This is a genomic window from Paraprevotella xylaniphila YIT 11841 (assembly GCF_000205165.1).
GTDB lineage: Bacteria > Bacteroidota > Bacteroidia > Bacteroidales > Bacteroidaceae > Paraprevotella > Paraprevotella xylaniphila.
In genome coordinates, this window is record NZ_GL883812.1 from 57,672 (window position 1) to 115,342 (window position 57,671).

Genomic DNA, 57,671 nt, shown 5'->3' on the forward strand with positions numbered 1-57,671 from the left:
CGATTATTGCGACTTGCAAGCGTGAGAACATGCCGAAGGATAACATCGAGCGTGCCATCAAGAACGCAATGGGAAAAGACCAGAGCGAATATAAGAACATGACTTACGAAGGATACGGTCCTCACGGTATTGCTGTATTCGTGGATACTCTGACCGATAACCCGACACGTACGGTGGCGGATGTCCGTTCGGTGTTTAACAAGTTCTCAGGAACATTGGGTACGATGGGTTCCTTGGCTTACTTGTTCGACCATAAGTGTGTATTCACCTTCAAGAAACCGGCTACGGTGGACATGGATGAGTTGATACTCGACTTGATAGATTTCGGGGTGGAAGAGGATTACGACATGGACGAAGAGGAAGGTACGATTACGATTTACGGCGACCCGAAGAGTTACGGTGCTATCCAGAAGCACTTGGAAGAGCAGGGCTTCGAGGATGTCGGTGGTGAATTCACTTATATTCCGAATGATTTGAAGGAAGTGTCGGCCGAAGAGCGTGAAACGTTGAACAAGATGGTGGAAAAACTGGAAGAGTTCGACGACGTGCAGACGGTTTATACGAATATGAAGCCTGAAGAAGAATAAGATGAAAACGGTTTATCAGACGGAGGGAACCTGTTGCAAGCAGATAGAACTGGAGGTTGACGGGGACGTGGTGAAGTCCGTACGTTTTTTGGGCGGTTGCCATGGTAACCTTCAGGGGATTGCCCGTTTGGTGGAAGGCATGCCGGTCGCAGATGTGGTAAGCCGTTTGAGCGGCATTCGTTGCGGCATGAAGCCAACTTCGTGTCCGGACCAACTAACGTTGGCTCTGCAGCAGGCTGTTTCCCGGTCTTGATGGCATGATTATAAAGGACTCCTCCCCGTCCTTACCTCTATATAATATAAGGTAGGGACGGGGAGGAGTCGTCTGGTGACGGAAGTCGGGTGTTCAACCTGTCTTCCATCGTTTTTGGAGGTTAGCGGTCCGGGCTATAGTGGCTGTCATAATCTTCGGGGGTGAAACGTACCTGAAAGCGCACTTTTCCCGATGCTTTGGAATAATAGCAATAGGAAAAACTGATACCCTTCTCTTTGTAGGACTTCAAATCCACGGAGTTGACCACGTTTTTGCGCAAAAGATCCTTAAGCGATTCGCAGGCTTGAGTGTTCATCACCGTGTCGTTATCCAAAACTCCTTCCAAAGTATAATAATAATTTAGTGTACGCGAATGCTCGTCATACGTGAGGCTGTCCATAAGGGTGTACTGGTCCATTCTGCGGGGGCATTGCTTTTCCGTGTATTCCCGTGCTTCGCGGGCGCAACGTTCATCGAAACTTTCAAAGTGGCAGGCACAGACCCCCAACAGCGTACCCAGTAAAAGTGTGGTATTAATCTTTTTCATATCTGATGGTTTTACGTGCGAAATTAATTTATTCTTTGTAATTTTGCAAATCAATCCATTGAAATGATATGAAAGACAAAGAAGAAAGGATAGCCCGTGCTGTGGCATATTTCAAAGAGGGGTATAATTGTTCGCAGTCCGTAGTGGCGGCTTTTGCGGACCTGTACGGCTTTACGCATGAACAGGCCTTGCATATATCTGCTTCGTTTGGCGGAGGGATAGGCCGCATGCGGCTCACCTGCGGGGCGGCTTGTGGCATGTTCCAGTTGGTGGGACTGGAAGTGGCAGCCATGGAAGGCAAAGACCGTGAGACGAAATCGCGGAATTATGCCATCGTGCAAGAGCTTGCCGCCAGGTTCAAAGCAGAAAACGGTTCCATAACCTGCGGGGAATTGTTGGGATTGAAACGGGATGCACCGGTAAGCAACCAGGCAGAAGCCCGTACGGCGGCTTATTATGCCAAGCGTCCTTGTCCGAAGATGGTAGAGTCGGCTGCCCGCATTTTTGCTGATTATTTGGACTCTATCGGTCGTTGATGTCAATGTTTTGCCACATAATACACCTAAAAAGTCTTTTTTGCGTTAAAATAGCATATAAACCCACAACTATTTTAAGTTTTTTTATATGGCATACAAATAAAATACTACCTTTGTACGTATTTATGAAAGAATATCCTTTGAGAGGATGAGATTATTAACTAAAAGTATTTGAGTATTATGTTTGAAAATGCTGGTGAGGTGGCAGGCCTTGTATGGAATGCCTTGAATGAGAGTGCACCGTTGAGTGCAAAAGATCTGAAGAAAGCAGCAAAAGTGAAAACAGACAAAGAATTGTATCTTGCACTGGGTTGGTTGCTTCGTGAAGATAAATTGGTTGTTGCAGGCACGGAAAAAGAACCCGTATTCTCTTTGAAGTAATAAAGGGACTTTGATTGACAGACAAGAAAGCATGTCGTAAGCGCGGAATCTTTCGTTTTAGGCGGAGGAAATACCGCTTAAGACATGTTTCTTTTTTTGTGGTTCTTTTGTTTTTTGACATTTTGGTATCTATATAGGATATTTAATCTTCTATTTCTTGCTTTTGTTGGCTTGTTTTTGTAGATTTGCCCCAGTGTTAGTCAACATAATGTTAGATGTCCTTAAAATTGTAGGCTATGGATATTCAGAGAATAATGGCTCAGCTTGAGGCCAAGCATCCTGGTGAAAAGGAGTATTTGCAAGCAGTTCGTGAAGTGCTTATCTCCATAGAAGACGTGTATAATCGCCATCCTGAATTTGAACGTGCCAAATTAATCGAACGGTTGGTGGAGCCGGAACGCATCATCATGTTCAGGGTCCCTTGGGTGGACGACAAGGGAGAGGTTCAGGTCAACTTGGGTTATCGGGTACAGTTCAACAGTGCCATCGGCCCGTATAAGGGTGGATTGCGTTTCCATGCGTCCGTGAACCTTTCCATATTGAAGTTCCTTGGTTTTGAGCAGACATTCAAAAATGCACTGACCACACTGCCCATGGGGGGAGGTAAGGGAGGTTCCGATTTTTCGCCACGCGGCAAGAGCGATGCCGAAATCATGCGTTTCTGTCAGGCTTTCATGAACGAGCTTTACCGTTATATCGGTCCGGAAATCGACATCCCGGCTGGTGATATCGGTGTGGGGGCAAGAGAAGTGGGCTACCTCTTCGGGCAGTATAAGAAGCTTACGCGGGATTGGAGCGGTGTGCTCACCGGAAAAGGGCTTGAATTCGGTGGCTCGTTGGTGCGCCCCGAGGCCACCGGATATGGAGGGCTCTATTTTGTGCGTGAAATGTTGTCCGACAAAGGTATCGACATCCGGGGCAAGCGCGTGGCCATCAGCGGATTCGGCAATGTAGCCTGGGGCGCTGCCCAAAAGGCCACACAGATGGGCGCCAAGGTGGTGACTATTTCCGGTCCCGACGGATACATTTATGACGAAGACGGGCTCGACGAAGAAAAGATTGCGTACATGTTGGAACTTCGTGCGAGCGGGAACGATATTTGCAGCCCCTATGCGGAACGCTTTGCGGGGGCTAAGTTCGTGGCAGGCCGTCGTCCGTGGGAAGTGAAGTGCGATATCGCCTTGCCGTGCGCCACGCAAAACGAGCTGAACGGAGAAGATGCCCGGCACCTTATCGAAAACGGAGTGATATGCGTGGGCGAAATCTCCAATATGGGATGTACGCCCGAAGCCATTGATGCGTTCATTGCCCATAAGATGCTTTACGCTCCGGGCAAGGCTGTCAACGCCGGAGGCGTGGCCACATCCGGATTGGAGATGAGCCAGAATGCCATGCACCTCAGTTGGGCGGCCGAAGAGGTGGACCAGAAACTTCATGCCATTATGCACGGTATCCATGAGCAGTGTGTGAAATACGGCACTGAGCCGGACGGTTATGTCAATTATGTGAAAGGAGCCAATGTGGCCGGATTCATGAAAGTGGCCAAGGCCATGATGGCGCAAGGAGTAGTATAGGTGGTTTTGTCATGAGGTAGAAAAGGGAGCGGTGCCGGAAATAATCATTTTCGGGTACCGCTTTTTTGTGCCGCATTTTTTGCATGCTTGCGGATTTTTGTGTTTATTTGTTTCCGCAATCAGAGATAAGGACAGGCTATTATGACAGACGATAAAAACAAAGAATGCCCGCTCTTGCGGGACACCGCTTTTGTGGACCTGATGAAGCGGCGCATTTTCAATGTGTTGCTCATCGCCAACCCGTATGACGCTTTCATGTTGGAGGATGACGGACGGGTGGAAGAAAAGATTTTCGATGAATACGTGAAATTGGGTTTGCGCTATCCGCCCCGTTTTTTCCAAGTCGCTTCGCAGGAAGAGGCGGAAGAAGAGTTGGGCAAGACCACTTTCGATTTGATTATCTGCATGCCCGGCACGGACAATAATGACGTGTTCGACATCGCACGGGGCATCAAGACGGACAATCCCACGATACCTATCGTCGTGCTGACTCCGTTCAGCCATGGTATCCGGAAGAGTATGGAGAACATGGACTTTTCTATTTTCGATTACGTGTTTTGTTGGTTGGGTAATACGGACTTGTTGCTCTCTATCATCAAGTTGATAGAAGACAAAATGAACTTGGAGAACGACGTGGCGGCCGGAGTACAGATGATATTGTTGGTAGAAGACTCCATCCGTTTTTATTCCTCCATCTTGCCCAACCTCTACCGGTTCGTGCTCCAACAAAGCCTGGAATTTGCCACAGAGGCACTGAACGCCCAACTCGAGACGTTGCGCATGCGTGGGCGGCCTAAGATCGTGTTGGCACGTACGTATGAAGAAGCTTGGGGCTTGTACACTCGTCATAAAGAGAATACATTAGGGGTCATCAGCGACTGCCGCTTTCCCCGTAACGGGAAGACGGACGAGATGGCCGGTTACGAGTTATTGTCGGCCATCCGTGCCGAAGACGAGTTCGTGCCGCTGATTATGGAGTCTACGGAAGCTGATAAGAGTGCTTGGGCCGAGAAGTGCGGGGCGCATTTCATCGACAAGAATTCCAAGAAGATAGGGGTCGACTTGCGACGTTTGGTACGTCGGCATTTCGGTTTCGGAGATTTTGTCTTCCTCGACCCGAACACGATGGAAGAGGTGGCGCGCATCAAGAACCTGAAAGACCTTCAGAACAATATCTTCACTTTGCCCAAGGAATCGCTCCTTTATCATATTACGCGCAACAACGTGTCGCGTTGGTTGTGCTCGCGGGCATTGTTCCCCATATCCGAGTTCCTGAAACATATCACATGGCGTTCGCTCCAAGACGTGGATGCCCATCGTCAAATCATATATGACGCGATTGTGAGCTACCGCCGGATGAAGAACCAGGGCGTGGTAGCCGTGTTCCACCGCGACCGTTTCGACCGTTTCAGCAATTTCGCACGTATCGGTGAAGGGTCGTTGGGCGGAAAAGGGCGTGGCTTGGCCTTTCTGGACCACATCATCAAGCAGCATCCGGAATTGAACGCGTTCGACAACGCGGATGTCATGATACCTAAAACGGTGGTGCTCTGTACGGACATCTTCGACGAGTTCATGGATACGAACGAACTTTACCAGATTGCGCTTTCGGACATTCCGGACGAAGAGATTCTCCGTGCATTCTTGCAAGCCCGGCTGCCCGAACGCCTGATTGGTGACTTGGAGGCCTATCTCGATGTCGTGCGCCAACCCATAGCCATCCGTTCCTCTTCCTTGCTCGAAGATGCCCATTACCAACCTTTTGCCGGGATATACTCCACCTATATGATACCTTACGTGGAGAGTCGTGACGTGCGGCTGAAGATGTTGCGCGATGCCATCAAGGGGGTATACGCTTCGGTGTTCTACCGCGACAGCAAGGCGTATATGACGGCCACGAGTAACGTCATCGACCAGGAAAAAATGGCGGTGATTCTTCAGGAAGTGGCCGGAAACCGTTACGGTGACCGTTTCTACCCGAACATCTCCGGTGTGGCCCGTTCGGTGAACTACTACCCCATCGGGGACGAAAAGGCCGAAGACGGCACGGTAAACCTTGCGCTCGGGTTGGGGAAATACATCGTGGACGGCGGCATGAACCTGCGCGTCTGTCCGGCCCATCCCGACAAGGTGTTGCAGACGAGCGAGATGGAAATAGCCTTGCGCGAGACGCAGACGCGGTTTTATGCCCTCGAAATGAAAGCCGTGGAGGAGGATTTCAGGGTGGACGACGGTTTCAACCTGTTGAAACTTCCGGTGAAGGAGGCCGAACAGGACGGTTCGCTGCAATTCATTGCTTCCACGTACGACCCCTACGACATGGTGATTCGCGACGGTATTTACGACGGAGGACGTAAACTTGTCACCTTCTGCGGCGTGTTGCAGCAGGGCGTGTTCCCCCTTCCGGAGCTTTTGCGGCTGATTCTGAAACTTGGGCGTGAGAGCATGCGCCGCGAGGTGGAGATAGAATTTGCCGTGAAGCTGAATCCCGACCGTACGGGGGTGTTCTATTTGTTGCAGATACGTCCGATGGTGGACAATAAGATGATGCTCGACGAAGACTTGACGGAGATTCCCGACGAGAAGACGCTGATACGTTCGCATAACGCCATCGGCCAAGGGGTGAGCAACGAGGTGTACGATGTGGTCTATGTGAAGACCGGCGATTATTCCGCTTACAACAATCCGGCCATAGCCGACGAGATAGACCGTATCAACCGCCGCTTCCTGGAGGAGGGGCGCAACTATGTGCTAGTCGGCCCGGGACGGTGGGGCAGTAGCGACCCATGGTTAGGCGTTCCGGTGAAATGGCCCAACATTTCAGCCGCCCGTGTCATTGTGGAGTCCGGGTTGACGAATTACCGTGTAGACCCTAGCCAAGGCACGCACTTCTTCCAGAACCTGACCAGTTTCGGCGTGGGATATTTCACGGTGAATGACTTTTTGGGCGACGGGGTATACAACCAGGCTTTCCTGAACAGCCAACCGGCTGTGGAAGAAACGGCCCACGTGCGCCATGTGCGCTTTTCTTCGCCCGTGGTCATCAAGGTGGACGGGATGAAAAAGGAAGGGGTGGTCATGCTTCCCGGAGTGGAACAGTAAAGATTTATGGCCTATTGGCAGAATAAGAAGACGAATTTTGTAAATGATTGGTTGATAGATGTTTGAGGCAATGCTGAGAGCCTCTTGTTTTTCTCCGCAGAATGAAAAATCGTTTGCAGGAGAATGAGAAATCGTTTGCCTGAGATTGATTTTCATTTCTCAGGCAAACGATTTTTCGTGTCCGGATTGTCGGGATATATTATAATAAATCATAATATTCTGCGGAAGCTACGGCTTCTTGGATGTTGCTCACGTTCATTTTGAGGAACAGCCTTCTTTTGGCTGATTTTATCGTATCGAGGCTCTTGCAAAGTTTGTTTGCGATGTCTTCCATCTTGTAACCTTGGGAGGATAACTGGAGGATTCCGCGTTCCGTTTCGTTCAATATAATCCCCCCATCCTTGATCCATTCGCCTTGTCCATGTCATATTTATAAAACGCACGGTGGCCTTTTCTCTTTACGGTAATGTTTCCTATTTCATGCATTACGGAATGTTTCATGATGCATAGGGAAAACAACGGCATGCCATCCCGTCCTATAAGGATGGGGGTTGCGGTTTGGTGGACTAACAGCTTTTTCCTGCCGTTCAGGAGATGTATGTCGCATGAGATGTTGTATTCCGTGCGTTCTGACGAAAGTTGGTTGCAAAAAAAATGCAGTCCTTCTTTGAATGCCGTATAAAGTATGCGGTGTTCCTCTTCGGGTACGAAGTCCAAATAAAACCGGAACCCCATTTCCTTGACTTTTTCTGCCGTCAGGCCTGACAAACGCTCGAATTTCCCTGATGCATAGAAGAACTTCTGAGTTTGTGCATTCGAGATGTACATGCACAAGTGCGTATTCCTTGCAAAGGCATCGGCGGTTCTTTCGATTAAGCTTGTTTGCAGGTTGTCACGTTCGTATGGTCTGTGTGGCTCGCTGATGGTTTTGAAAAACTCAAAAAGGTGTTTGTCCATGATTTTTTGCGTCATTAATATGTGAAATTAGGTCTTTAACCTCCCCGTCTCATTTTGAGGTACAAATTTACTTTGTTTGGTTAAAAAAAATAAGGAATGTTTCCCGTTTTTGATGAATTTCGTAATTCGTTGCACACTTTTGTGTGCATTTAGTGTGTCTGTGCACAAAGATAAGCTTGTTTGTTTGGTGGTGTTCACGCAAACAATTTATATTTGTACCGTAAAAAAGAAGAAATATGAAGTCAAGTGATTATAATTATTTCATCCCTTATAAAGATGGGCATATCTTTTTCAATGGCATCACCAAGCGGTTTTTCCTCGCTTCGGAAAAGAACCATGCCAAACTGATGGACATCATCTCCCGTCCGGATGACTACCGGGAAAAGTACGCTCCTTTTTTGGAAAGGATGTCGGCCGAGGGCTTCGTCGTGGAAGACGATGTGCAGGAAATGGACATCATACGGGAGGAGTTTGACAGGAAGCGTAACTCCGGTCAATATACGCTTATGGTACTTCCTACTTACGATTGCAATCTGCGTTGTTGGTATTGCATCCAGGAACACCAAAATATGACGTTGTCAGACGAAACTGTCGCCCGTATCAAGAAGCACATTGAAAAATACCTTTTGGAAAATGAGATAAAAGAATTTCGCCTGTCTTGGTTTGGGGGAGAACCCCTCTTGGCTTACCGAAAACTCATCGAAATCACGCGGTTTTCTAAAGATTTTTGCGAATGCCATCATATAGGATTTTTTAGCGACATGACGACCAACAGCCTGTTGCTCACTTCGGAACGGATAAAAGAGTTGGGTGGTCTTGGCGTGCGCAGTTTCCAAATCACGATTGACGGTTGCCGCGAGAAGCACAACCAAGTGAAACGCGACAAGGATAATGCGGCTTTCGACAAGGCGGTCAATAATGTATTGGAGATAGTCCGGACAATTCCGGATGCTTACTGCATACTGCGCATCAATTATTCCGACCAAACGTTGGAGCCGGGCAAAATCATGCATGATGTCAACCTGATGATTCCGCACGAATACAGAAAACAAATTTTTGTTATGTCGACCATGCACATTTCAATTGCATATTCCCGAATGGAAATGTCGGAAAGTGCGACAATGAGAAACCCGAAGATGCCAAAGGCGTGCTGACGGAGTCTGGTGATATTTTATGGAAAACGGAGTACCGGTTTATCCAGTACCACCAACTTTCATCAGGTAGTGAATGTGTGGAATGCAAATATTTGCCGTTTTGCATGGGGCCGTGCCCGAGACGGAGAGAAGAAATGTATGTCCAACACAAGCACATCGTATGCCAACATAAAGATAAGGAAGAGGCTATGGAAAAGGTGATTGTGGACTATTGTGAGAAGAACTCCGATTTTTATAATATTTGAACCTTTCGGCCATGAAAAACGTGAAGGTAAGCTTGGTTGTGTCATTTCTTGTTTTTTGTCTGTTTCCGCAAGGAGTGGAGGCGGTCTCCCCTTTTACGGCCATAGATAGTATAATGCAAGGCTTGAAGGCGGACAGTTCGGCTGTATCCAAGAAACTGCCCACCGTTACGGTAGAAGCCAGCAATATCACCCACTATGCCGACCGGGACGTGGTGCATATCACCCGTTCCATGCGGAAGGGCGCACGCAATACGGCACAAATGTTGGGAAACATTCCCGGAATCGATTGCAACTACGCCAACAATGCACTCACTTATTACGGTTCCTCCAATATTCTAATTTTAGTGGACAGTTTGGAGAAATCGGCAGACTACGTCAAGGAATTGCATCACCTTCGCTTCAGCAAGGTGGACGTGGTGCCCAATCCCACAGGGAAATATGCAAATTACGATGTGTTGATTAACTTGCATACCAAACCGGATTATACAGGGTATGAGGGAAACGTGTTCCAACAAATGTCTGTCCGGCCCAATGAAGACAATGGGAATGACAAAAAATTCTCGGGAGACTATTCTTCCGCTTCATTCACTTATACCAAAAACAAATGGAATTTCATCGGAAGGTACAATTTCCGGTTTCTACAATCGGAAAAAGATAATGCGGAAAGTACATATACGAACCATGTGAACCGCTTGCAGGAAAGTACAACTTCACCGATGTCGTTTACCAATTTTTTTCGTATACATAACACTTATTGGGCAATAGACCATCAAATAAACAAGAACCATTCCGTGTCGGCCTCATATTACTATTCTGCCGATGCCAAGGATGATTACACGTATGCTGAAGCGGAGCGTTTGTGGCTTGACAGTGGAAAGAAAGAAACCATAGGGAAAAGTGGGGTTTCTCGTATCAATAGCGACCGTCATACGTTGGGCCTGTATTATCGTGGCCGGAGCGGAGTATGGAACTATACTTATGATTTTAATTACATCAATGATGGGTGGACCAGCGACAAGAATTACCGGCAGAATACCGGTTACGCATCCGATAACTATTTCCGTAACCACATGGACTACGTTTGGACTAAAAGCGAAGTGAACCGTCGTTTTTTCAACAATCGTTTTTATTTTAGCGCGGGATATAATTTTACATGGAAAGATTATGAACAGGAAGACCGTCTTACGAGAAACCTGCTGAGCGAAAAATGCCTACCACCGTAATGAAATTTGGACATGGCTGTCTTACCGCATCAAGGACGGCACGGATTTGAATTTCAGTGCTTCGGCCGAACATGTAAAGACCCATACGGCAAGCTACGAAGACAAGAACATGGTTTATAAGTTCAGTGGGATGTTCTACCACCGTTGGAACAAAAAGATATGGATGCGCCTTAATTATTGGTGCAACACATCTTATCCTCAACTCGACCAAGTGACGGAATACGGCTATTTTACCGATTCATTGACATGGAGTGGCGGAAACCCAGCATTGCGCACACAAGTGTACCATTCGGGACGGTTGTGGGTGGACTTCTTTAACCTTTTCAATATACAGACGGGTTATAACTATTCACCCAACCAGTTTTCTAACATCATCGGACGTGGGGAAGGTACATTGCCGTCAGGTGGAAACGGTGTTTACATTACATACACACCGGAGAATACGCTGTATAAGGAGTTTTGGGCAACGATTTACTTTAATCAAAAAATCAAGGATTTTAGAATAAGCGGTATCTTGAAATACCAAAACATGGAAGCGAAATTCAAGAGAAACAAGAATACGAACCAAGGCTTTACAGGCTTTCTTACCTCAAATTATTACAATGACAAGCATTTCCTGTCTATACAGGCAACCTATCAGGTTTTCAATGGATATCAAGTTAGAGCGCAAGGGAAAAACACGCAAAAAATGGGTTGTTTGGCATTCATTTTGGGTAAAGACTTTTTCCATCAACGTGTGAACCTATCAGTGCAATACGTGACTCCTCGCCTTTTCCTTGATGGCAATAGTAAAAGTAAAACTGAATCCGAGGTCGTCAGTTCTTATGATTTTTATGATATAAATGAAACGATACGCCACAGCCTGATGTTCACATTCTCTTATCGTTTTCATGGAGGAAAGAGCGTCCGGCAGTACAACCGTAGCATGCAAGAAGAGAAATAAGCGCGCTTGATATATTTAGTATTTTGGATGAGGCGTTCTTCCATGAAATCTCTTCGTCTGGTGCTTTCTTCGCGTGTAAATATGGATAACCGGAATGCGCGAAACTACAAGAATGGACAGACAAATACTTGGTGTGACCGGAAAAACGGGTTTGCACAAGGACGGGAGCTTGGCTTACTCGGACTTTCACCGGCTGTTCCTTTGACTCTGGACTAAGCAAGGGCATAGCCAAACTGTGCAAGGGATGAATCCCAAAAGAGAAAAAGAGCCGGGAATACGTAAATCCCGGCTCTTGATGCTTCTGTATTGCAATTAACCTTATACGATGCCTTGAGCCATCATGGCCTTGGCTACTTTCATGAAACCGGCGACGTTGGCACCTTTCACGTAGTTGACGTAACCATCGGCTTCCGTTCCGTACTTCACGCAATTCTGGTGAATGTTCTCCATGATGGCGTGCAGACGGGCATCTACCTCTTCCGATGTCCAAGACAGACGTTCTGAGTTCTGGCTCATTTCAAGACCTGAAACCGATACACCACCGGCGTTGGCTGCCTTGCCCGGTGCATACAGAATCTTGGCTTCCTGGAATACGCGGATGGCTTCCGGAGTAGAAGGCATGTTGGCACCTTCGCTTACGGCCATTACGCCGTTGGCTACCAACTGGCGAGCCTGGTCGCCGTTGATTTCGTTCTGAGTGGCCGACGGCAGTGCGATGTCTGCCTTTTCGCCCCAAGGACGTGCGCCTGCCACGTATTTGCAACCGTATTTCTCTGCATATTCACGGATACGTCCGCGATACAGGTTCTTAAGCTCCATGATGTAGTCGAGCTTTTCGCGGTCGATTCCGTCCGGATCGTAGATGTAACCGTCTGAGTCGGACATCGTGAGTACCTTTCCACCGAGTTGAAGTACCTTTTCGGCCGTGTACTGGGCCACGTTGCCGGAACCAGAGATGAGGACAGTCTTGCCTTTAAGGTCGGTGCCTTTGGTCTTCAGCATTTCCATGAGGAAGTACACGTTACCGTAACCCGTGGCTTCAGGACGGATGAGCGAACCGCCGAACTCAAGTCCCTTGCCGGTGAATACGCCGCTGAATTCATGGGTCAGTTTCTTATACATACCGAACATGTAACCGACTTCGCGTCCGCCTACTCCGATGTCACCGGCCGGCACATCGGTATCGGGACCGATATGGCGATTGAGCTCGAGCATGAAAGCCTGGCAGAAACGCATCACCTCGGCGTTGCTCTTACCGCGCGGGGAGAAATCGGAACCGCCTTTTGCTCCACCCATGGGAAGAGTCGTCAGGGAGTTTTTGAAAGTCTGCTCGAAAGCCAAGAATTTCAAAATGCTGAGGTTTACGGAACTGTGGAAACGGATACCGCCTTTATAGGGGCCGATTACGTTGTTATGCTGTACACGGTAACCCATGTTGGTTTGAATCTGGCCTTTGTCGTCCATCCAAGTGACGCGGAATTGATAAACGCGATCAGGAATACAGAGACGTTCAATCAGATTGGCTTTTTCGAACTCAGGGTGTTTGTTGTACTCTTCTTCGATCGTACTGAGAACTTCTTCTACAGCCTGATGATACTCAGGTTCGTTAGGGAAACGACGTTTCAAGTCTTCCAGAACTTTTTTTGCATCCATGTGATAAATCCTTTTTAAATTAATATTATTCGTTGACTTTATCTTTTCTACCTTATTTCTCCTTAAGAAAAATCTCTCTCTTGGTTTTCAGTCGCCAAAGTTAATCATTTAATAGCAAACTGCCAATAAAAACGAGAAAAAAAATCTTTTTGCTATTGTTTTTAGCAAAAGACAAACATTTCTTCGTATTTGTAGCGCTTTATATAAAAATAAGGTTTGGGATTTTGTATTTCTTCCGGTTTGCACTATCTTTGCATAGCATTTTTTGAATTGAAGATGAAGAACATCAGGAATTTCTGTATTATTGCGCATATAGATCACGGTAAGTCTACTTTGGCAGACCGTTTGCTTGAATATACGAATACGATAAAGGTTACCGAAGGGCAAATGCTCGACGATATGGATCTGGAGCGGGAGCGTGGTATTACCATTAAAAGCCATGCCATCCAGATGGAATATATATATAAAGGAGAGAAGTACACGTTGAATCTGATTGATACGCCGGGGCATGTGGATTTCTCATACGAGGTTTCGCGTTCCATCGCGGCTTGCGAGGGGGCGTTGTTGATTGTGGATGCCACGCAAGGCGTGCAGGCCCAGACCATCTCCAATTTGTATATGGCCATAGAGCATGACTTGGAAATCATCCCGGTCATTAACAAATGTGACATGGTGAACGCCATGCCGGAGGAAGTGGAGGATGAAATCATAGACCTGTTGGGATGTAAACGTGAGGAGATTATCCGTGCGTCGGGACGTACGGGAATGGGAGTGGATGAAATTTTACAGGCCGTGGTGGAACGTATCCCCCATCCGGAAGGGGATGAGGATGCTCCTTTGCAGGCATTGATATTCGATTCCGTGTTCAACTCGTTCCGTGGGATTATCGCTTATTTCAAAATAGTGAACGGCAGTATCAAGTCGGGCGATGAAGTGGCTTTTATCAATACAGGCAAGGAATACACGGCGGATGAAATCGGGGTATTGAAGATGGAAATGTCCCCCCGTAAGGAACTGCATTGCGGGGATGTGGGGTATATTGTTTCCGGTATTAAAACGGCAACGGAAGTAAAAGTCGGCGATACGATTACTCACGTGGAGCGTCCGTGTGATAAAGCCATTTCCGGTTTCGAGGAAGTTAAGCCTATGGTTTTTGCCGGACTTTATCCCATAGAAACTGAGGACTTTGAAAATCTTCGGGCCTCTTTGGAAAAATTGCAGTTGAACGATGCATCGTTGACCTTCCAACCGGAATCGTCCGTGGCGTTAGGCTTCGGTTTCCGTTGCGGTTTCCTGGGCTTGCTCCACATGGAAATCGTACAAGAACGTCTGGACCGCGAGTTCAATATGGATGTGATTACGACCGTACCCAACGTGTCTTATCTCGTATATGACAAGCAGGGTGGAGTGAAAGAAGTACATAACCCGGCCGGTATGCCCGAAGTGACGCTGATCGACCATATAGAGGAGCCATATATCAAGGCTTCCATCATTACGACAACCAACTTCATCGGCCCCATCATGACCTTGTGTCTGGGGAAAAGGGGGGAGTTGTTGAAACAGGAGTATATCAGCGGAAACCGTGTGGAACTCCATTATAGCTTGCCTTTGGGTGAGATTGTGATTGATTTTTATGACAAACTCAAAAGCATATCAAAGGGCTATGCCTCTTTCGACTACCATCAGGACGGTTTCCGTCCGTCTAAACTGGTGAAGTTGGATATCTTGTTGAACGGGGAACCGGTGGATGCGTTATCCACTTTGACGCATATTGACAATGCGGTGGACTTCGGGCGGAGGATGTGTGAGAAACTGAAGGAGTTGTTGCCCCGCCAACAGTTCGATATTGCCATACAGGCCGCCATCGGTGCCAAGATTATCGCCCGTGAGACAGTGAAGCAGTTGCGTAAGGACGTGACGGCGAAATGTTACGGAGGAGATGTCAGCCGGAAAAGAAAATTGCTTGAGAAACAGAAGAAAGGAAAGAAACGGATGAAACAGATCGGTAATGTGGAAGTGCCGCAAAAAGCTTTCTTGGCTGTCCTGAAGTTGGATTAACCTAATAAAAAACCTTATGACTATGGATTTAAGACGCGACGTGGCTCGTGAAATAGCCCGGATATATTGCCGCTTGTCTCCATCGGGTATCGAGGCATTGTCCGAGATACTTGTACCTTTCAAATATTCGAAAGGCGATGTGGTATTGCCCGAAGGGGAAACGTGCCGTCACATGTATTTCGTGGAACGCGGAATGGTGAGGCAGTATTATTATAAAGGTGGACGCGACGTGACGGAACACTTTTCTTATGAAGGGCGAATCGTGATTTGCATTGAAAGTTTCTTGAAACAGGAACCTTCACGGCTGATTGTCGAGGCGTTGGAAAACAGCAGGCTTTACGGCATTCCGTATGATGACTTGCAGGAATTGGCAGACGAAAATAAAGAGATTGAGTTGTTGTTCCGTAAGATTATGGAACATGCTCTAATCAGTTCTCAGGTCTACGCTGACAGCCAACGTTTTGAGAACGCTACGGAGCGTTACCTTCGTCTCTTGAATACAAAACCCGAGATATTGCTACGTGCGCCGATGCTCCATGTGGCTTCTTACTTGCAAATGTCGCCTGAAACATTAAGCCGTGTGCGTGCGGCTCATTTGGAAGAAATGAAGTCTGAAAAAGGCAGCGTGTCCAAGACTGAGACTTAGGCTGAGGTGCCGGGGAGTGATACGCCCATGACGGGATTACGGAGGATATGTTTCTTTTGGAAAGAAGGAGCATATCCTTTGTTTTTTCCCCTTTTCAGAAGTGGTGTGATTTTTTTACGGATTTGGCGCGTTGTTCTTTTTTTATTATTACCTTTGTGTAGTGGATCTTAAATTAACGGTATCATGAAACTGCTGCCCGGACATCCAGCCTGTGGAGTTGTGTAATGCCTACCTATGTTGAATTTTTAAATCAATTCTTATGAAGAGAGTAATTAACCTAATGAAGATGGTGGCCCTTAGTGGTGTCGTGGTGTTGGGTTCATGCCGGGCCGTGAAAGATGGAACTGGGGTGGAGCGTGCGGAATACGGGCACGAGATGTCAAGCCCGTTAGAAGGTTTTTGGAAGAAGACTTGGATTCGGAAGAAAGGAGATTCCCATAAGGGCTCCCAACCGTTCGTGCATTACAAGTATTACGGGGACAAGCACATGGTGTCGCTTTCCGTGTGGTATGTAGGTACCAACGATGTGGACGTGGATTTCGAAGGGCGATACTTCCCTTTTGAGTACATGTCGAAGAAAGTCATTCGTGAAGGTGGTGAGAATTTGAAAATCAAGACACGGGCAGAAGACATGTTCGAACTTTCATGGACGGGTCGTTCCACGGCGGGGGAGACGGATTATGAAGAGGGTTGGGAACGGTATCCCATGCCTTCAGGATTGGCCGCTATACATCAGGGGATGCGCGATGCCCACGAGGCGGACGGACGTTACGCAGGCATGTGGGAAGTGCAAGGCTTGCGGCAACCGTTGACGGGCGAACTGATACCACCCAAGTTGAAGAGCTACAAATGGTATGGTGACGGCTACTTCTTGGGCTTTACACCGGATCGGACCGGAGAAGACCGTGTGCACTTCAAGGGGCATGCCGGAACTTTCACGTCGGAGGGTGACAGCGTCATCAAGGAGCGCGGTGGGCGTAACAAGGTGAAATGGTTATCGGATGACATGTTTGAGATGTCGTGGTTCAACGGACGGGGTGTGGCTACCGAGGTGTGGAAGCGTGTGGAAAACGACGATTTGGAACAGCAGGTGCTTCGCGTGCTGAAGCCGATGTTCCTGCGTGTGGAAGGTTTGTCTGTGGCAGATATGTATGCTGCAGACAAGGTGTATGAGAAAGCCGATGTCCCTCCGCAATATCCCGGGGGAATAAACGCCCTGATGGAATATATGTCATCTAATATCCACTATCCTGCGGCTTGTGTCAAGGAAAAAGTCGAAGGCAGGGTGATGGTTTCTTTCGTGGTGGACAAGGATGGCAACGTGACGCGCCCGAAAGTGGTGAAAAGTCCAGATGTGCGCCTGAGTGCGGAAGCTGTGCGGGTCATCATGGCCATGACGAAGTGGAAACCTGCACGGTTGGACGGCAAGCCGGTATCCATGAAAGTTACCGCTCCCATCATGTTTGCATTAAAAGGAAAGAAGAAATGAGGGTTGGAGGAGTCGGTACAGGAATCTGAAAGTCCTGGTTTGCAGCGGGGTTGCAACCTAAGAAAAAGGGAAAGGCGTGTCGCTCTTTCCCTTTTTTGTGTCTTGTTTCCATGAGGGTTTCCCTGTATAGATACCCGTAGGTTTAGCGTGCCGCACGGTAGATGTGCTCCATGTCCTCGCGGTTCAATACTTTGAAGCCGCCGATGGTATGGGTACCATCATAACTGCATTTACGGGACATCTCGTGAATTTCCTCGTCTGTGATTTCGCGTCCGATGAGTTCGTGTATGCTAGTAGGCATGCCGATGGCCCGGAAGAAGCGTTCCAATGCTTCGATGCCGGCCAAGGCTGTTTCTTCTGCTGACTTGAAGTTGTTTTGTATTCCCATGGCATTGACGGCGAATTGTGCGAAACGGGTGGGATTTTCAAGGTAGACGTAACGCGCCCAACTGCCCCATACGGCAGCCAGGCCTGCGCCGTGGGTTACGTCGAACATGCCGCTGAGTTCGTGTTCCAGAAAGTGCGTGGCCCAGTCAGAAGTGGTACCGCAACCGGTCAAACCGTTGTGAGAAAGGCTGCTTGCCCACATGATTTGGGCGCGATGCAGGTAGTTGTCCGGTTGTTGCAGTACTTTGAACGCGCTATCTTGTACGGTGCGGATGAGGCTTTCGGCAATGGAGTCGGTTACGGTCATGTCATCATCGTGGGAGAAGTAGCGTTCCAACGTGTGCATGATGATATCTACTACGCCGGCTGCCGTTTGATAGGGAGGCAATGTAAAGGTGCGCTCTGGGTTCATTACGGCAAACTTGCAACGGAGCTTATCGCTGCCGTAGTCTTTTTTCAGGTCGCCGTCTTCGTTGGTAATGACTGTGGCGTCGCTCATTTCGCTACCTGCTGCCGGGAGGGTGAGCACGGCTCCCAAGGGGAGGCAGGTATCCGCCTCGGCTTTATGGGTGAAAAAATCCCAAACGTCTCCTTCGTAGGTTACTCCCATGGAGATGGCTTTGGCGGAATCGATTACGCTGCCGCCGCCGATAGCCAAGATGAAATCTACACCCTCGGCACGGCATAAATTGATGCCCTCGTGTACTTTTGAGAGACGTGGGTTGGGCACGACTCCTCCCAACTTCACATAAGGGAGATGTTCGGCTTCAAGTGCATGGCATACTGCGTCTAACAGTCCGGAACGTTCTGCGCTTTTGCCTCCGTAATGTACCAATACTTTTGTTCCGCCGTATTGTTTTACCAATCGGCCTGCCGCCTGTTCCGCTTTTCTTCCGAAAGCGACCTGCGTAGGGGCGTAGTAATTGAAATCTTTCATTGTCTTTTGCTTTTATGTTTTTTCTTGGGCAGATTTGTAATTTTCGTTTTTATCAGGGATGCCTTGACTATACCTGGCAATCCGTGTACAAATAGCGTTTGATGCTTTTCTTAGGGGTTTTCTCGAATTCCTCTTGGAAGATTTTGATACCGGAAAGTTGGGCATATCCGGGCAGCATACTATTCAGTTCTGTCCGGTTTTGTTCCATGACGTTGGCCAAATCCGAGTCTTGTAAACCTAAATTGTGCGCTTCTTCAAAGTCCGGATACACCAACCCATAAAGTTTTTCTCCTTTTTGGATGACGATGCTTTCGTTGACCAAAGTCAGGTTGTTCAGCAAATCTTCAATTTCTTCAGGATAGATATTTTGTCCACTCGCACCTAAAAGCATGTTTTTGCTTCTGCCTTTGATGAAAAGGTTGCCATTTTCGTCCATGATACCGAGGTCGCCTGTACGATACCAACCGTCTCGAAATGCTTCCTGGGTTGCTTCTTCGTTTTTATAGTATCCCAACATGACATTGGCGCCTCGGGTGAGGATTTCTCCTACGGTGTGTTGCGGGTCATTGCTGTCAATCTTGATTTCCATACGTGGAGCCGCCTTGCCGCAAGAACCGGGTGCGAAAATATTCCAGTCTGCGTATGAGATAATCGGGGCGCACTCCGTGGTGCCGTAGCCCACAGTGTAATTGAAACCAATGTCGTGAAGCAGCATTTCTATTTCATGATTGAAAGCTGCCCCGCCTATGATGATTTCATAGAAATTTCCTCCAAACGCCGCTTTGAGCTGTTCGCAGATTTTGTCTTTGATCTTTTGACGGACTAATGGGACTTTCAATAGCATCTTTACGGTTGTACCCTGAATTTTAGGAAGAACCGCCTTGCGGATAATCTTTTCTATGATTAAGGGGACGGCGATAATGATACGCGGCTTCAACTCGGCAAATGCCGCAAAAAGAACATTGGGGGACGGGTTCTTGGTCAGGAAGTAAATGTGGCATCCCGTGCAAAACTCAAAGATAAATTCAAAAGCCATCCCGTACATGTGAGCCATGGGCAACATGGAAATCACGTTATCCCCGGTTTTCATGTGCGGACTTAATACTTCCTTGGCAAATTCCAGATTGGACCAAAGGGCACGATAGGGAATCATTACACCTTTCGAACGGCTTGTCGTGCCTGAAGTATAGTTGATGACAGCCAGTTCTTCCGGTGCTCCTTTATAATATGATATATGGTGTTTGCGGAAGTTCATGGGGTAGCGTTCGCCGAACAACTGGTTCAGATGTTCCCGTGCATACGCGACTTTTTGCGTGCGACCTACAAGGAGTGAATAATCTGCAATGTTGATGATCCCTTCCAGATTCGGCATTTCATTGGCGTCGAGATTCTTCCATACCAGATCACCTACGAAAAGTAGTTTGGCTTCACTGTGGTTCACAATGTTATGAACCTGGTCGGCTTTGAATTCGTGCAAGATAGGCACGGCCACAGCCCCGTATGTCAGCGTCGCAAAAAATACGGCTCCCCAATGGGCACTGTTCCGTCCGCAAAGGGCTATCTTGTCTCCCGGTTTTACGTTGCTGTATTCAAAGATAATGTGAAGTTTCTCTATGATTCGGGCTATATCTTTATATTGAAAGGTTTCTCCTTTATAATCAGACAAAGCATCAAGATCCCAGTTGTCCTTGATGCTTTGTTCTATTTGTTCGTTAAAACTAAGTTTTTCCATTGCACAATTCTTTTTATTTTGTGCAAAACTAAGGAGAAAAAACGATTAAAGCAAGAATAATATGCTTTTAATACACTCTTTCACCAAATATTTTACTTCCCACGCGGATAAGCGTACTACCTTCCTCTATTGCAATGGGATAATCATGGCTCATGCCCCATGAACATTCTTTGAAATAGGGAGCATTTGCAAAAGCTCCGGTTTTCAGTTCCTTGAACAGTTCGTATGCCAGATGGAATTCAGATCGTACTTGTTCCATATCGTCCGTATTGGAAGCCATGCACATCAAGCCGCAAATTTGGACATGTGCCAGCTTTTTCCATTCTTCATCCGCTATCAACGTGCGGCATTCGTCCGGTGTGAAACCGAATTTGGTTTCTTCCTTGGCCACGTGAAGTTGAAGTAAACAGGGTATCACCCGTCCGGACTTTTCTCCTTGTTTATCTACCTCAAGAAGTAGTTTCATGGAATCTACCGCATGTATCATGGCTACGTATGGAGCGATATACTTCACTTTATTGGTTTGCAAGTGTCCGATAAAGTGCCACTCGATGTCTTTGGGGAGGTTATCGTATTTACGGCGAAGCTCTTGTACATGGCTTTCGCCGAAGACGCGTTGCCCGGCAGCGTATGCCTCCTCAATGCAGCTTTCGGGATGGTATTTGGACACGGCCACTAACTGGACACCGAAGGGAAGCGAGGCCGTGATACGTTTTATTTCGTCCTGAATCTGTGACATGGCGTTATAGTTTCAATGAAACGGGATTATGCTTCGGGGAATTCCGGTTTCTCGTCCACTTCGGTTTTGTAATGGAACACGTCCATAATAGGCGTTTCTGCAATAGAGGCGATTTCGTAGTCGGCCATGGTGCTTTCCATTCCTTTGTCAAGGCGTTTTACGGCATCGCGCAGATCCGAAGCTTGTATCAGCATGTTTTGGTTGCTTTTCTTTTCCGCCCCGCTTTTTTCATCAAGGGTGATGAAAGCCACTTTGGCTTTGAACCAACGGTCGGCTGCATCTTCGTCCGTTTCGAACAATTCGGCATATTTGGCCCGTTTGATGTCTGTCACTTGAAATTCGCCGGACATGAACGGTTCTATTTCTTCTATAAAACGTCTTTCGGCTTCAGTGAAGCTCAGGGCATCTACCAGATAGGGCTCCGTGACTTTCTTGACCAAGCCATTTTCTAATGTTTTTTCGTATCTTACCTTGCATTCAAACCATTCGTTCATCATAATTGTAATCTTTGTTTGTAGAGTTTAAAAACAACGCAAAGTTACACGATAATTCTTAATTCCATGCAGTTCCTTCCGGAAAAATTTTATTCCTCTCACGGTCCTCCCAATCGTTTTCAGAAAAATGGCTTCATCTTTCAGGTTGTATGGTAAGTTTTTGTCATACAGTATATTATGGAATGAAAGACAAGAATGGTATCTTTCAGCTTCCTTTCATGGCGGAAAGCTGCAAAAAGTTCTCAGCCGAATGAATTTTTGATCTGCGCCAAACGGTTTTTCAATCTCAGTCGAACGATTTTTCGTTCTCAGCAGATTGAAATGAAGCATGGCTGAAAGATGGCTGAAGTATCTTTCAGCCTGTAATCTTAACATAATGAATGCTTTAGTGCTCGAACTGAAAGATGAAGGGGCTTTTTACAAAATCCCAGTGTAGGAGGTGGGTCATACCTGTACTGGCAATAGTGTTTTTTACCGGCTATTTTATGAAACGGCTTTTTGGGCAAACGGTTATCTCCGTTTTCCAAAAATCCGGCGTATGTTACGTGCTACTCTCATTCCCATCATCACGCCGTCATATACGGCTAACCCTTGGTCTACCATATTCATGAATGAGCCTAATTTGGATGTGGCTTGCGGGGGAGGAGTGAATAGTTTATGGGTAGTTGTTTTAATGTAGTCCGCACTTTCTTTTATTTGGCTTTTTACTTCAGCCTTACGAGTACGGATTTCTTGTAAAACATCTTCGGTATGGTGGGAAGGAATCTTATTTGCTGCCATCTTCTTTAGTAAGGATTAGTTTGGTCATGAAACGTGCCATGGGCTGAATGACCATGCGGTTTCGGTTTAAATAGAATATGACGGTCAGTAACAGGATGAAAGCGGAAATGAGGCCGAATCCGAGTGAAAGGCTTCCTAATACATCTCCTAAGTAATAGGCTAATGCGAAGGTGAGAAAAAGCAAAACGATAGAACCTAATAATAACAAGACGGTTACAATCAGAATGGCCGAAAGAATGACCGTCATTTTCTCTGTGGCATCCAATTTGACAAACTCTTTCTGGAACTCAAGATATTTCTTAAACTCCAGTAAGAGTTTGCCTATACTTTCTATGTTTTTACTGTTTGAAAACATAAAATGTCATTTACACTTCTTCGGCGGATTTGATTTCATCTGCAATTTCGTCTACGAGAGAATCCATCTCTTTGCGGTTGAGTTTGATGCCGCGTTTACGCAATGCTTCTGCTATTTTATCACGAGTTTCAGTTCCTTTTTCCGGAGCAAACAAAATTCCTACTGCTGCACCTACGGCTGCGCCGCCAATGAATGCTGCTAAAAAACTTAATGCTTTCATATTATTTCTATTTTATTTGAGTTGATTACATTCACAAAGTTATAAATTCTCTTGATATAATCCTCATGTTTATCACTTTTTTTTGATTATTTTTTTTGCCTTGTTGATTTAACCTTTTTTTTGTGCCAGTCCTTTTACCATATATAAATAATGTGTACCTTTGTCTTTTGATGTGGATGTTATATGCCGTGAAAATACCAGTGACATCGACAGTATGGTTTTAGAGAATCATTTAACTAAAAAAATAAGTAGAAGAAGTATGAAAAAGTTTTTTGTGATGGGACTTGGGTTGAGTGCGGCTTTTGCAATGACCTCTTGCAAGTCTTCCGAGAGCGCATACAAAAAGGCGTATGAAAAGGCAAAGCAGCAGCAGGTTGTTGCTACAGAGCAGGAGCCGACCCAGACGCAGACGACCACCCAAGTGGAAGTGACACCTGTCACTCCCTCGACAACAACCTCCACGGCCACTAATGCAGATGTAAATACGGTTCGTGTGCAGAGTGAGAATGTGACGGTGGTTTCCGGAAACGGTTTGAAAGCTTATAGCGTAGTTTGCGGAAGTTTCAGTCTGAAAGCCAATGCCGAAGGTTTGCAGAAGACATTGTCGAATGCGGGTTATAATGCGCAGATAGCCTACAACGAAGCAAAGAACATGTATCGGGTGGTGGCTTCTACTTACGATGAAAAGGCTGCTGCCGTGCAGTCGCGTAATACTTTGCGCGGCACTTATCCTGACGCATGGTTGCTTTTGTCTAAATGATAGATTTAGAATAATATATAGTTTATACAACACACGGGAGCGAGTTTTCATTTGCTCCCGTGCATCGTATAGGGAAGTCTGTTTTGGTTATTAAGAATTATTTGTTTTTATACCGGCGTTTTTTTCGTCTGTTTTCATTAATTTTGCAACTTATATGGGAAGGGTTTTAGCTATTGATTACGGGAAAAAACGTACTGGAGTTGCTGTGACGGATCCGTTGCAGTTGATTGCAAACGGGTTGACAACGGTTTCTACCTCGTCTGTCATGGATTTTATTGTGTCTTATGTCCAGCAGGAACATGTGGAACGGATTGTGGTAGGTCAACCAAAACAAGCCAATGGGGAAGATTCTGAAAATATGGGCAGGATAAATTCTTTTGTGCGGCGTTTGCATGAACGCCTGCCGGAGATTCCGGTTGAATTTTTCGATGAACGTTATACTTCCGTGTTGGCCCATCAGGCTATGTTGCAAGGAGGTTTAAGGAAGAAAGCCCGGCAAAACAAAGCTTTGGTGGATGAAATCAGTGCGACGATTATCCTGCAAGGTTGGATGGAATCCCGTATGATGCTGAAAAAATAATAATATACAAAATAATATGGTATTACCAATTTATACTTTTGGCCAACCCGTTCTGAGAAAGGTGGCCGAAGATATTACACCGGACTATCCGGAGTTGAAAACTTTGATAGACAATATGTACGAAACTTTGGAGCGGTCTGAGGGAATTGGGTTGGCAGCTCCCCAAATCGGCTTGTCCATTCGCCTGGTGGTGATTAATTTGGACTTGATTTCCGATGACCTGCCCGAATATAAGGGGTTCGTTCATGCATTTATCAATCCTCACATCTTGGAGTATGATGATGCGGAAACGGATTCGATGGAAGAGGGCTGTTTGAGTTTGCCGGGCATCCATGAACCAGTGCGTCGTCCCACACGCATTCGTGTGAGTTACTTAGACGAGGTTTTCCAACCCCATGACGAATGGGTGGAAGGGTATTTGGCCCGTGTCATGCAGCATGAGTTCGACCATCTTGACGGGAAAATGTTTGTGGACCATTTATCTATGTTGCGTAAACAAATGGTGAAAGGAAAACTGGGAAATTTGCTGAAAGGAAATTTCCGTTGTGCTTATAAGGTCAAGACGAAAAAGTAATGAAGAGGAGCAGGAAAGTATATCTTCTTTTCCTTTGGTTTTTTTCCGTGTCGGCGATGGCACAGATTAATACCGACCGGATGATGCTGATGGGGCGTAATGCGCTCTACTATGAGGATTATGTACTTTCCATACGCCGCTTCAATATGGTAATTTCGGCCAAGCCTTATTTGTCGGAGCCATATTTTTACCGTGGATTGGCCAAATTTTATTTGGAAGATTATACCGGGGCTGAGGAGGATTGCGGGACTGCTATAGACCGCAATCCTTTTTTGCCCGATAATTATCGTTTGCGAGGTTTATGCCGGATCAATCTGAAGCGTTATGACGAAGCCGTTTCGGATTATATGAAGTTGCTTGAAATCGAACCCAAAGACGAGAGCGGATGGCATAATATGACCTTATGTTATTTACAACTCAAGGAGTACGATAAGGCTGTGGAATGTATAGACCGAATGTTAGGTTACTGGCCGCAAAAGGCCTCCTTGTACACTTTAAAGGCACAGACTTATTTCGCCCAAAAGGATACGGTTGCAGCCATGGCAAACATAGACCGGGCATTGGAAATCAATCCATACGAGGGGCAGGCTTGGAGCATGCGTGCGGCGGTCCATGCCGGGCGGGGAGAATATAAGTTGGCCGAAGAGGCTTTGGATAAGACCATACAGCAGATGCCCCGCGAGGCCGGACATTATATCAACCGTGCGTTGGCGCGTTATCATCAGCGTAATTTACGTGGGGCGATGACGGACTATGATACGGCATTGGAAATGGACTCCACTAATTACATCGGGCATTTCAACCGTGGTTTGCTCCGGGCCCAAGTGGGAGATGATAACCGGGCCATAGAGGATTTCAATTTCGTGTTGAAGTTGGAACCGGATAATATGATTGCGTTGTTTAACCGTGCGTTGATGTTGAACAATACAGGAGATTATCGGGGAGCTATCCGGGATATAAATGCCGTCATCAAAGAGTTTCCTAATTTCTTGGCCGGCTATCAGTTGCGGGCAGAGGTGCGCCGGAAGATGGGCGATACCAGAGGTGCCGAACTGGATGAATTCAAGGTATTGAAAGCCCAGATGGACCAACGTTACGGTGGAAAGAAACCGCAGAATACGAAGCAGACTCGAAAAGTGAGCGACCGCACGATGGAAGATTATAACAAACTGGTGGAGGCTGATACTTCGGAAGATGAATCGCCGACGTATGAAAGCGAATATCGTGGCAAAGTGCAGAACCGCAGGACGGAATTGGCTCCGGAACCGGCTTTGGTCCTGACCTATTATACTGGGCAGAGTGATTTTCAACGCAAGATGTACAATAAGGAACTCGAACGTCTGAATCGTTTGGGCGTTTTGCCGGCACGTCTGGTGTTGACTCACGACGAAGTGTCGTTGGATGAAGCCCGTATACAAAAGCATTTTTCTTCCATTCAGGCTCTTTCCGACAAGATTGCCCGGCAGCCGGACAATACATTATTATATTTGGCCCGTTCCATAGACGAATATCTTGTACAAGACTTCGAGAAAGCATTGGCAGATATTGACCATGCTGTTAAATTGGATAGTTCTTATCTGCTTGCTTATTATATGAGAGTGCAGATTAGAATGAAAAATCAGGAAGTCCGGATGGCAGAAAAATCTGAAACTCCTTCTAAGGGAGAGGCGAAATGGACGTTCGACACTTCCCGTTCCGAATATCAGGCAGCATTGGATGATTGTGACCGGATATTAGCTTGGGAACCAGATTTTGCCGGTTGCTATTATAATAAAGGTAATATCTACATGCAGCTGAAGTTATGGCCGGAAGCCATTAAGGCCTACACGCAGGCCATTAAGCTTCATGCGGATTATGCCGAAGCTTACTACAACCGGGGGGTGGCTTATATCCTTTCGGGCGACTACGCTTCCGGCATTCCCGATTTGAGCCGGGCCGGAGAGATGGGCTTATATAAGGCTTATAATTTGATTAAAAGGTATAGGGATAAGGCTGCTACTAAGGTGGAATAAGCTAAAAAACAGCCACTTTTTTGATAGATTGTGCCACTGTCTCATGAAAAATAGCTAATTTTGCAACTTTGAAAACGGACAATACGTATAATTATGATAAAGATAACTTTTCCTGACGGCTCTGTGCGTGAATACGAGGCCGGTGTGACAGGTTTACAAATTGCTGAGAGTATTTCTTCCAGACTGGCACAGGACGTGCTGGCTTGCGGAGTGAATGGTGAGACGGTCGAGCTGAACCGTCCGATTAACGAAGATGCTTCCGTGATGCTTTACAAGTGGGAGGACGCAGAGGGAAAGCATGCTTTCTGGCATACTTCCGCTCACCTGATGGCTGAGGCTATGCAGGAACTTTATCCGGGTATGCAGTTCGGTATCGGTCCGGCCATAGAAAACGGTTTTTATTACGATGTGATGCCTCCTGCAGGTACGGTTATCCGTGAAAGCGACTTTGCCGGTATTGAAAAGAAGATGTTGGAGTTGGCACAACGTAAAGAACCGGTCGTGCGGGCTGAAATATCCAAAGCCGGAGCCTTGAAGTTTTTCGGTGAGCGCGGCCAGACGTACAAGAACGAATTGATAGAAGACTTGGAAGACGGGCATATCTCCACTTACACCCAAGGAGCTTTCACGGACTTGTGCCGAGGTCCGCACTTGATGAATACGGGTGTTATCAAAGCCGTGAAAGTGACGGCTGTATCATCTGCGTATTGGCGCGGAGACGAGAAGCGTCCGCAGATGACCCGCGTGTATGCCATCTCTTTCCCCAAAAAGAAGATGTTGGACGAGTATTTGACGTTGTTGGAAGAAGCCAAGAAACGCGACCATCGTAAGATAGGAAAGGAAATGGAGCTTTTCATGTTCTCCGAACGTGTCGGCAAAGGTCTTCCGATGTGGTTGCCGAAAGGTACGGCTTTGCGCTTGCGTCTGGAAGATTTCCTGAAAAAAATTCAAAAGCGTTACGGTTACCAACAGGTGATGACTCCCCATATCGGTGGTAAGAACCTTTATGTGACATCCGGGCATTATGCCCATTACGGGAAAGATTCTTTCCAACCGATTCATACGCCGGAGGCTGACGAGGAGTATATGCTGAAGCCGATGAACTGTCCGCACCATTGTGAAATTTACGCTTGGAAGCCGCGTTCATATAAAGACTTGCCTTTGCGAATCGCCGAATTCGGAACGGTGTACCGTTATGAGCAGAGTGGAGAGTTGCACGGACTGACACGTGTGCGTTCGTTTACGCAAGACGATGCCCATATCTTCTGCCGCCCGGATCAGGTGAAAGATGAATTCATCCGCGTGATGGAGATTATTCAGATTATTTTTGGTGCATTGAATTTCGATACATTCGAGGCTCAGATTTCTTTGCGCGACCCGAACAACCGTGAGAAGTATATCGGTTCGGACGAGGTTTGGGAAGAAGCAGAAAATGCCATCATCGAAGCTTGCAAGGAGAAAGGCCTGAATGCCAAGGTAGAATATGGCGAGGCTGCATTCTATGGTCCTAAACTCGACTTCATGGTGAAAGATGCCCTTGGACGCCGTTGGCAGTTGGGTACGATACAAGTAGACTATAATTTGCCCGAACGTTTCAAACTGGAATACACGGGCGAGGACAACCAGAAACATCGTCCGGTGATGATACATCGTGCACCGTTCGGTTCCATGGAGCGTTTCTGTGCCGTACTTATCGAGCATACGGCCGGTCATTTCCCCTTGTGGTTGACACCCGATCAGGTGGCTATCCTTCCGATTTCCGAGAAATTCAACGATTACGCCCATAAACTTTGTGCATATTTTGATGAACGAGACGTGCGTGCCATAGTGGATGACCGCAATGAGAAAATCGGGCGCAAGATACGTGACAACGAAATGAAGCGCATTCCTTATATGCTGATTGTGGGAGAAAAAGAAGCTGCCGACGGTACTGTTTCCGTACGTAAACAAGGCGAAGGCGACCAAGGAAGCATGAAATTCGAAGATTTTGCAAAGAAAATCAACGAAGAGGTTCGTAATATGACAAATAAATATTAAATTTGCATCCGATTTTTAAAACTCGACAGTCATAATCGGAAAATAAAAACAGAAGAGAACAACATTTTTGAATGAAGAAAGACAATTTAAAACAGCAATACCGTATCAACGAACAGATACGTGTGCGTGAAGTCCGGATAGTGGGCGATGATGTGGAATCTACGGTTATGCCGACGGCCAAGGCCCTGCAAATGGCGGAAGCACAAGGCGTAGACCTCGTGGAAATCTCCCCGAATGCAGTTCCTCCTGTTTGTCGTTTGATAGACTACAGCAAGTTCCTCTACCAACAAAAGAAGCGCCAGAAAGAAATGAAGGCCAAACAGGTGAAGGTAGACGTAAAGGAAATCCGCTTCGGTCCCCAGACGGACGATCATGACTATAACTTCAAGCTAAAGCATGCGCAAGGGTTCCTTTCAGACGGGGATAAGGTGAAAGCCTATGTGTTTTTTAAGGGACGCAGCATTCTTTTCAAGGAACAAGGCGAAGTCTTGTTGCTTCGTTTCGCCAACGATTTGGAAGAATACGGCAAGGTAGAGCAGATGCCGGTGCTTGAAGGGAAACGCATGACAATCTTCATCGCTCCGAAAAAGCAGGTGCAAGCCAAGAAACAAGCTGAGCCTATGGCTGAGGTGCCGGTACAGAAAGCAGAACGGAGCCAACCGAAAGCCAATGCTCCCAAAGAGTATAAGGGGCCGCGTGTGGAAGGAGAAGATTGATGAAAAGGGAAGAGTATGTGCGTAACGCCTTGGTATATGCGTTGCCACACATTGAATAATAATTTAAATATTAAACAAAATGCCAAAAGTAAAGACTAATTCCGGTGCCAAAAAGAGATTCCGTCTTACCGGAACAGGTAAAATCAAGAGACACCACGCTTTTCACCGTCACATCTTGACGAAGAAGACGACGAAGCAGAAAAGAAATCTGGTTCACGATGACATCGTAGTGACAGATAACATGAAGCAGGTTCGTGACCTCCTTTGTCTGCGTTAATTAAAAGTGTAGGTCGTATTAACAAAGTTATTAACCGAATGCTTTAGCCTGAAGTTCATCCATAAACAGACTCATAGGAGAGGGGGATGGCGCTAACATTCAAAAAGATTAAAAAATTATGCCAAGATCAGTAAATCATGTTGCTTCAAGAGCAAGAAGAAAGAAAATTTTAGGTTTGACCAGAGGTTACTTCGGTGCACGTAAGAACGTGTGGACCGTAGCCAAGAACACTTGGGAAAAAGGTTTGACTTATGCATATCGTGACCGTAAAAATAAGAAGCGTAACTTCCGTGCCTTGTGGATTCAGCGTATCAACGCTGCTGCCCGTCTGGAAGGCATGTCTTATTCCCAGTTGATGGGTGCATTGCACAAGGCCGGTATCGAAATCAACCGCAAGGTGCTTGCCGATCTGGCCATGAATCATCCCGAGGCATTCAAGGCTGTGGTAGCGAAAGTAAAATAAAAAAGGAAATCTGAGCAGATTTCAAGATAAAAAGGTGTATTGTTTGTCAATACACCTTTTTTTGTTTTACTTTGTATCAATAAATATTATGCTTATTCATCAGTTGGATTAAATTACGATTTCAATGGAAAGAAGAATTAAAGATTATGCTGTTTTGACCTTAAAAGGAATGGCTATGGGAGCGGCCGATGTAGTGCCCGGAGTTTCCGGAGGGACGATTGCTTTCATTGCCGGTATTTATGACGAGCTTATCAATTCCATCAAGAGTATCAACATGCATTCCCTGAAACTGCTGTTTACTGGGAATTTGGCCGGGTTCTGGAAGGCCGTCAATGGAAACTTCCTGTTTGCTTTGCTGTTGGGTATCGCCATCAGCGTGTTTTCTTTGGCCAAGCTGATTACTTATTTGTTAGTCAACGAGCCAGTGTTGGTGTGGTCTTTCTTTTTCGGTTTGGTATTGGCTTCTACATGGTTCGTTTCCAAAGATATTAAGGGATGGAACTGGAAAACCGTGGCAGGGTTTGTGGTTGGGGCAGCTGTGGCCTATTACATTACGGTGGCTACTCCTGCCGAGACGTCCACCAATCTGATGTTCATCTTCCTTTGCGGTGCCATAGCGATATGTGCGATGATACTTCCTGGCATATCCGGCAGCTTCATATTGGTGCTATTGGGGAAATATTTCTATGTCATGGAGGCGGTGAAGACTTTGGACTTGGTCGTTTTGGGGGTCTTTGCCTTCGGCGCAGCCTTGGGTATCACCAGTTTTTCCCGTGTTTTGTCGTATGCTTTGAGGAATTTCCGTAATATTACCTTGTCTGTCCTTTCCGGCTTTATGCTAGGGTCGTTGAATAAAGTGTGGCCTTGGAAAGAAGTAGAGAAATTAGTTTCAGACGGTCATGAGGTGATGATAGAGCATAACGTCGCACCAAATACGGAGGTGGCCGAGGCGGTCGTTCTGATGCTTATCGGGTTTATATTGGTGTATGTGTTGGAAAAGATTTCAGCTAAAAAAGCATAACGGATTGTACGGAGATGTATAAGAAGGATTACTTTTGGCCGTTGGTTGCGTTGTGTGTCGTCTCCCTCTTTTTGTTTTTGGGACAAACGTTTTTCAATACGCGTGGCGAGCCGCGAGAAGCTGTGGTGGCCCTTTCCATGTTGCAGCAGGGAAACTGGGTGCTGCCAGTGAACAATGGGGTTGAGTTGGCTTTCAAGCCTCCTTTCTTCCATTGGTGTATCGCTGCAATTTCTACGGTAGCCGGCACGGTGAATGAATACACCTCTCGTATGCCTTCGGCTTTGGCCTTGTCGGCCATGGTGTTGGTCGGGTATGTGTTCTATGCCAAAAGGCGCGGTGCAGAGGTGGCCTTTATGGCCGCTTTGCTCACATTGACCAATTTCGAGGTGCACCGTGCCGGAGTGGCCTGCCGTGTGGACATGGTGCTGACGGCAATGATGGTCATCGCATTGTACCAACTTTATAAATGGGGAGAGAAAGACCTGAGAGGCGTACCCTGGGTGGCTGTACTCTGCTTGAGTGCGGCTGCCTTGACGAAAGGGCCAGTGGGCATCGTCCTGCCTTGTCTGGTTCCCGCCGTATTCCTGTGGATTAGGGGGAGGAAGCTCCTGCGCATTTTCTTTTCTTTCCTGATGGTGGCCGTGTTGGCCTGCCTGTTGCCGGTCGTATGGTATTGGGCGGCTTACCAACAGGGCGGTGACCATTTCCTTGACCTTGTGTTGGAAGAGAACGTCTATCGTTTTTTGGGAAAGATGACTTACGCCGCACATGAGAATCCGGCTTGGTACAATGTGATGACGGTCGTGGCCGGTTATGTGCCTTATACCTTATTGGGGCTTGTCTCCTTGTTCTTTTTGAGGTACCGGAGACCGCAGGGACAGGTACGTACGTGGTGGTCGCGTTTCGTGGCCTATATCCGTAATATGGACGATACTCGTCTGTATTCGTTGTTGTGCATCGTCATTATTTTCACGTTCTACTGCATTCCGAAGAGCAAACGGAGTGTCTATTTGTTGCCGATATATCCGTTTATAGCTTATTTTCTAGCAGAATATATCATTTATCTGCGCCATCGCCATTTGAATGCCTTACGCGTTTTCGGCAGTATCATGGCCTCATTGGCTGTGCTGTTGCTGTTGGTTTTCGGCGCAGTCCGTATGGGATGGGTGCCCGACTCCCTGTTTGCCGGGCGGCATGCGGCAGAGAATATAGCCTATATGCACGCGTTGGAAGATTTTCCCTTGACGGTATTTGCGGTCTTCGGTGTACTGGTTCCAGTGGCGGCAGCTTGTTGGTATTTCCGTGTCCAACGCCGTAATGCGGCCGACAACGGCATTGTTTACGCTTTTATTGCCGTGGTATTTTCCATTTTCTTTGCGCTCGACGGAGTGTACCAGCCCGTCATCCTGAATGTGAAGTCAGACCGTGCCGTGGCCGAGGAATTACGTCGCATCGTGCCCGAAGGCAGGTTGTATTCTTTCCGTACCGATGTAGTGGAAGGCAATCGCATGCATCCGTTCACGGTAAATTTTTATTTGGGCGACAGGATGGTGCCGTTCGATTGTTTTACGCCGCCATCCGAGGGGTATGTGTTCATGGGAGGTGAGATGGCAGCTCCGTTTCTGGAACGTTATGGTGCGGAGTTCTCGTTGGAAGAAGTGTATGCCTCTAACCATCGTAGTTGTGATGACAAGCGGTATAATATCCTTTACCGTTTCTGCAGGAAACAGGCAGAACCTTAAGAGAGTACCATGATGCAGAGGAAGAAGCTTTTTGTTACGTTCGTCCGTTTTGGCATAGTTGGAGTGTTGGCTACAGCACTCCACTACGGCTTTTATTATCTCCTGCATTTCGTCATGGGAGCCAATGCGGCCTTTACGGTCGGTTACCTGTTGGGCTTTGTGTTCAATTTTTATATGACTTCTTATTTTACGTTTGGTACGTCGCCTTCTTGGCGGAAACTGTTCGGTATGAGTGGGGCACATGCGTTCAACTACTTGCTGCAAATCGGGTTGTTGAATTTCTTCCTTTGCATGGGGGTAGACAAGGTATGGGCACCTTTTCCCGTATATGCCATTGCGGTTCCCGTGAATTTCATATTGGTACGTTTTGTATTTACATCTAAAAATGAGTGAGATAATGAAACTGGTAATCGTGGTGCCTTGTTATAATGAAGAAGAGGTGTTGGTCGAGACGACCCGCCAACTTTCTTCGGTGGTGGATGAATTGCTTTCGGACGGGAAAATAGGTGAAGGTAAGATACTCTACGTGGATGACGGTTCGCACGACCGCACTTGGGAACTTATCCGGGGATTTTCCGAAACACATCCGAGTGTGTCTGGGCTGAAGTTGGCGCACAATGTCGGCCATCAACAGGCACTGTGGGCCGGTTTGGAGTGGGCGGCCTCGTATGCGGATGCAGCTGTGTCCATTGATGCCGACCTGCAGGATGACGTGCGTTCCATCGTCAGTATGGTGGATGCCTGGCGCGGGGGGTCCGACATCGTATACGGCGTGCGTCGGGAGCGTGCGACGGATACTTTTTTTAAGAAAAATACGGCCTTGGCTTTCTATAAGTTGATGAATGCCCTAGGAGGGGATGTCGTCTACAATCATGCCGATTTCCGTCTGATGAGCCGCCGCACGTTGCAGGCTTTGATGGCTTATCCCGAAAGGAATCTCTTTTTGCGCGGGATGGTGTCGGCCTTGGGATATCCTTCGGCACGGGTGTATTACGACCGTAAGGAACGTATGGCCGGCGAGTCGAAATACCCCTTGAGCAAGATGCTCAGTTTTGCGTTGGACGGCATCACGTCTTTTTCCGTCCGTCCGTTGCGCTATATCTCCATGCTCGGCTTGTTGTTCATTCTCATTTCTTTGGTAGCGATAGTCTATGGCATCGTGGTGTATGTCGAGGGCAATACCATTCCGGGATGGACCTCCCTTTTGGTTTCCGTATGGTTCATCGGAGGAACCATACTGATGGCCTTGGGCATCATCGGGGAGTATGTGGGCAAGGTATACAAAGAGGTGAAGCGGCGGCCGCGTTATTTCGTGGAACAGACTGCAGGAATGCAGGAGCCGCAGGCTTGAAGTTGCGGCTCCATCCGATGTCATGGCTTCCTCAAGGACCTTTGCAACGATTCGTCAACTCCTTAAAATATTGCTTCATATACCTTTATTGATACAAGGCTTTGCCTAAATCTTCCAACCCCGTTTCTCCGGGCAGACCGGGATAGGCTTGTTTCATGGCATCTACGAAAGCCTGTGCCGTCTTGTTTTCCTCAAGCTGCTTTTTCGTCTTTTTCAGGTAAGCAATCTTGAACTCTACCGCATCGCGTGTGGCTGCACCGCCATGTCCGCCGATGAACAGCGTCGCACCTGAAGCCAACGAGTTTTCGGCCTCTGTGATTTCAGCGTCAATGGCAGCCGGGGAAGACACTTGTAAATGGCTGATATGTGCTTTTGCCGGAGTCCAATGAGTGTAATACGCTTTGTTTCCTATCAGAATGCTTGCACCTGGGAAATCCGATGCGGCACCGTGACGGAACTCGAAAGTTACTCCTGCCCAAGTCTTTGTTGCGCCGAAAGCCACTTCCGTAACCTTGCCTGTGGGCATGTCTGTCAGGGCATCCCCGAACGCCTGTGCAAAACCTTTCATCATGTCTCCGTACACTGCGCCTTTCGTGAATTCGGGCATACCTTGGGCCATTACCACGTCATGCTTTCCTGTTCCTCCCACATGATAGTCCGTGATGCGTTTCTCCACGGGCTTTTCCAACTTGGAAAGATAAGTGCCAAATTCAGCCACATTGTCCTTGAACAGTGGTTGTTCCATGGTCACGAGGGCATCTTTGCCCTCAACGATGTAACTTGCATCACCCAACGTGTCGTTGGTGTAATATACATGCAGTTTGTAATTGCCGAGGTCATGTACCTCGAAACGTCCTTTGCTCTGTGCCATAGCTATAATTGTTAAAAAATTGAATAAAATGAATAGTACTTTTTTCATTGCTTTTGATTTTTAATGCGTGTCTGATTGTTTATTACTTACTTATAAGTATTCTCATTCCTTTTATGCTGCAAAATTAGAAAGAGATTATGGGCTATGCAAGTAGGTTCTTGTCCATCAGTTACTTACGTGAAAGTAACTATTGTTGGATATGAGACACTTGCCGATAAAGAATATTTCTAAAAAAGTTTCTTGCCGCTTGAAGGGAATTTGATTACTTTTGTAGAGTAAACAGAAATACATTATATTATGTATAGGACAACGATAGAAGATGCCGTGTTTCCGAACTGTCCAATACGGAATATTTTGGCCAGACTCTGCGACAAATGGTCTCTTTTGGTCATATATACGTTAGACAAGGCAGGTAAGGAAGCCGTACGTTTCAAAGAGTTGCAGCGTGAAATCCCCGACATATCACAAAAGATGCTAACGGTTACCTTGAGGACATTGGAAGATGACGGCTATGTCACCCGTACAGTGTATCCCGAAGTTCCTCCAAGGGTAGAGTATGCGCTGACTGCACGGGCATACACTTTGCTTCCGCATGTCAATGCGCTGATAGCATGGGCTTTGGAAAATAGGGATGCGATTATGGAAGACCGGAGAAAAGCCTGTAAAAAATGAGGCATGCCTATATGCGGAAATAGGGTAGGACGCACTTGCGGTGTCCGGTCCTTTCGACGGATTAGGTAGAAACGGCAATGGGTGGAACTGTCGATTTTTTCTTAAAAATTCTGTTAGAATTTGCCGAATAGCTAAAATGAGTGAATTATGAGTTTCTCACCTCAATAGAGGTAATGTTTTGGCAATAGTTCTAAATTCTGTATTATGTATAAGTTTGCTTGTCAAACAACTCTTTGTTTTTCACTGCAACAAAAATGCTGCTGATAATTTTTTGCAAGTGTACAATTTAATCTTGAATTACCCCAGAATGATATGCTAAATAATAATAAAAGTGTAGCAAAAACAATGTGATTTTAAAAAAATATTTCATTATTTTGCGTTAAACGCAATAATAAAGATAAATGATGAAAGATATAAATCGTATAAAAGTCGTGTTAGTGGAGAAGAAACGGACAAGCAAATGGTTGTCCGAGCAATTAGGAAAAGATCCTGCAACAATCTCAAAATGGTGCACTAATACGTCACAACCAGATTTAGTAACATTGACCAAGGTAGCTGTTCTATTGGATGTTGATGTTCGTCAGCTTATCAATAAAACGAAAGGTACTAACACTGATGATTAAAAATCATTAGTTCAAAAAATGATTAATAATGAATACAAAAGCAAAACCATTCATCAAATGGGTTGGTGGTAAAGGGCAACTCATTGAACAACTAGAGGCAAAACTTCCAGCTGACTTTGATAATTGGGATAATGCGACATACATAGAGCCATTCGTTGGCGGTGGTGCTATGTTGTTTTACATGCTGCAACAGCATCCAAATATCAAACGTGCCGTAATCAATGACATCAATAGTGACTTGATTACTTGTTACAAAACGGTGCGTGACAATGTGGAAGAGTTGATTCCTGCGTTGCAGAAAATTCAAGCGCAATATTATGCTTTGCAAGACATGGAAGCGAAACGTGAGATGTTTATGGTTGTACGCCAACGCTACAATGAGAAGAATCTTGACCCGATAGAGAATACGGCAAAATTCTTTTTTCTAAACCGTACTTGCTTCAATGGATTGTATCGTGTAAACAAAAAGGGCTTATTCAATGTTCCTTGTGGAAAGTATATGCAACCACAGATTTGTGACGAAGATACGCTTAGAGCAGACAGCGAGTTATTAAAAAGAGTGGAAATCTTAGAAGGTGATTTTGAGAATACTTTGCTTTGTGCGCAAGGTAAGGTATTATTTTATTTTGATCCTCCTTACCGTCCACTTAGTGGCACTTCAAGTTTTAATGATTATACAAAAGAAGCGTTCAATGATGATTCACAAGTCAGGTTGAAGGAGTTCTGTGACAAAGTGGTAGCCGAGGGGCATAGCTTTATGCTGAGCAATTCAGATTGCAAAGGAAAGAATGAAGCAGATAATTTCTTCGATGTCTTATATGCAGATTATTATATAGACAGAGTTATGGCTTCTCGTAATGTGAATGCAAACGGAGCTAAGCGAGGAAAGATATCTGAACTGTTGGTTCATAGTTACCGCAACACAAAAGATTGGCAAATGAACGATATAAGCAACCACAAGCCACAACGTGTGGCTATAAAACAGAAAGCTTATGCTTAAAGATTTCGATAAATTCATGTCTCAACTCAAAGAGACAAACCAAACGTTGGACTTCTTCTGTGACTTTGAAAAAATCTCACAGAATGTGGAGGATATAAAGTTGAGCCTGTGTATGCTCAACAGTCTCATTGGGGCATCCGACTTACGTAAAAGTATTGAAACAATATGGAACAGGGATAAGAATGCCTTTTCCGTTATGGATATATTGGTGGCAGTTCGTACTCGTGACAAGAAAAAGATACTTGATTCTGTTGGGAACTGCGTACCATTGGAAGGTATGTTCAACTCTGTAGATTCTGTTATGGCATTCTTGACAGAAACAGGACTTGGTGATGTCCTTCAAAGTCAGAAAATTAAGAATCTTGTAGATTATGTTTTTGGCATTGAAACAGGATTGGATACAAACGCAAGAAAGAACAGAAGCGGACACGTTATGGAGAATATGGTAGCCAACATTCTCACGAATGCTGGTGTTCCTTTCAGACAAGAAGTATATTCGAGAGAATGGTCTGCAATTACAGATGTGTTGGGAGATGATGAAAAGCGTTTTGACTTCGTTGTTGAAACTCCATCAAAAGTTTATCTGATTGAAGTCAACTTTTATAGTGGAGGTGGCTCAAAGCTAAATGAGGTTGCACGTTCATATTCTGATATTGCACCGAAAATAAACTCCGTTGAGGGTTTTGAATTTGTTTGGATTACAGATGGTATAGGTTGGAAATCTGCAAAGAACAAATTGCAAGAGGCATACGGAATTATCCCAAGTGTGTATAATCTAACATCTGTTCAAGATTTCATAAATAATATAAGATAGTTATGACACAAAAGGAAAATTTCTCTGTATTCTTTGATAATATAACAGAAATAAAAATAGGTCTTAATTATTATACGGACTTCAAAAAGGTCATGAACAATATCAAGACCATATCCTTGCGACTTACCCAATTGAACTATTTGGTAGGGCAAAAAGATATGCGTAAGGCGGTAGAAGAGCTTTGGGAAGAGAACCCTAAAGCTTTCTCTGTTATGGGAATACTTGTTGCTGTCAGAAAAAAGCAAAATAAAAAAGCATGGGGGCGTGACGGAAGTGAGCGTCTCGTATATAACTACTTTGATAGTGTTGACCATATAATGGAGTTTATCGAAGACTCAGGATTGCTCACAATTTTACAAGATGAACACATTAAAAATCTTGTTGACTATGTTTTTGGCGTAGAAACAGGTCTTGATACTCATGGACGAAAAAATCGTATAGGAGAAATCATGGCTTCCAGAATTGCCCAACAATTTGATGAGGCAAATATATCTTATGAACGTGAAGTTCAATCAAAGATTTTTCCTGCCATAAAATCAGTATTAGGAAAGGATTCTAAAAGATTTGATTTTGTTATTTCATGTCCAGGCAAAAAATATTTGGTCGAAGTAAACTATTATGGAACGCAAGGCTCAAAAGTTACAGAAATTCCACGTTCGTATATGGATGTTGCCAAGAAAATAAATATAGTAGAAGGTTTTGAGTTCGTTTGGATTACAGATGGAATTGGTTGGAAAAAAGCCAAAGAACAACTGAATGAGGCTTATGATGAAATTCCAAATGTATATAATCTAAGCACATTGCAAGGTTTTATAAATAAGATTCTTCAAAACGCCAAGAACTAAGGCTATACGAAACTTTCAAATGGTACAATCATACTATAAATCATCCAACAATGATTTCGCTCTTGCTCATGGCGACTGTTTCAAACTTCTCAAAGATTTTGACTTCAAGTTTGACATGATATTTGCCGACCCTCCTTACTTTCTATCCAATGGTGGAATATCGTTGCAGAGAGGTAAGGTCGTGTGCGTAGATAAAGGTGATTGGGACAAAGGCAAGTCGCAAGAGGATATGTTGGCATTCAACATGGAATGGCTACGTCTGTGTCGTGACAAGTTGAAAGACAATGGTACTATATGGATTAGTGGAACTTATCACAACATCTTTTCTGTGGCTAATTGTCTGACGGAACTTGGCTATAAAATTCTGAATGTGGTTACTTGGCAGAAGACCAATCCTCCTGCCAACATCTCATGTCGTTTCTTCACCTATTCCACGGAGTTTGTAATTTGGGCAAGAAAGATGCAGAAAATTCCGCACAAGTTTAACTATGACTTGATGAAAGAACTGAATGATGGTAAGCAAATGACAGATGTATGGCGAATGCCTGCTATCGGTCGTTGGGAAAAGACTTGTGGCAAGCATCCGACACAAAAGCCTTTGCGCTTGCTCGTCCGGATGATTCTTGCATCAACCAATCAAGGCGATTGGATTCTTGACCCATTTAGCGGAAGTTCCACGACAGGTATTGCCGCCAACTTATGTGGACGACGATTTGCAGGACTTGAACAAGAGGAAGATTTTTGTAAGTTGAGCAAAGCAAGACGTGAAGAAATAGAAAGTCTTGAAAACTATGCCAATCTACTAAATCACATAGAAGACTTGCACAGGTTGAAAGATTATTCTATGGCAAATGAAGATATTAGTGATTACAACCAAATGCCATTTTAGTTTGCTAATACATTTTATGAATTAATTTTTAGATAGGTTTATGACAAAACTTAATATTGACCAGAAGACAGTAACTCGGACTTCTTGATACCAGACTATCAGCGTCCTTATGCTTGGGGTGATGATGAGTGCAAGACACTTTGGGAAGACCTGTTTAGCTTTTCTTTCCCTAGTGACAACACAGATCAATTCAATGACAACGATGAGTACTTTCTCGGTCCAATGGTCACATTTAAGAATGATGACAGAAAAAAAGGAAATTATAGATGGACAGCAGCGTCTTACAACATTGATGTTGCTACTTCGTGCTTTCTATAATAAACTGGGGCATATACAAGATACTCGTTCAGTAAAAATGAAAGAGGGTATAGAAAAGTGCATTTGGCGTGCCAACGGATTCGGTGAATACAATAAGGATGACTTGAAAATAGACTCAGAGGTTGCCACAGACAATGACAAAGATGAGTTTCTTGATATTCTTAAAAATGGTGATGCAGCAGGAAAGCATAGCAAATATGCCTTGAATTTTCGGTACTTTGAAAAAGGAATTGACATATTTCTTTCTCACTACCCAAGTTATTTTGCGTATTTTCCACTTCGTATTCTGAACAACTGCGTACTTCTTCCAATCGAAGCAGAATCGCAAGATACTGCATTGCGTATTTTCTCTACACTCAATGATAGAGGTAAGCCACTTTCTGATGCAGACATCTTTAAGGCTCAGTTCTACAAATACTATTCTTCACTTGGCAAGAAAGATGATTTCATAGCCATTTGGAAAAACTTGGAAGTGATTGCGTCTGAAGTATTTCATCCAATCAGTGGGACACCCTTGGACGAACTCTTTACACGCTACATGTACTATGAGCGTGCATTGCAGGGAAATAAGTCATCAACGACAGAATCGTTGCGTAAGTTCTACGAGAAAAACAATTATGAACTGTTCAAGAAAGAGTCAACACTTGAAAACCTTGTCCGTTTGGCTCATTTTTGGCAAGATGTAAACAATCAAGATGAGGAACGGTTCTCCATCCGCATCCTCAAATGTTTGTTTGTGCTAAACTATGCGCCAAATGGTATGTGGACTTACTTTGTTTCGGTTTTCTTCATGCATTTCCATGATGATAACGATGAACTCGAAGAGGAAAATTTCTTCCACTTCTTGAATCGCATTATAGGATTCATTTGGGCATATGCAATCACGAATCCTGGTGTTAACTCCTTGCGTACTCCAGTGTTTGCGGAGATGGTGAATATTGTAAACGGTACAGACGTAACATTCAACAATTTCCTGTTTGACGAGACAAGGTTCAGAGCGCAATTCTCCAATTATGTGTTCTCCAACAATCGAGCTATCACTAAATCAATGATAACTTGGTGGGCATACACCTTTGCCAACCAACCATTGCTTTCTTTGGAGAATACTTTTGATATAGAGCATATATTCCCACGTAATCGCCAACAGAAGGAAAACAGCTTAAAGAATCCATATTCATTAGAAATGCTTGGAAACAAATCTTTGTTGGAACGCCGTATAAATATACGTGCATCTGATTATTGTTTTGTTGATAAAACAAAATACTACATGGGGGCCAAACTGCCAAAGGACAGAAAGAAGGCACAAACATTGCCGAACTAAAAATGTAAGCCAATGAACTTACAGATTATACAGAACAAAACATAACAGAACGTTCAAAATACATACTTGATGGCTTTGTTGAATATCTAAAAACAAATGCCTTAATAAAGGGTTGCCAAGCTACAAACGCTTAAAAAAGTGTTTGCTTGGATGATATTCATCGCTTATGTTTATGCTACAAAGCAAGACATGGGCGATGAATGTTGCACATATGTTTCTACTTCTCCATGACTTTTTCTTTTTTGTCAAAGTGTCAAAGCCGAATATGGTATGGGCAAAAAATAGGGGACGCCTTTTGAAAAGTGTCCCCTTTATGGTAAAAGCCGCACCGATGATGTGATGAAAACTCCGAGCTAACAAGATTTGAGCGCCCGTCACCTTTGTAATCCACCGGCAATTAAGCTACCCGAAGGCGTGGCCCGCCATTAGTGAGCGAAGCATTCTCGGTTTTCTGAAATAAATTGATGAGTATCCCAATCTAACCGATGCGGCTCCTTTTTCTACATGACAAAGGTAAGTCATTGTACCCAAAAAAGCAAATAAAATGCCTGTTTTTTTAGATTGGAAATGAAAAGCCCCGCTTCTTTTCCGTAAAGGAGCGGGACTGTCAGGGGGGGCTTATTTGAAATGTTCCAGAAGTTTTTCCAGTTCGGTGGTAGAAATGATTTCCACACTGCCGTGTTTCACTTCCGTGGGGTTCCGGATTTCGTCATCGGATATAGGATACCATTTGTGTTGGGACGGGTCGGTACAGCCCGTATAGCTTACTCCCCGGTCGCCATTGAACTTGTCGAAATAGAGGAACCACCCTTTCCCGCCTATCACCGGAAAGACTTCCGGACCTTCGACTTCTATGTAGCGTGATGGCAGTAGCGGAGTGGAACCTTCGAAGCGCTGCACGCACGGGTCGAGGCTTTTCGATGTGGCACAACGGATGGTCTTCTCTCCGTTCCGTTCGTCCTTATAGTAGGCATAGTATGTGCCCCCTTCTTTCAGGATGGTCATGTCGATGGCTGTGAAGCCCGGGTCGAAGTAGACAGCCGGAGTGGAGAAGGTGAGCCAGTCTTTCGTGGTACAGTAATGATGTACCTGCCGGTCGCCGATGCGGGAGGACCAATAGAGGTAGAACGTGCCGGTCTGTTCGTCGTAAGTGAATTCCGGTGCCCAGGCGTTGGGCGATACGGGGCCGCCGTCGTGCCCGTCCATCAGCATGATTTTCCCGTCGTCGGTACGTGTACCGCCGTTGGCGGCTGTCCAGTGGATGAGGTCGTCGGACTCCCAGTGGAACAGGGCGGGATGGTCCCATCCCCAGGTATGTACGAGATGGAATTTGGTTTTACCATTGTGCGTGACACGGTGCAAATAAGGGTCGCGCAGCCAGACGCCGTCGTCGTAAGCATTGAAAACGGGGCGGCTGCCGTTGATGTCCGTCCATGTCTTTCCGTCGCAGCTGTAGGCATAGAACAAATGTTGTGCGCTGGCTTTGAAATAAGACATGAGGTACACGCTGTCGGTGGCCTTGACCTCCGGCATGGCTTTCCGTCCGGGCATGGGGGCGACGGTATATTCCTCTACAGGGATGTATTCTGTGTAGCGCAGGCCCGCGTCGATGTATTGTCCTCCGTGGCCTTGGTGGGCATGGATGGCCATGACATTGTCGCTGTTCGGTTTCAGTGTGGCCAACGCTTCCGGGGCGATGGGTTGCGCCACGTAGCGTGTGGTATATCCTTTGACTTCGTATGCTTTGACTCCGTTGAGATAGACTTCGCAGTCGTCATCTTGGTAGAGCCATAGTTGCAAGGCATTGATTTGTTCCTGCGAAAGGTTGCCGATGGAGAAGTGGCGGCGTATGTAGATGTCGGATGTGTTCCATGCGCTCCGCACGAAAGTGTTGGGCGGGCTACCGGCACCGAAACCGGCTTCTCCTTTGTCCCACTGGCTGTCGTCGAACGATGGGGCGTACCAATCGCCGGACGGCGTAACGGTGGTATAACTCCACGCCTCGTCGGACGATGTATCCGCAGCGCCGACCACTACTGTCTGGCGTGAGCGGTTGTGTATGGTGCGCAGGATCTCTTCGCGTACGGAAGCCCGTTCCTCCGGGGCTATCTTGAACACCTTGCGGTCGTAAGTAAGCAGTCCGTTCAGTTCTTGTTCCACGTCGCTCGTCTGCGTATATACGGATGCCCAAAGGCCTTGTTCCTGTAAACCTTGCAAGGCGACGGTATAGGCGTTGAACCTTTCGGCCAAAGCTTTGCTGTCCGGCACGGAAGTGTATTCCATGTCGTTGCCTTTCCACAGCTGCCCGTCCACTTTGAGGGTGATGCCCCCGTATTCTCCGCATACGGCTACCCGTTCGTTGAGCGGATTGCTTTGGAGCGAAGGCACGGGATAGCTGTGTTGGTCGATGATGTCGCCCACCTCGAAGTCCACCCATCCGCTTGCTGCGTCGATTAGTCGTGTGCTATCGGCGTTGCGGATGGCTTCCACACCCTGGCGTGTGTGGACGTCGTTGCCTGAAGCGTATTGTCCCCATCCCTCGTTGTAGGCTACCCATACGACGATGCAAGGATGGTTTTTCAGCGTGTTGACGACGCGTGTACACTCATCGTAGAAGTTCTGCCGGATGAAGTCCTGGCTGCCGATGCTGCCGTTTTCGTCGAAGTTCTTGCTAGGCATGTCCTGCCATACGAGCATACCCATTTTGTCACAGTAATAATACCAGCGTGCAGGTTCTACCTTGATATGCTTGCGTATCATGTTCATGCCCAACGATTGTACGGCTTCTATGTCGTAGCGCATCCCTTCGTCTGAAGGAGGAGTAAGCAGGCCGTCCGGCCACCATCCTTGGTCGAGCACACCGAATTGGTACAACGGTTTGTTGTTCAATAGCATGCAGGGATGTCCGTCCACCATACCCCGGCTGATTTTACGCATGCCGAAGTATCCTTTCACCCTGTCGGTCTGCATGCCGTCATGATGCAGGCTGATGTCCAGGTCGTAAAGATGGGGGGAGCCGGGCGACCACAGTTTGGCTTCCGGTATGCTGAGCGTGTGGGGCGCGTTGACGGACATTCCGGTGAGTTTGGCTACCGTTTTTTGACCATCTTTGACGATGATGTCGGCCGTGGCGGACGTGCAGTCCGACGTGATTGTGAGCGAAACGGTGCCTGCATCGATGTCTGACGTCACATCGTAGCGGCTGATATGCGCAGGGGAGACCGGTTCAATCCATACAGTCTGCCAGATGCCCGTTACCGGGGTGTAGAAGCATCCGCCCGGTTTGAGGGTTTGCTTGCCCAACGGTTGCCCGCCGTGGGTCGTGGGGTCTGTGACGGTTACTTGTATTTCCTGTTCCTCCCCGTCGCGGAGCAACTTTGTGATGTCCATGGAGAACGGGTCGTTGCCGCCGCTGTGGCTCCCGGCTTTTTGTCCGTTGACGTACACGGCACATTTCCAGTCCACCGCCCCGAAATGGAGCAGGATGTGCCGGCCTTTATAGGCTTTGGGAAGTTTGAACGTACGTTGGTATACGAAAGTAGACCGGGCGTTTTCTTCGAAATTCGTATCCATGATGCCGGACAGGGCCGATTCTATGGGAAAGGGAACCAATATCTTTTGGTTTAACTCCGTAGGCGGCAGGTTGTAACTGAGGTCTGCCGACTTCTTCTTGCAGTAATCCCAAGGGCCGTTGAGCGACATCCACTCGCTGCGTTCCATTTGTGGACGCGGATATTCGGTCCATACTTTGTCGGGGTTGATTTTTTCACCCCACTCGCTCATGATGGGAGCTTTTTTCCGAACCCAATCCGCAGCCGTCAGGTTGGCAGCCGCCGTCAAGGCAAGGACGGTGAATAGGTCTTTCAATAGGTTGTGTTTCATAAAATCAAAATATGTTTAAATGACGCACAAATTTAATGGTTCGTGTTACGGTTCATTGTATGTATTTGGGAAAAAGGCCGTTGGAAGTGTTTTTTTGATGCAAAATCACCAATTCGTGACGTAAAAAGGGTCGGTTTTATTTTGTTCTACGCCCTTCATCCCTTATCTTTGTACGAATACTTTTAAAGAGCAAACCCACAAGTTTATGAAACTGCATTTCTCGATAGAATATCTGACGCATTGGGGGGAAGACGTCAGGGTGTCCTTGACGTTGGTCGATGCAAAGGGACGTACCCAGACACAGACTTATCCGTTGGAAACCCGTGATGGCCACAGATGGACGGGAGAAGTGCTCATTACTGACGGACGCATCCGGTCTTTTTATTATCATTATAGTATATATAAGGAAGGCCGTAAGTTCCGGACGGAATGGGGCTTCATACCTCGCCATTTCAGGGTCGACGTTACCCAAACTTATTTGTTCCGGGACAACTGGCAGGATGTCCCCCTCTTGTCCCACCTTTATACATCCGCTTTTACGCAGTGTGTCCGTCCGCATATGGCCGAGACGGAAGAATTGCCGTATTTCAACAGTACATTGATGTTGAAGGTGAGTGCTCCTCAGCTTGAGGAAGGGCAGGCGTTGGCTCTCCTTGGGAACCAACCGGCACTGGGGGAGTGGAATCCGAATTTTGCGTTCCGCATGAAAGAGACGGGGCTGTACGAGTGGAGTGTGACCTTGAGTGCGGCCGGTGTCACTTTTCCCTTGGAATATAAATATGTCGTCATTGATGCGAAGACGGGCGATTTCGTGGCGTGGGAAGGCGGAGAAAACCGTGTGCTGCCGATAAGCGGGGTGGCAAAAGACGAAGTGGCCGTTATCTCGGATCCTCCGTTGCGGATTCGGGGAAACCGTTGGAAAGCGGCCGGTGTGGTCATACCCGTTTTTTCATTGCGCAGCGAAGGCAGTTGCGGGGTGGGGGATTTCGGCGACCTGAAAACCATGGTCGATTGGACGGTGCTTACCGGGATGCGCGTCATCCAGCTGTTGCCCGTGTACGATACGACTATCCATAAGAATTGGATGGACTCTTATCCATATAATAGTATTTCCATTTATGCGCTCCATCCCCAGTATGTCGACTTGCGCCAGTTGCCGAAGCTTGCGGACGAAAAGGAAATGGCGGAATACGAAGAGCGTCGGGCTGCTTTGAATGCTTTACCCCAAGTGGACTACGAGGCGGTAAGTGCCTTGAAGCAAGAGTACCTGCATGCCGTGTTCCGTCGTGAGGGTAAAGAAATGCTGTCCTCCGGACGCTATACGGCTTTTTTCAAGCGTAACGAAGATTGGTTGGTGCCCTATGCGGCGTTTTGCGTGTTGCGCGACCGTTTCGGGACGGCCGATTTCCACGCATGGCCGGAGTATGCGGAATACAGGAGGGAAGACATACGTGCCTTTTGCCGTCCGTCCGCTCCGGCCTATGAGGAAGTTTCTTACTACTATTATGTACAGTTCTGCTTGCATGAACAGCTGTTGGCGGCTTCCGATTATGCTCGTGCGAAGGGAATTATCCTGAAGGGGGACATCCCCATCGGCATCAGTCGCAACAGTGTGGAGGCTTGGGTGGAGCCGTACTACTTTAACTTGGACGGTCAGGCCGGTGCGCCGCCCGATGATTTTTCGGTCAACGGCCAGAACTGGGGCTTTCCTACTTATAATTGGGAAGTCATGCTCGAGGACGGTTGCAGTTGGTGGGTGCGTCGTTTCCGTAAGATGGCCGAGTATTTCAATGCCTATCGTATCGACCACGTGTTGGGATTCTTCCGGATATGGGAGATTCCGTCCGATTCGGTACATGGTTTATTGGGGCATTTCTCTCCTTCGCTTCCGATGAGTGTGGAAGAGATTGAGAGCTATGGGCTTCGGTTCCGGAAAAATTATTTTACCCATCCCAATATCAGTGATTGGGTATTGGATAAACTGTTCGGTGAACGTGCCGAGGAAGTGAAGGCCGTTTATCTGGATGCTTTGGGCATGGACTGGTATGCGATGAAGCCCGAGTATGACACTCAACGCAAGGTGGAAGCGGCTTTTGCCGGGAAGACTTCGCCCGAAGATGTGGCTTTGCGCGAGGGGTTATACGCGCTCATCAGCAATGTGCTTTTCATTCCCGACCCGAAGCAGCCGGACAAATATCATCCGCGTATTTCGGCTCGGTGCGATTATCTGTACCAGACATTGAGCGAGGAAGAGAAACGGGCTTTCGATGCCTTATACGAAGATTATTACTACCATCGGCACAACGAGTTCTGGTACGGGCAGGCCATGCGTAAACTGCCCGTTTTGGTGGAAGCGACTCAAATGTTGGTGTGTGCCGAAGATTTGGGCATGGTGCCGGCATGTGTCCCATGGGTGATGGATGACTTGCGCATCCTGACGCTTGAGATTCAAACCATGCCCAAGAAGTTCGGGCTGAAGTTCGGACGGTTGGAGGAAAATCCTTACCGGAGTGTGGCCACTATATTTACCCATGATATGCCCACCCTTCGCGGATGGTGGGAAGAGGATGCCGTGCGCACGCAACAATATTTCAACGAGGTGTTGCAGAAAGACGGGGAGGCTCCGGCTTCCATACCCGGTTGGTTGTGCGAAGAAGTGGTGGCACGTCATCTTTATTCTCCTTCGATGCTCTGTCTGATTTCGTGGCAGGACTGGATGTCGATAGACGAACGGTTGCGTTATCCCGATGCGGATTTTGAACGTATTAATGTACCTTCCAATCCGCGAAACTACTGGCATTACCGTATGCACCTGACGATAGAGGAGTTGATGGGGTGCGACGACTTGAACCGGAAAATCCGTATGCTGATTACGCATAGCGGAAGAGATTGAAAGCTTTTATTCATATTCAAAAATAATTTATGGTATCTGTAGACGGACTGGCCGTGGAATTCGGCGGAACGACTTTGTTTAGCGATATTTCTTTTCAGATTAACGAGAAGGACCGTATTGCCCTGATGGGAAAAAACGGGGCCGGAAAGAGTACTTTATTGAAAATATTGGCCGGGGTGAGGCAACCGACGAGAGGACGTGTCACGGCTCCTAAGGATTGTGTGATAGCCTATTTGCCGCAGCATCTGATGACGGAAGACGGGCGTACGGTGTTTGAAGAGGCTTCGATGGCCTTTTCCCATTTGAAGGAGATGGAAAAGGAAATAGAAGCCATGAACCAAGAGCTGGCTGCCCGTACGGACTATGAGAGCGAGGATTATATGGCTTTGATAGAGAAGGTGGCCACGATGAGCGAGAAGTTCTATGCCATCGACCTGACCCATTTTGAAGAAGATGTGGAAAAGGCCTTGTTGGGATTAGGATTCGAGCGTTCGGACTTTACGCGTCCCACGAGTGATTTCAGCGGAGGTTGGCGCATGCGCATCGAGTTGGCCAAATTGTTGTTGCAGGATCCTGACGTGCTGCTGTTGGACGAGCCGACCAACCATTTGGACATCGAGAGCATACAGTGGTTGGAGCAGTTCCTGACGGAGAGTGCCCGTGCCGTAGTGGTTATCAGCCACGACCGCAAGTTTGTGGACAATATCACGACGCGTACGATAGAAGTCACGATGGGGCGTATCTACGATTACAAAGTCAATTACAGCAAATACCTGGAACTTCGTAAGGAACGGCGCGAACAGCAAATGAAACAGTATGAAGAGCAACAGAAGATGATTCAGGAAACCAAAGACTATATCGAGCGTTTCAAGGGCACGTACAGTAAGACGTTGCAGGTGCAGAGCCGTGTGAAGATGTTGGAAAAGTTGCAGATTATCGAGGTGGACGAGGAAGATACGTCGGCTTTGAGGCTGAAGTTTCCGCCTTCGCCCCGTAGCGGGAACTACCCGGTGACGATGGAGGATGTGGGTAAGTGTTACGGTGACCACCGTGTGTTCGGTGGTGTCAACCTGACAGTAGAGCGGGGCAACAAGATTGCTTTTGTAGGACGTAACGGTGAGGGTAAGTCCACTCTGGTGAAATGCATCATGGGTGAGATAGAGCACGAAGGCACGCTGACGTTGGGACATAATGTCCAAATCGGTTATTTTGCCCAGAATCAGGCTTCGTTGTTAGACGGAGAACTGACGGTGTTCCAGACGATAGACGATGTGGCCCAAGGGGAAATCCGCACGAAGATACGCGATTTGTTGGGGGCTTTCATGTTCGGAGGAGAGGAAAGCACCAAGAAGGTGAAGGTGCTCTCGGGGGGAGAACGTACACGTCTGGCGTTGCTCAAACTCCTGCTCAACCCGGTCAACCTGTTGATATTGGACGAACCTACCAACCATTTGGACCTGAAGACGAAAGACATTTTGAAGCAAGCCTTGGTGGCGTTTGACGGCACGCTGATTGTGGTGAGCCACGACCGGGACTTCTTGGACGGATTGGTTAGTAAAGTGTATGAATTTGGTCATGGAAAGGTGCGTGAGCACCTGTGTGGCATTTATGAGTTTTTGGAACAGAGAAAATTGGAGAACTTGCAAGAGTTGGAGCGGAAACGTTGATTTTTGCCCCCTTTGCCGATATTTTCCCGTGAATTTCTGGGAGAAAAAAAATAGAATGCTTAATTTTGCCCCAATTTTGGGATTCTGTGTAAAGCAGGGCTTCTGAAAGCGTGTGATTGTAAAACAACTATAATTCTGAAAAGAGGATGAAGAAACAATTCAAAAAGGTCTTGGTTTTGGGTTCCGGAGCGTTGAAAATCGGTCAGGCCGGTGAATTCGATTATTCCGGTTCGCAGGCACTGAAAGCATTGCGCGAAGAAGGTGTCCGTTCTGTGTTGGTTAACCCTAACATCGCTACCATTCAAACTTCCGAAGGAATTGCCGATGAGGTCTATTTCTTGCCGGTCACTCCTTATTTTGTGACGGAAATCATTAAAAAAGAACGTCCCGACGGCATTTTGCTGGCATTCGGAGGCCAGACGGCGTTGAACTGTGGAACGGAACTGTACCGTAACGGAGTGCTGGAGGAATACGGCGTAGAAGTGTTGGGGACTTCGGTGGAAGCCATCATGTACACGGAAGACCGTGACCTTTTCGTGAAGAAACTCGACGAAATCCCGATGAAGACTCCTGTCAGCAAGGCTGTAGAGAATATGGAAGACGCCTTGGCCGCAGCACGTGAGATCGGTTACCCGGTCATGATTCGTTCGGCTTACGCATTAGGCGGTTTGGGTAGCGGCATCTGTCCGGACGAGGAACGTTTCATCGAATTGGCCGGTAGTGCCTTTACTTTCGCACCGCAGGTCTTGGTGGAAGAATCCTTGAAAGGTTGGAAAGAAATCGAGTTCGAGGTCATCCGCGATGCGAATGACCATTGTTTCACCGTAGCTAGTATGGAAAACTTCGACCCGTTGGGCATCCATACGGGCGAGTCCATCGTAGTGGCACCGACTTGTTCGCTGACGGAAGAACAAGTGACGATGTTGCAGGAATTGTCTAAGAAATGTATCCGCCATTTAGGCATCGTAGGCGAATGCAATATCCAATATGCTTTCAATGCCGAGACGAACGATTACCGTGTCATCGAAGTAAATGCCCGCTTGAGCCGTTCTTCGGCGTTGGCTTCCAAGGCCACCGGTTATCCGTTGGCCTTTGTGGCGGCCAAGATTGCCTTGGGATATACGTTGGATCAGATAGGCGAGATGGGCACGCCCAACTCAGCATACGTGGCTCCTTCGTTGGACTACCTGATTTGCAAGATACCACGTTGGGACTTGACGAAATTCGAGGGCGTGTCGCGTCACATCGGTTCGAGCATGAAATCGGTAGGCGAAATCATGTCCATCGGCCGTTCGTTCGAAGAGATTATCCAGAAAGGTTTGCGTATGATAGGCCAGGGGATGCACGGTTTTGTGGGCAATGACCACGTGCATTTCGACCAACTGGACGAAGAACTCTCCAACCCGACGGATTTGCGTATTTTCGCCATGGCACAAGCTTTGGAAGAAGGGTATACCATACAGCGTATTTATGAGTTGACGAAGATAGACCCGTGGTTCATCGGCAAGTTGAAGAACATTGTCGATATGAAGAAAGAACTGGAGGGGCATGATACGTTGGAGTCCGTTGCTCCTGAATTATTGCGTGAGGCCAAGCGGTTGGGCTTCTCCGATTTCCAGATTGCACGTTTCGTACTTAAATCGAAAGGTACCAACATGGAGAAGGAGAACCTGCAGGTGCGCCAGTACCGTAAGCAACTGGGTATCTTACCGGCTGTGAAGCGCATCAACACGGTGGCATCCGAACATCCGGAACTGACGAACTACCTCTACATGACATACGGCACGGACGGCTACGATGTCAATTATTACAAGAATGACAAGTCAGTCATCGTGTTGGGTTCCGGCGCTTACCGTATCGGTTCTTCCGTGGAATTCGACTGGTGTTCCGTCAATGCGGTACAGACCGCACGCAAGTTGGGCTACAAGTCCATCATGATCAATTATAATCCCGAGACGGTTTCGACGGACTACGACATGTGCGACCGTCTCTACTTCGACGAGTTGTCTTTCGAGCGTGTGCTCGACGTGATCGACTTGGAGCAACCGGGCGGTGTCATCGTGTCCGTGGGCGGACAGATACCGAACAACTTGGCCATGAAACTCCATCGCCAGTCGGTACACATCCTGGGCACGTCCCCTGTGTCTATCGACCGTGCGGAGAACCGCAACAAGTTCTCGGCCATGCTCGACCGCCTCGGCATCGACCAACCGGCTTGGCAGGAGCTGACTAGCTTGGACGACATGAAGGCTTTCATCGACAAGGTGGGTTATCCCGTATTGGTTCGTCCGTCGTACGTGCTTTCCGGTGCGGCCATGAACGTATGCCACAATGAGGAACAGTTGACCCGTTTCTTGGAAATGGCCCGTGAAGTGTCGAAAGAATACCCGGTAGTGGTGTCCCAATTCATGCAGGAGACGAAAGAAGTGGAGTTCGATGCCGTGGCACAGAACGGGGAAGTGGTGGAATACGCCATCTCGGAACATATCGAATATGCCGGTGTGCATTCGGGCGACGCCACATTGGTGTTCCCGGCCCAGCACTTGTATTTTTCGACCATGCGTGCCATCAAGAAAATCAGTAGCCGCATTGCCCGTGAGCTGAACATTTCCGGTCCTTTCAATATCCAGTATTTGGCTAAGGGGAACCAAATCAAGGTCATCGAATGCAACCTCCGTGCGTCCCGCAGTTTCCCCTTCGTGTCGAAGGTGTTGAAGCGCAACTTCATCGAGACCGCCACACGTATCATGTTGGATGCACCGTACGACCGTCCCGACAAGTCGGTGTTCGACATCGACCGTATCGGCGTGAAAGCTTCGCAGTTCTCGTTTGCCCGTTTGCAGAATGCCGACCCCGTGTTGGGCGTGGACATGTCTTCCACCGGAGAAGTCGGTTGTTTGGGGGACGATTTCAATGAGGCTTTGCTGAATGCCTTGATTGCTACGGGCTACAGTGTGCCGAAGAAGGCGGTGATGCTTTCGTCCGGCGCGGTACAGTCCAAGGTAGACCTTTTGGAACCTAGCCGCATGTTGGCCGCCAAGGGATATGATATCTATGCCACGGAGGGCACGGCCCGTTTCTTGAATGACAACGGCGTGAAAGCGATAGCCGTGCACTGGCCCGACGAGCATACGGCTGCCGAGAACAACGTGTTGACGATGATAGCCCAACATAAGTTCGATTTGATTGTCAATATCCCTAAGGACCAGACCAAGCGTGAACTGACGAACGGTTACCGTATCCGTCGCGACGCCATCGACCACAACATACCGTTGATGACGAATGCCCGTTTGGCCAAGGCGTTCATCGAGGCGTTCTGCCAGATGGATATGGAACAGATCCAGATAAAGAGTTGGCAGGAGTATAAATAAGATATAAGATAGAAGAAGCCGCGCTTTTGTCCGTCGGAGGCAGAAGCGCGGCTTTTGTTTTTCAGAGTTCCAGCATCTTTTTTTCCCGTTCCAAGTCTTGGGTATCCAATGACGGGGACGGGACGGTACAGGTCTTGATGAAATCTCCCGGTTGACACGTATAATTATAATAAGGTAGGAGGTCGTCCGGTATTTGTCCTTTGGGAATGATTTCGCCTTTCAGCGCCAAGAAATCGTCCATGTCCGTGCTGTCGGAATGCTTGACGAAGAGAATCCGGCGTGCAATCGGGTTACGGTTGTAGTCGAGACAGAGGTAAAGCCCCTTCAGCATTTTGGGAAAGTCATACATGGGGAGTTGCAGGTAGATGGTAAAAAGAGCCAGTTCCGGGCTCTCACGTTCGTTGAACAGGATGTAGGAACTCGTGTGATTGTTGAATAGCCCCACGCCGGAATGGGTGGTATTGTAGGCACTCATGTGCACCACCCGTACGTATTCGTTGTTTTCGGAAGCCGTGATGAGGTAAGGCTCCACTTTCAGGGCATCGGCAGCCGACGAGAGACTGTAGCTGATATAAATGCCGCTGTAATTATAGGCTTCCTGCGCGGAAACCTGCGATTCTCTGGCCATCATGTCCCAAAAAGGGCTTTTTCTCTTTTCTCCGCCTTGTGGCGGTTCCAGTTCAAAAAGCCTTTCTTTCATGTCTTCCAGATTCCCGAGCAGCCGTTTCTTGGATACGTTGTTCACTTGCGAGAGGGCATAGTCCAAAGCTTCTTCCTCGGCAATGCCTTTCTTTACTTCGCCGATAAAGGTCGGCAGTACGCTGGAGTAGAGCGAAGAGAGCACACTGGCCGCCATTTGCGTATGGTCGGCGATTTCTTTCATCTTCACTCCGTTGTTTCTTAAGTATTCTATGCGTTTGTAAATTTCAAAAAGTTCGTTCATTATACCTTTTATATTGTATTACCGACTGCAAAGTAAATACATTCATGTTATAGTTCCGTTGCATGAATGTTTCATTAATGTTACATAACAATTCGTTGATTTCATGAAAGTTATTAATAATAGAATTTCATTTTTCCGTTTAGGAATACATGATAACTTTGCCGTCGAAAACCAAGAAACGATAGAAAAATGGAGATTATGGAATTGAAGGCAAATCAGAAAAAGACTCTCTCGGATGTGTTGTTCATCTTGTGGGCCGGCGGTGCGGCTTTGTTGTCTTATTCATTGGTATATGCACTTCGCAAGCCTTTCACGGCAGCCACGTTCGACGGGATTGACTTTTTCGGAATGGACTATAAGACGGCCACGAGCATCGTGCAGATTGCGGGTTATTTCCTCTCCAAACTCATCGGAATCAAGGTGATTTCGGAGATGAAAAAAGAGAACAGGCTGAAGTTCATTATCGTCTCTGTGGCTGTGGCCGAATTGTCTTTGGTGTTGTTCGGAGCGTTGCCCCGTCCTTATAATGTCTTTGCCCTGTTCTTCAACGGGTTGTCGTTGGGTTGCATGTGGGGAGTGATATTCAGCTTCTTGGAAGGCCGGAGGGTGACGGACTTATTGGCTAGCCTGATGGGTTTGAGTATCGCCATCAGTTCCGGTACGGCCAAGTCGTTGGGGCTTTTCGTGATGGACGGGCTTCATGTCAGCGAATTCTGGATGCCCGCGTTCATCGGTGCGTTCGCTTTCCCGTTGCTTTCCTTGTTGGGATGGGCGATGACCCGGCTTCCGCATCCTACGAAGGCCGACATGGAATTGCGTACGGAGCGTGTGGCTCTCGACCGCAAGGGACGTTCGGCCGTATTTAAGAGCTTCATGCCCGTGTTGTTGATGCTCTTCTTTGCCAACCTGTTCATTACCGTGTTGCAAGACCTTAAAGAAGACTTCCTCGTGAAAATCATCGATGTGAAGGCGGCAGGGTTGTCTTCGTGGGCTTTTGCCCAAATCGACGCTACGGTCACTTTGGTGATTCTCGTACTGTTCGCGGCCATGTCGATGGTGAAGAGCAACGTCAAGGTTCTCTGCCTTTTGTTGGCCTTGGTTACTTGCGGCTGTGCCGTGTTGAGCAGTGTGGCCTTCCATTACGAGGCTTGGAATTTGCCCGTCACGCTTTGGCTTTTCCTGCAGAGCCTGTGCCTCTATACCGTCTATTTGAGTTTCCAGACTCTTTTCTTCGAGCGTTTCATCGCTTGTTTCAGGATAAAAGGCAACGTGGGTTTCTTCATTATTACGTTGGATTTCATCGGTTATATGGGTACGGTGTTGGTTCTGGTGTTCAAGGAATGTTTCAATCCCGATGTCGACTGGTTGCAATTTTATAACTTTGCGTGCAGTTATGTGGGCATCATTTGCAGTGTGTCCTTTGCCTGCTCTGCGGCTTACATCGTATGGCGTTACCGCCGGGAACGCCGCCGTGGCCCGAAGAATTTCGTCTATGCTCCCTCTGCGCCGTTCCCTTGCGAGGGCGAGGAGTATGCCCTTTCCCCGGAAGTGATTAAAAACAGATAAACCATTTAGTTCAAACATAGAAACATGAAAAAAATTGAGTGCATCATTTTAGATTGGGCCGGTACGGCTGTGGATTACGGTTGCTTTGCCCCCGTGGCGGCTTTCATCGAGAGTTTCAACGAAATCGGCGTGCCGGTGACGGCTGCGGAGACCCGTGCTTACATGGGGCTGACCAAGATAGAGGAAATCCGTGCCCTGTTCAACATCGACCGGGTCAAGGCTGCATTCCGCGAGAAGTACGGTCGCGACTACACCGATGAGGACGTGCAGGCCCGTTACGAGGCTTTTCAGCGCGTGTTGTTTGATACCTTGGAGAATTATTCCGAACCGATACCCGGCGTGGTGGATACCGTAGAGGCATTGCGCAGGGCCGGTATCAAGATAGGTTCCACCACCGGATATACCAACAAGATGATGGACATCGTGATTCCGGCGGCGGAAAAGGCCGGTTACAAAGTGGACAACTGCGTGACTTCGGACCATCTGCCTGCCGGACGTCCTTATCCTTATATGGTCTACCGGAATATGATAGATTTGGCCGTACCGTCGGTGGATTGCGTGTTGAAGTACGGAGATACGATAGCCGACATCAAAGAAGGAGTGAACGCCAAAGTGTGGACCGTGGGTGTGGTCATGGGAAGCAACGAACTGGCCCTCACGCAGGAGGAAGTGGATGCCATGCCGGCTGATGAATTGGACGCACGCAAGGCCGAAGTGCGCCGCCGCATGTTGGAAGCCGGTGCCCACTATGTGGTGGACGACATTACGAAACTTCCGGCAGTAATCGAGACTATAAACCAAAAAATGAATTAATACATTAAAAAAACAAGAATATGAGACCTTATCTTTTGTTGACGCCTGGTCCGTTGACCACTTCAGAAACCGTAAAAGAAGCCATGCTGAGTGACTGGTGCACTTGGGATGAAGATTATAACGTGGGAATCGTGGAAGAAATCCGCAAATCGCTAGTGGAGATGGCCACGAAACATCCGGAAGAGTACACTTCCGTGCTGATGCAGGGTAGCGGTACCTATTGTGTGGAAGCCGTGTTGGGCAGTGCCCTCAAGCCGGGTGACAAGCTGCTTATCTTCAGCAACGGTGCTTACGGCAACCGCATGGGAGTCATTGCCGACCGCCACGGCATTGCCTACGACATGGTGGCTTTCGAGGAGACCATGCAGGTAGACCCCGAAGTGGTGGAGAAGAACCTGTCGCGCCACGGCGATGTGACCCACGTGGCTTTCGTGCACTGCGAGACGACCACGGGTATCCTGAACCCGCTGCCGGAATTGGCCCGTGTGGTCAAGGCGCATGGCAAGAAACTGATTGTGGATGCGATGAGCAGTTTCGGCGGTGTGCCTTTGGATGTGCAGGAACTCGGCATCGATTTCCTCATCAGCAGTGCGAACAAATGTATCCAGGGCGTGCCCGGTTTCGGCTTTATCATCGCCCGCCGCAGTGAACTGAAGGC

General features: G+C 47.2%; 52 protein-coding genes and 1 pseudogene (2 of these 53 cut by a window edge). 39 read left to right on the top strand and 14 right to left on the bottom strand.

From position 1 onward, the window contains the following. Both HMPREF9442_RS01405 and HMPREF9442_RS01410 read left to right on the top strand, forming a co-directional pair. Positions 1–587, top strand: the 3' portion of a protein-coding gene (locus HMPREF9442_RS01405) for a YebC/PmpR family DNA-binding transcriptional regulator (protein ID WP_008624499.1). It extends 145 nt beyond the left edge of the window; only the last 587 of its 732 coding nucleotides appear in the window; the start codon falls outside the window, past its left edge; its stop codon occupies positions 585–587. 1 nt (position 588) lies between these two features. Further along, positions 589–840 (top strand): TIGR03905 family TSCPD domain-containing protein, encoded by a 252-nt coding sequence (locus HMPREF9442_RS01410; RefSeq protein ID WP_008624500.1) that lies wholly within the window; start codon positions 589–591, stop codon positions 838–840. Positions 841–961: 121 nt separating this feature from the next. Here the strand turns inward: HMPREF9442_RS01410 and HMPREF9442_RS01415 are convergent, their stop codons facing one another. Then, entirely contained in the window at positions 962–1,387 is a 426-nt protein-coding gene (locus HMPREF9442_RS01415) for a DUF8479 domain-containing protein (protein ID WP_008624502.1), read from the bottom strand. Positions 1,388–1,455: 68 nt separating this feature from the next. Here HMPREF9442_RS01415 and HMPREF9442_RS01420 point away from each other — a divergent pair, with 68 nt between their 5' ends. From HMPREF9442_RS01420 to HMPREF9442_RS01435, 4 genes are all read left to right on the top strand, one after another. Further along, on the top strand, positions 1,456–1,923 hold the full coding sequence (locus HMPREF9442_RS01420; RefSeq protein ID WP_008624503.1) for a C-GCAxxG-C-C family protein: 468 nt from the start codon (positions 1,456–1,458) through the stop codon (positions 1,921–1,923). Between the two features lie 180 nt (positions 1,924–2,103). Further along, positions 2,104–2,304 carry a winged helix-turn-helix domain-containing protein gene (locus HMPREF9442_RS01425; RefSeq protein ID WP_008616818.1) on the top strand — a complete coding sequence of 67 codons (201 nt, stop codon included), beginning with the start codon at positions 2,104–2,106 and terminating at the stop codon, positions 2,302–2,304. A 236-nt stretch (positions 2,305–2,540) separates the two neighbouring features. Next, positions 2,541–3,878, top strand: coding sequence for an NADP-specific glutamate dehydrogenase (gene gdhA / locus HMPREF9442_RS01430; protein ID WP_008624504.1), 1,338 nt, complete (start codon positions 2,541–2,543; stop codon positions 3,876–3,878). Positions 3,879–4,019: 141 nt separating this feature from the next. Next, entirely contained in the window at positions 4,020–6,980 is a 2,961-nt protein-coding gene (locus HMPREF9442_RS01435; protein WP_008624505.1) for a PEP/pyruvate-binding domain-containing protein, read from the top strand. A gap of 199 nt (positions 6,981–7,179) precedes the next feature. Here HMPREF9442_RS01435 and HMPREF9442_RS01440 read toward each other — a convergent pair whose 3' ends face one another. Continuing rightward, complete coding sequence (locus HMPREF9442_RS01440) at positions 7,180–7,314, bottom strand: helix-turn-helix domain-containing protein (RefSeq protein WP_253270978.1); 135 nt, start codon at positions 7,312–7,314, stop codon at positions 7,180–7,182. 47 nt (positions 7,315–7,361) lie between these two features. After that, entirely contained in the window at positions 7,362–7,937 is a 576-nt protein-coding gene (locus HMPREF9442_RS01445; protein WP_147639872.1) for a PAS domain-containing protein, read from the bottom strand. Positions 7,938–8,173: 236 nt separating this feature from the next. Here HMPREF9442_RS01445 and HMPREF9442_RS01450 point away from each other — a divergent pair, with 236 nt between their 5' ends. From HMPREF9442_RS01450 to HMPREF9442_RS01460, 4 genes are read left to right on the top strand one after another with little or no spacing between them, the layout of a single operon-like run. After that, positions 8,174–9,091, top strand: coding sequence for a radical SAM protein (locus tag HMPREF9442_RS01450; RefSeq protein WP_008624508.1), 918 nt, complete (start codon positions 8,174–8,176; stop codon positions 9,089–9,091). Continuing rightward, positions 9,025–9,336, top strand: a complete 312-nt coding sequence (locus HMPREF9442_RS16895) for an SPASM domain-containing protein (protein ID WP_366275717.1) — start codon at positions 9,025–9,027, stop codon at positions 9,334–9,336. The genes HMPREF9442_RS01450 and HMPREF9442_RS16895 overlap by 67 nt, the downstream gene beginning before the upstream one ends. 11 nt (positions 9,337–9,347) lie before the next feature. Then, positions 9,348–10,559: a TonB-dependent receptor gene (locus tag HMPREF9442_RS01455; protein WP_008624514.1), complete on the top strand. Its 1,212-nt coding sequence runs from the start codon at positions 9,348–9,350 to the stop codon at positions 10,557–10,559. A gap of 46 nt (positions 10,560–10,605) precedes the next feature. Next, positions 10,606–11,502 (top strand): outer membrane beta-barrel protein, encoded by an 897-nt coding sequence (locus HMPREF9442_RS01460; protein WP_008624516.1) that lies wholly within the window; start codon positions 10,606–10,608, stop codon positions 11,500–11,502. 318 nt (positions 11,503–11,820) lie between these two features. Here the strand turns inward: HMPREF9442_RS01460 and HMPREF9442_RS01465 are convergent, their stop codons facing one another. Continuing rightward, on the bottom strand, positions 11,821–13,155 hold the full coding sequence (locus HMPREF9442_RS01465) for an NADP-specific glutamate dehydrogenase (RefSeq protein WP_008624519.1): 1,335 nt from the start codon (positions 13,153–13,155) through the stop codon (positions 11,821–11,823). 276 nt (positions 13,156–13,431) lie between these two features. Here HMPREF9442_RS01465 and lepA point away from each other — a divergent pair, with 276 nt between their 5' ends. The 3 genes from lepA (at position 13,432) to HMPREF9442_RS01480 (ending at position 17,348) form a co-directional block, all read left to right on the top strand. Then, on the top strand, positions 13,432–15,213 hold the full coding sequence (gene lepA / locus HMPREF9442_RS01470; protein WP_008624520.1) for a translation elongation factor 4: 1,782 nt from the start codon (positions 13,432–13,434) through the stop codon (positions 15,211–15,213). Between the two features lie 22 nt (positions 15,214–15,235). Further along, on the top strand, positions 15,236–15,859 hold the full coding sequence (locus tag HMPREF9442_RS01475; protein ID WP_040602461.1) for a Crp/Fnr family transcriptional regulator: 624 nt from the start codon (positions 15,236–15,238) through the stop codon (positions 15,857–15,859). 259 nt (positions 15,860–16,118) lie between these two features. Then, the gene (locus tag HMPREF9442_RS01480) at positions 16,119–17,348 is read left to right on the top strand and encodes an energy transducer TonB (RefSeq protein ID WP_008624522.1); all 1,230 of its coding nucleotides are present in this window, start codon (positions 16,119–16,121) and stop codon (positions 17,346–17,348) included. 142 nt (positions 17,349–17,490) lie between these two features. Here the strand turns inward: HMPREF9442_RS01480 and HMPREF9442_RS01485 are convergent, their stop codons facing one another. The 7 genes from HMPREF9442_RS01485 to HMPREF9442_RS01515 all read right to left on the bottom strand — a co-directional run bounded on the left by HMPREF9442_RS01485 (position 17,491) and on the right by HMPREF9442_RS01515 (position 22,992). Continuing rightward, positions 17,491–18,672 carry an iron-containing alcohol dehydrogenase gene (locus HMPREF9442_RS01485; RefSeq protein WP_008624523.1) on the bottom strand — a complete coding sequence of 394 codons (1,182 nt, stop codon included), beginning with the start codon at positions 18,670–18,672 and terminating at the stop codon, positions 17,491–17,493. Positions 18,673–18,739: 67 nt separating this feature from the next. Then, positions 18,740–20,404: an AMP-binding protein gene (locus tag HMPREF9442_RS01490; protein ID WP_008624525.1), complete on the bottom strand. Its 1,665-nt coding sequence runs from the start codon at positions 20,402–20,404 to the stop codon at positions 18,740–18,742. A gap of 67 nt (positions 20,405–20,471) precedes the next feature. Continuing rightward, entirely contained in the window at positions 20,472–21,143 is a 672-nt protein-coding gene (locus HMPREF9442_RS01495; protein ID WP_008624526.1) for a YggS family pyridoxal phosphate-dependent enzyme, read from the bottom strand. Positions 21,144–21,169: 26 nt separating this feature from the next. Further along, positions 21,170–21,640, bottom strand: a complete 471-nt coding sequence (locus HMPREF9442_RS01500) for a DUF4494 domain-containing protein (RefSeq protein ID WP_008624528.1) — start codon at positions 21,638–21,640, stop codon at positions 21,170–21,172. A gap of 507 nt (positions 21,641–22,147) precedes the next feature. Then, a complete protein-coding gene (locus tag HMPREF9442_RS01505; RefSeq protein WP_008624529.1) occupies positions 22,148–22,417 on the bottom strand; it encodes a hypothetical protein in 270 nt (89 codons plus the stop codon). Next, positions 22,404–22,772, bottom strand: coding sequence for a hypothetical protein (locus tag HMPREF9442_RS01510; RefSeq protein ID WP_008624530.1), 369 nt, complete (start codon positions 22,770–22,772; stop codon positions 22,404–22,406). Before HMPREF9442_RS01510 ends, HMPREF9442_RS01505 begins: the two co-directional genes overlap by 14 nt. A gap of 10 nt (positions 22,773–22,782) precedes the next feature. Next, entirely contained in the window at positions 22,783–22,992 is a 210-nt protein-coding gene (locus HMPREF9442_RS01515; protein ID WP_008616782.1) for a YtxH domain-containing protein, read from the bottom strand. A 259-nt stretch (positions 22,993–23,251) separates the two neighbouring features. Here HMPREF9442_RS01515 and HMPREF9442_RS01520 point away from each other — a divergent pair, with 259 nt between their 5' ends. The 12 genes from HMPREF9442_RS01520 (at position 23,252) to HMPREF9442_RS01575 (ending at position 34,525) form a co-directional block, all read left to right on the top strand. Continuing rightward, positions 23,252–23,752, top strand: a complete 501-nt coding sequence (locus tag HMPREF9442_RS01520) for an SPOR domain-containing protein (RefSeq protein WP_040602462.1) — start codon at positions 23,252–23,254, stop codon at positions 23,750–23,752. Positions 23,753–23,906: 154 nt separating this feature from the next. Continuing rightward, positions 23,907–24,332 (top strand): Holliday junction resolvase RuvX, encoded by a 426-nt coding sequence (ruvX, locus tag HMPREF9442_RS01525; protein WP_008624532.1) that lies wholly within the window; start codon positions 23,907–23,909, stop codon positions 24,330–24,332. A gap of 16 nt (positions 24,333–24,348) precedes the next feature. Next, positions 24,349–24,906 (top strand): peptide deformylase, encoded by a 558-nt coding sequence (gene def / locus HMPREF9442_RS01530; RefSeq protein ID WP_008624533.1) that lies wholly within the window; start codon positions 24,349–24,351, stop codon positions 24,904–24,906. Positions 24,907–24,962: 56 nt separating this feature from the next. Continuing rightward, positions 24,963–26,918 carry a tetratricopeptide repeat protein gene (locus tag HMPREF9442_RS01535; protein WP_253270979.1) on the top strand — a complete coding sequence of 652 codons (1,956 nt, stop codon included), beginning with the start codon at positions 24,963–24,965 and terminating at the stop codon, positions 26,916–26,918. A 93-nt stretch (positions 26,919–27,011) separates the two neighbouring features. Next, positions 27,012–28,955: a threonine--tRNA ligase gene (thrS, locus tag HMPREF9442_RS01540; protein WP_008624535.1), complete on the top strand. Its 1,944-nt coding sequence runs from the start codon at positions 27,012–27,014 to the stop codon at positions 28,953–28,955. Positions 28,956–29,026: 71 nt separating this feature from the next. Then, positions 29,027–29,671, top strand: coding sequence for a translation initiation factor IF-3 (infC, locus tag HMPREF9442_RS01545; protein ID WP_008624536.1), 645 nt, complete (start codon positions 29,027–29,029; stop codon positions 29,669–29,671). 79 nt (positions 29,672–29,750) lie between these two features. Further along, positions 29,751–29,948 (top strand): 50S ribosomal protein L35, encoded by a 198-nt coding sequence (gene rpmI, locus HMPREF9442_RS01550; RefSeq protein ID WP_008624537.1) that lies wholly within the window; start codon positions 29,751–29,753, stop codon positions 29,946–29,948. A 118-nt stretch (positions 29,949–30,066) separates the two neighbouring features. Further along, positions 30,067–30,411, top strand: a complete 345-nt coding sequence (rplT, locus tag HMPREF9442_RS01555) for a 50S ribosomal protein L20 (RefSeq protein ID WP_008624545.1) — start codon at positions 30,067–30,069, stop codon at positions 30,409–30,411. A gap of 124 nt (positions 30,412–30,535) precedes the next feature. Then, positions 30,536–31,432: a DUF368 domain-containing protein gene (locus HMPREF9442_RS01560; RefSeq protein ID WP_008624547.1), complete on the top strand. Its 897-nt coding sequence runs from the start codon at positions 30,536–30,538 to the stop codon at positions 31,430–31,432. Positions 31,433–31,446: 14 nt separating this feature from the next. Beyond that, positions 31,447–33,174 (top strand): ArnT family glycosyltransferase, encoded by a 1,728-nt coding sequence (locus HMPREF9442_RS01565; RefSeq protein ID WP_008624549.1) that lies wholly within the window; start codon positions 31,447–31,449, stop codon positions 33,172–33,174. A gap of 9 nt (positions 33,175–33,183) precedes the next feature. After that, entirely contained in the window at positions 33,184–33,567 is a 384-nt protein-coding gene (locus HMPREF9442_RS01570) for a GtrA family protein (RefSeq protein ID WP_008624550.1), read from the top strand. After that, the gene (locus HMPREF9442_RS01575; protein ID WP_008624551.1) at positions 33,560–34,525 is read left to right on the top strand and encodes a glycosyltransferase family 2 protein; all 966 of its coding nucleotides are present in this window, start codon (positions 33,560–33,562) and stop codon (positions 34,523–34,525) included. Before HMPREF9442_RS01570 ends, HMPREF9442_RS01575 begins: the two co-directional genes overlap by 8 nt. Before the next feature lie 85 nt (positions 34,526–34,610). On the opposite strand, the gene HMPREF9442_RS01580 is transcribed toward HMPREF9442_RS01575, so the two are convergent. Then, a complete protein-coding gene (locus HMPREF9442_RS01580) occupies positions 34,611–35,444 on the bottom strand; it encodes a hypothetical protein (protein WP_008624552.1) in 834 nt (277 codons plus the stop codon). Between the two features lie 249 nt (positions 35,445–35,693). On the opposite strand from HMPREF9442_RS01580, the gene HMPREF9442_RS01585 reads away from it, so the two are divergent. The 8 genes and pseudogenes from HMPREF9442_RS01585 to HMPREF9442_RS16590 all read left to right on the top strand — a co-directional run bounded on the left by HMPREF9442_RS01585 (position 35,694) and on the right by HMPREF9442_RS16590 (position 41,878). Continuing rightward, entirely contained in the window at positions 35,694–36,068 is a 375-nt protein-coding gene (locus HMPREF9442_RS01585; protein WP_008624554.1) for a winged helix-turn-helix transcriptional regulator, read from the top strand. A 404-nt stretch (positions 36,069–36,472) separates the two neighbouring features. Beyond that, on the top strand, positions 36,473–36,691 hold the full coding sequence (locus HMPREF9442_RS01590) for a helix-turn-helix transcriptional regulator (RefSeq protein ID WP_040602469.1): 219 nt from the start codon (positions 36,473–36,475) through the stop codon (positions 36,689–36,691). A 28-nt stretch (positions 36,692–36,719) separates the two neighbouring features. Further along, entirely contained in the window at positions 36,720–37,691 is a 972-nt protein-coding gene (locus HMPREF9442_RS01595) for a DNA adenine methylase (RefSeq protein ID WP_008624559.1), read from the top strand. Further along, positions 37,684–38,505 carry a type II restriction endonuclease gene (locus HMPREF9442_RS01600; protein WP_008624566.1) on the top strand — a complete coding sequence of 274 codons (822 nt, stop codon included), beginning with the start codon at positions 37,684–37,686 and terminating at the stop codon, positions 38,503–38,505. The genes HMPREF9442_RS01595 and HMPREF9442_RS01600 overlap by 8 nt, the downstream gene beginning before the upstream one ends. 2 nt (positions 38,506–38,507) lie before the next feature. Further along, the gene (locus tag HMPREF9442_RS01605; RefSeq protein WP_008624568.1) at positions 38,508–39,350 is read left to right on the top strand and encodes a type II restriction endonuclease; all 843 of its coding nucleotides are present in this window, start codon (positions 38,508–38,510) and stop codon (positions 39,348–39,350) included. Between the two features lie 19 nt (positions 39,351–39,369). Next, the gene (locus HMPREF9442_RS01610) at positions 39,370–40,239 is read left to right on the top strand and encodes a DNA-methyltransferase (RefSeq protein ID WP_008624569.1); all 870 of its coding nucleotides are present in this window, start codon (positions 39,370–39,372) and stop codon (positions 40,237–40,239) included. An 84-nt stretch (positions 40,240–40,323) separates the two neighbouring features. Next, a pseudogene (locus tag HMPREF9442_RS16585) lies at positions 40,324–40,906 on the top strand (DUF262 domain-containing protein); the annotation flags it as partial. Positions 40,907–41,485: 579 nt separating this feature from the next. Then, the gene (locus HMPREF9442_RS16590; protein ID WP_232038516.1) at positions 41,486–41,878 is read left to right on the top strand and encodes a GmrSD restriction endonuclease domain-containing protein; all 393 of its coding nucleotides are present in this window, start codon (positions 41,486–41,488) and stop codon (positions 41,876–41,878) included. A gap of 618 nt (positions 41,879–42,496) precedes the next feature. Here the strand turns inward: HMPREF9442_RS16590 and HMPREF9442_RS01620 are convergent. Further along, entirely contained in the window at positions 42,497–45,760 is a 3,264-nt protein-coding gene (locus HMPREF9442_RS01620) for a glycoside hydrolase family 2 (RefSeq protein WP_008624575.1), read from the bottom strand. Positions 45,761–45,965: 205 nt separating this feature from the next. On the opposite strand from HMPREF9442_RS01620, the gene HMPREF9442_RS01625 reads away from it, so the two are divergent. The 3 genes from HMPREF9442_RS01625 to carB all read left to right on the top strand — a co-directional run bounded on the left by HMPREF9442_RS01625 (position 45,966) and on the right by carB (position 53,691). Further along, positions 45,966–48,653, top strand: coding sequence for a 4-alpha-glucanotransferase (locus tag HMPREF9442_RS01625; RefSeq protein WP_040602463.1), 2,688 nt, complete (start codon positions 45,966–45,968; stop codon positions 48,651–48,653). A gap of 29 nt (positions 48,654–48,682) precedes the next feature. Continuing rightward, positions 48,683–50,320: an ABC-F family ATP-binding cassette domain-containing protein gene (locus HMPREF9442_RS01630; protein ID WP_008624578.1), complete on the top strand. Its 1,638-nt coding sequence runs from the start codon at positions 48,683–48,685 to the stop codon at positions 50,318–50,320. 146 nt (positions 50,321–50,466) lie between these two features. Then, positions 50,467–53,691 (top strand): carbamoyl-phosphate synthase (glutamine-hydrolyzing) large subunit, encoded by a 3,225-nt coding sequence (carB, locus tag HMPREF9442_RS01635; RefSeq protein WP_008624579.1) that lies wholly within the window; start codon positions 50,467–50,469, stop codon positions 53,689–53,691. A 61-nt stretch (positions 53,692–53,752) separates the two neighbouring features. Here the strand turns inward: carB and HMPREF9442_RS01640 are convergent, their stop codons facing one another. Next, positions 53,753–54,634 (bottom strand): hypothetical protein, encoded by an 882-nt coding sequence (locus HMPREF9442_RS01640; RefSeq protein WP_008624580.1) that lies wholly within the window; start codon positions 54,632–54,634, stop codon positions 53,753–53,755. 189 nt (positions 54,635–54,823) lie between these two features. Here HMPREF9442_RS01640 and HMPREF9442_RS01645 point away from each other — a divergent pair, with 189 nt between their 5' ends. The 3 genes in view from HMPREF9442_RS01645 to HMPREF9442_RS01655 are tightly spaced (at most 24 nt apart) and all read left to right on the top strand, a layout consistent with a single transcriptional unit that may run on beyond the window. Next, positions 54,824–56,200 carry a DUF5690 family protein gene (locus tag HMPREF9442_RS01645; protein ID WP_008624581.1) on the top strand — a complete coding sequence of 459 codons (1,377 nt, stop codon included), beginning with the start codon at positions 54,824–54,826 and terminating at the stop codon, positions 56,198–56,200. Positions 56,201–56,224: 24 nt separating this feature from the next. Further along, positions 56,225–57,013, top strand: a complete 789-nt coding sequence (phnX, locus tag HMPREF9442_RS01650) for a phosphonoacetaldehyde hydrolase (RefSeq protein WP_008624582.1) — start codon at positions 56,225–56,227, stop codon at positions 57,011–57,013. A 20-nt stretch (positions 57,014–57,033) separates the two neighbouring features. Continuing rightward, positions 57,034–57,671, top strand: the 5' portion of a protein-coding gene (locus HMPREF9442_RS01655; protein ID WP_008624583.1) for a 2-aminoethylphosphonate--pyruvate transaminase. It continues 454 nt past the right edge of the window; 638 of the gene's 1,092 nt are visible here — the first part of the coding sequence; it begins with the start codon at positions 57,034–57,036; its stop codon lies off the right edge, out of view.

Coding starts and splice junctions, on each gene's coding strand:
- HMPREF9442_RS01415 (WP_008624502.1), bottom strand. CDS start 1,387: ATGAAAAAGATTAATACCACACTTTTACTGGGTACGCTGTTGGGGGTC.
- HMPREF9442_RS01410 (WP_008624500.1), top strand. CDS start 589: ATGAAAACGGTTTATCAGACGGAGGGAACCTGTTGCAAGCAGATAGAA.
- HMPREF9442_RS01590 (WP_040602469.1), top strand. CDS start 36,473: ATGAAAGATATAAATCGTATAAAAGTCGTGTTAGTGGAGAAGAAACGG.
- carB (WP_008624579.1), top strand. CDS start 50,467: ATGAAGAAACAATTCAAAAAGGTCTTGGTTTTGGGTTCCGGAGCGTTG.
- HMPREF9442_RS01450 (WP_008624508.1), top strand. CDS start 8,174: ATGAAGTCAAGTGATTATAATTATTTCATCCCTTATAAAGATGGGCAT.
- HMPREF9442_RS01520 (WP_040602462.1), top strand. CDS start 23,252: ATGAAAAAGTTTTTTGTGATGGGACTTGGGTTGAGTGCGGCTTTTGCA.
- HMPREF9442_RS01560 (WP_008624547.1), top strand. CDS start 30,536: ATGGAAAGAAGAATTAAAGATTATGCTGTTTTGACCTTAAAAGGAATG.
- HMPREF9442_RS01490 (WP_008624525.1), bottom strand. CDS start 20,404: ATGGAAAAACTTAGTTTTAACGAACAAATAGAACAAAGCATCAAGGAC.
- HMPREF9442_RS01585 (WP_008624554.1), top strand. CDS start 35,694: ATGTATAGGACAACGATAGAAGATGCCGTGTTTCCGAACTGTCCAATA.
- rplT (WP_008624545.1), top strand. CDS start 30,067: ATGCCAAGATCAGTAAATCATGTTGCTTCAAGAGCAAGAAGAAAGAAA.
- HMPREF9442_RS01565 (WP_008624549.1), top strand. CDS start 31,447: ATGTATAAGAAGGATTACTTTTGGCCGTTGGTTGCGTTGTGTGTCGTC.
- HMPREF9442_RS01445 (WP_147639872.1), bottom strand. CDS start 7,937: ATGGACAAACACCTTTTTGAGTTTTTCAAAACCATCAGCGAGCCACAC.
- HMPREF9442_RS01500 (WP_008624528.1), bottom strand. CDS start 21,640: ATGATGAACGAATGGTTTGAATGCAAGGTAAGATACGAAAAAACATTA.
- HMPREF9442_RS01505 (WP_008624529.1), bottom strand. CDS start 22,417: ATGGCAGCAAATAAGATTCCTTCCCACCATACCGAAGATGTTTTACAA.
- HMPREF9442_RS01610 (WP_008624569.1), top strand. CDS start 39,370: ATGGTACAATCATACTATAAATCATCCAACAATGATTTCGCTCTTGCT.
- HMPREF9442_RS01580 (WP_008624552.1), bottom strand. CDS start 35,444: ATGAAAAAAGTACTATTCATTTTATTCAATTTTTTAACAATTATAGCT.
- HMPREF9442_RS01605 (WP_008624568.1), top strand. CDS start 38,508: ATGACACAAAAGGAAAATTTCTCTGTATTCTTTGATAATATAACAGAA.
- HMPREF9442_RS01625 (WP_040602463.1), top strand. CDS start 45,966: ATGAAACTGCATTTCTCGATAGAATATCTGACGCATTGGGGGGAAGAC.
- HMPREF9442_RS01435 (WP_008624505.1), top strand. CDS start 4,020: ATGACAGACGATAAAAACAAAGAATGCCCGCTCTTGCGGGACACCGCT.
- HMPREF9442_RS01570 (WP_008624550.1), top strand. CDS start 33,184: ATGATGCAGAGGAAGAAGCTTTTTGTTACGTTCGTCCGTTTTGGCATA.
- HMPREF9442_RS01480 (WP_008624522.1), top strand. CDS start 16,119: ATGAAGAGAGTAATTAACCTAATGAAGATGGTGGCCCTTAGTGGTGTC.
- HMPREF9442_RS01575 (WP_008624551.1), top strand. CDS start 33,560: ATGAGTGAGATAATGAAACTGGTAATCGTGGTGCCTTGTTATAATGAA.
- ruvX (WP_008624532.1), top strand. CDS start 23,907: ATGGGAAGGGTTTTAGCTATTGATTACGGGAAAAAACGTACTGGAGTT.
- HMPREF9442_RS01600 (WP_008624566.1), top strand. CDS start 37,684: ATGCTTAAAGATTTCGATAAATTCATGTCTCAACTCAAAGAGACAAAC.
- HMPREF9442_RS01595 (WP_008624559.1), top strand. CDS start 36,720: ATGAATACAAAAGCAAAACCATTCATCAAATGGGTTGGTGGTAAAGGG.
- HMPREF9442_RS01495 (WP_008624526.1), bottom strand. CDS start 21,143: ATGTCACAGATTCAGGACGAAATAAAACGTATCACGGCCTCGCTTCCC.
- HMPREF9442_RS01420 (WP_008624503.1), top strand. CDS start 1,456: ATGAAAGACAAAGAAGAAAGGATAGCCCGTGCTGTGGCATATTTCAAA.
- HMPREF9442_RS01510 (WP_008624530.1), bottom strand. CDS start 22,772: ATGTTTTCAAACAGTAAAAACATAGAAAGTATAGGCAAACTCTTACTG.
- HMPREF9442_RS01475 (WP_040602461.1), top strand. CDS start 15,236: ATGGATTTAAGACGCGACGTGGCTCGTGAAATAGCCCGGATATATTGC.
- HMPREF9442_RS01455 (WP_008624514.1), top strand. CDS start 9,348: ATGAAAAACGTGAAGGTAAGCTTGGTTGTGTCATTTCTTGTTTTTTGT.
- HMPREF9442_RS01465 (WP_008624519.1), bottom strand. CDS start 13,155: ATGGATGCAAAAAAAGTTCTGGAAGACTTGAAACGTCGTTTCCCTAAC.
- HMPREF9442_RS01535 (WP_253270979.1), top strand. CDS start 24,963: ATGGCACAGATTAATACCGACCGGATGATGCTGATGGGGCGTAATGCG.
- phnX (WP_008624582.1), top strand. CDS start 56,225: ATGAAAAAAATTGAGTGCATCATTTTAGATTGGGCCGGTACGGCTGTG.
- HMPREF9442_RS01425 (WP_008616818.1), top strand. CDS start 2,104: ATGTTTGAAAATGCTGGTGAGGTGGCAGGCCTTGTATGGAATGCCTTG.
- def (WP_008624533.1), top strand. CDS start 24,349: ATGGTATTACCAATTTATACTTTTGGCCAACCCGTTCTGAGAAAGGTG.
- HMPREF9442_RS01640 (WP_008624580.1), bottom strand. CDS start 54,634: ATGAACGAACTTTTTGAAATTTACAAACGCATAGAATACTTAAGAAAC.
- HMPREF9442_RS01645 (WP_008624581.1), top strand. CDS start 54,824: ATGGAGATTATGGAATTGAAGGCAAATCAGAAAAAGACTCTCTCGGAT.
- thrS (WP_008624535.1), top strand. CDS start 27,012: ATGATAAAGATAACTTTTCCTGACGGCTCTGTGCGTGAATACGAGGCC.
- HMPREF9442_RS01515 (WP_008616782.1), bottom strand. CDS start 22,992: ATGAAAGCATTAAGTTTTTTAGCAGCATTCATTGGCGGCGCAGCCGTA.
- HMPREF9442_RS01620 (WP_008624575.1), bottom strand. CDS start 45,760: ATGAAACACAACCTATTGAAAGACCTATTCACCGTCCTTGCCTTGACG.
- HMPREF9442_RS01440 (WP_253270978.1), bottom strand. CDS start 7,314: ATGGAAGACATCGCAAACAAACTTTGCAAGAGCCTCGATACGATAAAA.
- infC (WP_008624536.1), top strand. CDS start 29,027: ATGAAGAAAGACAATTTAAAACAGCAATACCGTATCAACGAACAGATA.
- HMPREF9442_RS01485 (WP_008624523.1), bottom strand. CDS start 18,672: ATGAAAGATTTCAATTACTACGCCCCTACGCAGGTCGCTTTCGGAAGA.
- rpmI (WP_008624537.1), top strand. CDS start 29,751: ATGCCAAAAGTAAAGACTAATTCCGGTGCCAAAAAGAGATTCCGTCTT.
- HMPREF9442_RS01630 (WP_008624578.1), top strand. CDS start 48,683: ATGGTATCTGTAGACGGACTGGCCGTGGAATTCGGCGGAACGACTTTG.
- HMPREF9442_RS16590 (WP_232038516.1), top strand. CDS start 41,486: ATGGTGAATATTGTAAACGGTACAGACGTAACATTCAACAATTTCCTG.
- gdhA (WP_008624504.1), top strand. CDS start 2,541: ATGGATATTCAGAGAATAATGGCTCAGCTTGAGGCCAAGCATCCTGGT.
- lepA (WP_008624520.1), top strand. CDS start 13,432: ATGAAGAACATCAGGAATTTCTGTATTATTGCGCATATAGATCACGGT.